Origin of the sequence: Achromobacter sp. MYb9, assembly GCF_002975275.1 — a bacterium.
Lineage (GTDB): Bacteria > Pseudomonadota > Gammaproteobacteria > Burkholderiales > Burkholderiaceae_B > Achromobacter.
Genome location: NZ_PCOQ01000012.1, coordinates 57143 through 114813 on the forward strand (window position 1 = coordinate 57143; position 57671 = coordinate 114813).

The following is a 57671-nucleotide window of genomic DNA, read 5'->3' on the forward strand; positions in this document are numbered from 1 at the left end:
CGTCGGTTTCGGCCCGGCCAGCTTCGGCGACCGCGTGTTGACCAAGCCCAGCGCCATCTCTCACATTCCCGAAGGCTTCTCGTTCGAAGCCGCGGCAACCATCCCCAGCACGTTCTTCACGGTCTACTACGCCCTGCATCACCTGGCGCGCCTGGAAGAAGGCGAGAAGATCCTGATCCACGGCGCAGCCGGCGGCGTCGGCATCGCCGCCATTCAGTTCGCCCAATGGCTTGGCGCAGACATCTACGCGACTGCGGGCTCCGACGAAAAACGCGATCTACTGCGCCTGCTGGGCGTGCGCCATATCTATGATTCGCGCTCGCTGTCGTACGCCGACGAAATCCTGGCCGACACCGGCGGGCGCGGCGTGGACGTTGTGCTGAACTCGCTGGCTGGCGAAGCCATCAACCGCAACCTGCGAGTGCTGAAGCCGTTTGGCCGGTTCCTGGAACTGGGCAAGCGCGACTTCTACGAGAACACCCGCATCGGCCTGCGCCCGTTCCGCAACAACATCAGCTACTTCGGCATCGACGCCGATCAGCTAATGAACGAGCGCCCGGACCTTACCCAACGTCTGTTCGGTCAGATGATGGCGCTGTTCCGCGAAGGCGCGCTGCACCCCTTGCCGTATTCCGTCTTTGACGCGAACGATATCGTCGACGCCTTCCGTTATATGCAGCAGGCGCGCCAGATCGGCAAAATCGTGGTCACGTACCGCAATGGCATCAGCGGCATCCATACCGCTACGCGGCACGCCACAGCCGGCCTGACGCTGCCGGCCGACGCCACCTATCTGGTCACCGGCGGGCTGGGCGGATTCGGCCTGCGCACCGCGCAATGGCTGGCCGACAAGGGCGCCCGCAATCTGATTTTGATCAGCCGCAGCGGCCCCGTCAGCGAAGCCGCAAAAACCGCCCTGGCGGCGTTCGAAGCGCAAGGCGTGCGCGTCCACGCAGCCGCCTGCGACGTGACGGACCGCGACGCGCTGGCTCGCCTGCTCGACGAGACGGCCGGCACCATGCCTGCCCTCCGAGGCATCGTCCACGCGGCGGTCGTCATCGACGACGGCTTGGCGCGCAGCGCAACACCCGCGCAGATCGAGCGCACGCTCGCTGCCAAGGTACTGGGCGCCCAGCACCTGCATGAGCTGACCCGCGCCCTGCCCCTGGACCTGTTCATCTTCTATTCGTCGGCCACGACCCTGTTCGGCAACCCCGGACAGAGCAATTACGTCGCCGCCAACGGCTGGCTGGAACGCCTGGCCGCGCAACGCCGCGCGGAAGGCCTGCCGGCCACCTGCGTACGCTGGGGCGCCATCGACGACGTCGGTTTCCTGGCACGCAACCAGAAGATCAAGGACGCGCTGCAAGGCCGCATGGGCGGAGGCGCCCTGGCTTCGCAAGTTGCCCTGGATGCTCTGGAAGACATGATCGTCGCCGATGTGTCGGGCCTGGGCGTGCTGGAACTGGATTGGCGCGCGTTAAGCCGCTTCCTGCCCACCGCCAACCTGCCGAAGTTCTCGGAAATCGCCCGCCAGGCCGGTGACAACGGCGATGACGACAGCGGTGCGGACGACATCGCCCACCTGATCGCCACGCTGGACGATGCCGCGCTGCACGAGCGCTTCACCGACATGCTCAAAGCCGAGATCGGCGAAATCCTGCGCGTCTCTCCCGACAAGATCGAAGCCACGCGTTCGGTCTACGACATGGGCCTGGACTCGCTGATGGGCGTGGAACTGGTGGTGGCGCTGGAAAACCGTTTCGGCATCCGCTTGCCGGTGATGGCGCTGAATGAAAGCCCCACCCCTGCCAAGCTTGCCGAAAGACTGGTGCTGCTATTGCGCGACGAACACGACGATCAAGGCGACGCAGTGACCGCCAGCGTCCAGCACGTTGTCGCAAGCCACGCCGCCGAGGTCGGTTCCAGCTCCGTCTCGGATTTCGTCGACGAGATCAAGATGAACGGCAGCCTCCCCATGCAACGCATGATCCAGTAGGTCGGAATTAATTGAGCACCATGAAGAAACTGCCTGGCCTTACTGCAGGCATTAAAGACAAGTTGATCCAGCAGGCCCTGGAGCGCAAGCTGCGCCAAGCCGCCGCACCAGGCGGCCAGGCACCCGCGCGCCCGGCCGAGAAGAAGGCCGAAATCCCCGAGGAACACTACCGGTTCCACCTGCATCCCGGCTATCAGCAATTGCGCATCATCAACGATGGCGCAAAGCGTCTGGGCGTGAAGAACCCCTTCTTCAAGCTGCACGAAAGCACCGCCGGCGCCGACACGCGGATCGGCGGGCGCGAGTTCATCAACTACGCCAGCTACAACTACCTGAGCATGTCGGGCGATCCCGTGGTGATCGCGGCGGCAAAAGCCGCGATCGACCGATACGGGACCTCGGTGTCGGCCAGCCGAGTGGTTTCGGGCGAACGCCCGGTGCATCGCCAGCTAGAACAGGAAATCGCGGCGCTGTACGGCGTGGACGACGCGGTCACCTTCGTCAGCGGTCACGCGACGAACGTCTCGACCATCGGCTATCTGTTCGGCCCCCGCGACCTGGTCCTGCACGACGAACTGATCCACAACAGCGTCCTGCAAGGCATCCAACTGTCAGGCGCCCGCCGCTTGCCCTTTCCTCACAACGACTGGGAAGCGCTGGATACCATCCTGAACGAGCAACGCCACCAGTTCGAGCGCGTGCTGATCGTGCTGGAAGGCATCTACAGCATGGACGGCGACTATCCGGACCTGCCCCGGTTCATCGAGATCAAGCAACGCCATCGCGCTTTCCTGATGGTCGACGAAGCCCATTCCCTGGGCGTCATGGGCGCGCGCGGGTTTGGCATCCGCGAGCATTTCGGGGTGGCGGGCAGCGACGTCGACATCTGGATGGGAACCTTGAGCAAGACCCTGGCGGGCTGCGGCGGATACATCGCAGGCGAAACCGCCCTGATCGAACACCTCAAATTCCTGGCGCCAGGCTTTCTCTACAGCGTCGGCATGCCGCCAGGCGTTGCCGCGGCCTCGTTGGCGGCGTTGCAGCGCATGAAGGAATTGCCGGAACGCGTTGCCGCGCTGCAAGCGCGAGGGCGGTATTTTCTGGAACAGGCAAAGATGGCCGGTATCGATACCGGGATGAGCGCGGGCTTGGCCGTGGTGCCCGCCATCGTCGGCAGCTCCCTGAAGGCCACGCGCCTTTCGGCCCGGCTGTTCGAGCTCGGCATCAGCGTCCAGCCCATTCTGTATCCGGCCGTCCCCGAGAAGTCGGCGCGCTTGCGCTTCTTTATTTCCTGTGAGCATACCGAGGAGCAGCTTCGGCATACGGCAACACTCTTGCGCGCCGAAATGTGATTCAACGCCTCTGGCGGCTAATAGGAGAGCCTTAAAAATTAACATGGAACACATATACTTTCATTTTCCACCGAATGGCGCTCCGTCGTCATATCAACTGCGCAATTGTCTAGATAGACTGGCCGGAATTCTGAAAGGTCGATGTATTCAGACGTTAGTTTTATTCGGAACTTTACGCATTAAGAAATAAATGTAGCGATTTGAAATATGTTGCCGTGCAGCAGCCCCGGCAATTGATTCATACTGCAGAGCTTTCTAGGGACTGAATAGCTTCGCCGTATCAGGATCGAAATATATACCCGCACGCCAGCTGTCCAGTCTTCAAGACGCTTAAAAGAAGCGTCTTCTATTTTTTCGGAGCCTCCGTCGTTCATGAAAGTTCTAACGGTATTCGGGACGCGGCCGGAAGCCATCAAGATGGCCCCCGTCGTCGCAGCGCTTAACGCCCATGCCACTATCGATTCGCGCGTATGCGTAACGGGCCAGCACCGGCACATGCTTGATCAGGTGCTGCAGCTGTTCAGCATCAAGCCCGACTACGACCTCGACATCATGCGTCCTGGCCAGGATCTGTATTCGATCACTGCCCGAGTCCTCGAGGGTATGCGCGACGTACTCCAGGATTTCCGTCCCGATTACGTGCTGGTACATGGCGACACCACCACCACCCTGTCGGCTTCGATGGCGGCGTTCTACGCCCGCATCCCGGTCGGCCACGTCGAGGCGGGGCTTCGTACGCACAATATCTATTCCCCCTGGCCCGAAGAGGCCAATCGCCAGATCACCGGCGTGCTCGCATCGCTGCACTTCGCCCCCACCGAGCAGTCCCGCCAAAATCTGCTGGACGAAAGCAAGCCCGAGGACGCCATCCTGGTGACGGGCAATACCGTCATCGATGCGCTCCTCACCGTGCAGTCCAAAGTCAAAGAGAACGAACAGCTGCGCAACGCGTTGCACGAGCAATACCCGTTCCTTATTGGCGACAAGCGTATGGTGCTGATTACCGGCCATCGCCGCGAGAACTTCGGCGGCGGCTTCGAAGCAATCTGCCAAGCCATCCAGCAGTTGTCGCTGCGCTACCCGGCAATGCAGTTCGTCTATCCGGTGCACCTGAATCCTAATGTCCGCGAACCGGTCAACCGCCTGCTGCGCGACTTGGACAATGTGCACTTGATCGAACCCCTGGAGTACGAGCCCTTCGTCTACTTCATGGGAAAGAGCTTCATCATCCTGACCGATTCCGGCGGCATCCAGGAAGAAGCGCCCTCCTTGGGCAAACCCGTGCTGGTCATGCGCGACAACACGGAACGGCCGGAAGCCGTAGCCGCCGGCACCGTCCGGATGGTGGGCACGGATCCGGCACGCATCGTCCAGGCCGTGAGTGAACTCGCCGACAACGATGCGGAATACCAAAAGATGGCCTACGCCCATAACCCCTATGGGGACGGGCAAGCCTCGCCTCGGATCGTCCAGGCGCTCCTGAACCACTTTCAAACCCAGCAAACCTCGAAATGACGCAGAACACCACTACCTCAACCGTTTCGGTCATCGGCCTCGGCTACATCGGATTGCCCACCGCGGCAATGCTCGCCTCCCGCCAGGTCAAGGTCGTCGGCGTCGACATCAACCAGCACGCGGTCGACACGATCAACCGCGGCGCCATCCACATTGTCGAACCCGGCCTCGAGAACATCGTGCAATCGGTGGTCAAGGAAGGTTGGCTGCGCGCGACCACCAAGCCGGAACCCGCTGATGCGTTCCTGATCGCCGTGCCCACCCCGTTCAAAGGCGACTACGAACCCGATCTGTCCTACATCCAGGCCGCCGTCGAAGCGATCGCACCGGTGCTGCGTCCGGGCAACGTGGTCATCCTGGAATCCACCTCGCCGGTGGGCACCACCGAGCAAATGGTGCAATGGCTGTCCGAACTGCGTCATGACCTGAAGCTGCCCTTGCAGGGTAGCGTCGACAGCGACGTCTACGTGGCCTACTGCCCGGAGCGCGTGCTGCCCGGCCAGGTCGTGCGTGAACTCGTGGAAAACGACCGAATCGTCGGCGGTATCAACCCGATCTCCGCGGAAAAAGCGAAGAGCGTCTACAAGCTGTTCGTCGAAGGTCAGTTGCTGGAAACCAATGCCCGCACCGCGGAGATGTCCAAGCTTACGGAAAACGCGTTCCGCGACGTGAATATCGCCTTCGCGAACGAACTCTCGCTGATCTGCGACAAGCTCCAGATCAATGTGTGGGAACTGATTGGCCTGGCCAACCACCATCCGCGAGTCAATATCCTGCAGCCCGGCGCCGGCGTAGGCGGCCACTGCATCGCGGTGGACCCCTGGTTCATCGTGAACAAGACGCCCGAGCAGGCGCGCCTGACTCGTACTGCCCGCGAAGTCAACGACTCCAAGCCGCACTGGGTTTTCGGACAAATCGAAGCGGCCATCCACAAGGTCGAAGCTCACGGTACGCCGCAGGGCAAGGTCAAGGTCGCGCTGTTGGGCCTGGCATTCAAGCCCAATATCGATGACCTGCGTGAAAGCCCTGCCCTGCACATCGCCCAGGAAATCAGCGAGAAAATCGATTGCGAACTCTATTATGTAGAGCCGTATATCGAGGAGCTGCCCAAATCGTTCAAGCGCGGCACGCTCTCCTCGCTGAATCACGTGCTGCGCGAAGCCGACGTGGTCGCGGTGCTGGTCAAGCACAGCCAGTTCACCGAAGCGCCTCTGACCGTCAAGCAAGGCGCGCACCTGGTCGACGTGGTCGGATTGCCCTCCAAACGTTGACCCCCTTATCCGGCCAGGCGGCGTGAACCAGAAGCCGCCTGCCTGACCGTGACCCCGGACGCTCATCCTGGCAAGGCCTGCCAGATCGAGTGTCCTCATTTTTTTACGACGAGAGCTATGTCAGCCGTACTTACGATGCAGCAACGAGGATGGGAAGCCTACGCCGGGAAACTCGGCGTGGAGCTAATGCAGAACACTCAAAAATTCCTGGATTGGCTCTGCAGCCAAGTGGAAGGCGAGTTCATTCTGGATGCCGACTGCGGCCAGGCCGCAATCCTAATGCTGCTTGCCCGCGAGGGCAAGAACGTCGTAGGGCTTAGCTCTGATACCGCAGTCCTTGGTCAGGCCCGCACCTTCATCGCAGACGAACCTTCGCAAGTACAACGCAACATCACGCTGCACAGTGGTTCGCTGCTGGAAATCAATGCGTTGATTGATCGCAGCTTCGACACCGTAATTCTTCCGCAGAGCATCGCACTGACCGGCGAGCCCCACGACTTCATCGAAATCGCATTCCGGAAGCTTAAACCGGGAGGCCGCTTGATATCCCTGTGGCCATTCGGCGCGCTATCCCAGTCCGGCTCTGGGTTCTACTTGAGAGAGCCTGCCAATTTGTTGTCGCGACATTTCGAGACGACGCTCGTCCGGCTCTTCGGCGACACAATGGCGGTCATTTGCAAGCCGCGGGCCAAGGTGCTAGAGCGCATCCCTGCAATTGCCGCGTGGCCCGACGCTGTCGTTCAAGAAGCGGAATCCGCCTTGACCGCCGGCCAATTGGCCTCCACGGCGCACTTGCATGCAACGCAGGGAGAATTGCGAGAACTGAGGCGTGAACTCGCCCACGCCAATTCCGAACTCGAAACGCTCAGCCAACTGCAGGCTCAGCATGAGTCTCAAGCAACGACGCTGAAGGCCCAGCTCGAGGCCATCCAGCACGCCGAACGCGAGGCTGCGACAGGCGCACAAGAACAACTCGCTCTACTGAAGGAACAACTCAAAGAAAGCGCGGCCGCCACGGAGAGCGCCAACCATGCCGCCAGCCAAATACAGGCTCAGGCGCGCATCCTGGAGCTTGAGAAAGCTCAGGAAATCGCAGTGCTGCGGCATGAGAAATTCCAACGAGACGTGATCATCCAGGACGCCCGTCGTGAAGCGGAACACCGGGCGGCTCAAACCGAGATTCAGATTCAGGAAGCCAGCGATGCGGTCAAGATAGCTCATGCTGCTCGGGATAATGCCTTGCAGCGCTTGCAAGCCGCAGAAACCGCCGCAAAATCCAAGAGCGCGGCGCTCGAGCAGTGCGTGGAAGAACTGCGGAACGCATTGATCGGCAAGCAACGAGACGTCGAAGACGCTCAACGGCGAATAGATGAACTGACGGCGCTGACCCAGGAACGAGCGCAAGCGATTGAACGGCTCCAGGTGGAGCATGCTCACCTGACACAGCAATATGAGCGTGCGCTAGAAGAAAGGCGGAACTCGGAGTTACGCCTTCAGAGCGAACTTGACGGACTCCGGCATAATCACGACAGAATTCGTGCAGCCAACCAACATGCGGACGCCCGGATTCATACCCTGGAAAAAGCCGTTGCCGAAGCCACGACAGCGCGCGAAGGGTCAGAGCAAGAGCGTTCGAAATTGCAATTTTCGCTCAATACCCTTACAACCCAACTGTTTCAAGCCCGGACTGCACAGCGGGATGCGCAGAGTGCTGCGATCAACAAAATTCAAGATATTCAAACCCGGCTCACGCTTGCACAAAATCAAGTGCTCGAAACCGAGGGACGTTTGAAAGATGCGCAATTGAAGGCGAGAGACATCGTCGCTCAATACCGCGAAACTCAGAAGAATGAGAAAGACGCAACGGAAAAAATCCGGCACCTTGAACGTCGCCTTCGCAACCTGCAATTAGAAAAAGAGCAGGCGATTCAGCAAGTCGAGCAGGCCAGAAAGACACTTTCGTTCCAGCTTGGCTACGCGCTGCTCCACGGCTTCAAGTCGTGGTCAGCATTTTTCTCTTTGCCATCGGAATTCATTCGTATTCATAAAGAAGGAAAGATCCGGCGCGAGAGGAAGCGATTGAAGCAAGAGGCTGGTGGCCACAAAACGGGTAAACTCGCCCCTGCTCGACAGTCGCCTGCCGCGAAAGTAAACGCTGAACCCATAATGCTGGCTGGGAGTTCCTCACTGAGCACGAAAATGCGCGTAGCGGGCATTATGGACGAATTCACGTACCATTCCTATGCGCCTGAGTGCGAATTGCTCCAATTGCGCCCGGAGTCGTGGCTGACACAGGTCCAAGATTTCAAGCCGAGTTTGCTTTTCATTGAATCGGCCTGGAAAGGTGTGGAAGACCTATGGCAGCGCAAGATCAGCAACTGCGCAGAAGAGGTACGGGCCCTGCTCGCGTGGGCGAAGAAGAACCACGTCCCTACCCTCTTCTGGAATAAGGAAGATCCTGTCCACTTCAGTACGTTCATCGAGCTTGCTTCGCTTGTTGATCATGTCTTCACCACGGATATCGACTGCATCCCGAAATATAAGAAGATACTAGGCCACGAGCGCGTTTATCTTTTACCTTTCGCGGCCCAACCCGCAGCCCATAATCCCATTGAGGTTCACGAGCGCAAGGATGCCTTCAATTTTGCAGGTTCCTACTATTTACGTTATCCCGAGCGCCAGCGGGATTTCGCCGCATTGGTCGATACAGTAAAGAAATTCCGCCCAATCGAAATATACGATAGAAACTACGAGAAGCCACACCCACACTACCAATTTCCCGAAAAATACACCCCATTCATTTTGGGAAATTTGAAATTCGACGAGATAGATAGAGCCTACAAGGGTTACCGGTACGGCATCAACATGAACACCATCAAGCAATCTCAGACGATGTTCGCGCGTCGCGTCTTTGAATTGCTTGCGTCAAATACTGTTGTCGTCAGCAACTTCTCTCGCGGAACAAGGCTGCTGTTCGGCGATCTTGTCATCGCATCTGATGAAGCAACCCAAATTGAATCCCGCATTAAAGCCCTCTACGCAGATGAACTCGCGTATCGAAAATTCCGGCTTGCTGGTTTACGCAAAGTCATGGCCGAGCATACCTATCGCCACCGGCTGTCATATATCAAAGCCAAACTTTCGTCCACCCCATACAACCAACAAATCCCGGCAGTACTATTCGTTGCTCGCGCTGATTCATCGCACGAATTGAAATCCATTCAGGATTCCTTTCTGAGACAATCACACGGCAAGTGCCGACTATGCGTGGTCACTGCGGGCACAGCACCCCTGACGCCGCAAGACTCTCGCATCAGCCACTTTGGAAGCATCGACTCCCTTACCACGGCTGTGCGGGACATTGCACCTCAGGTGGAATTGATAGGCATACTGCATTCCAATGACTACTACGGCGTGCACTATGCGGAAGACCTGGCTTGGGCTTCGACATACGGCGGCTCCGCCGACGCGTTTGGCAAGGTAGCCCGCTACGCCTACCAAAATGGCGAATTTGCGCTGCTTGAAGACGGAAAACAATATCGCCCTGCGGTAGCGATGCAATTGCGCTGCGCGGTCCAGCGCATCAAATCAGTGACTGACGCGGACATTGCACGCTGGCTTGGCATGCCAGATGCGACTACTAGCGAAGGCCTCCAGGGCCTGTCGATAGACGAATTCAACTACTGCGTAGACGGCGCCGAGGCGGATGCCACAGCGCTCCTCAAGGTGCAGGATGCCACACTGGCCAATACAGGTGTCTCGTTTGACCAGGATTTGGCGCCTCTAGCCGAAGCGATTAAACCAGCGGCTACGATAAATGATGATTCGGACGATGATCTCCCTTCTATTTCCGGGGCGGAGCTGGCTGCCCGCTTGAGAGCTCCCGCTTCCAAAATGATCACGCTTGCAGCGGAAGGCGGTGCCTTGTGGGTACGATCCAAGCTACCACAAGAGAGCTTTGCCTACGTCTATGTTAAAGAATCTTCGCCTCGCGAAGAGTTGAACATGGAACTCAATAGCCAGTTCACGCTAGTGTGTGATGATCCAGGCGAAGTGCGCACGGTCTTTGAGTTCCAGGACAAGGACCGCAAGAAAATATCCCATTCGATTGTTGGCGCGGAAGGGACGCACGCTCTTGCCATCCCAAACGAATGCGTCTACATCCGCTTCGGCCTGCGCATCCAAGGGAAATGCAACCTGAAGATTCACAAGCTGGTACTGGGCAGCCACGGACAAAAGCCCTCCGTCGTAATTGGACGGTCAAACACATTAGTGCTGACAAAACAATATCCTGCATACGACGACCTGTACAAATACGGATTTTTGCATACCCGCGTCCGCGCCTACGCCCGTGCGGGCCATCCCGTGGACGTTTTTCGTATCAACGCCAATCCCGGCCAGCCCTATCGGGAGTTCGAGAACGTTGATGTAGCTATCGGAAATGCTGCTCTCTTACGCCAATCGCTGGAATCTGGTCGTTACAGTACTGTGCTGGTGCATATACTCGACAAAGTAATGTGGGACGTACTTAAGGATTTTCTCGATAAGATAAATGTGACGGTATGGGCACATGGGTCCGAGATCCAAGTCTGGCAGCGGCGCGCGTATGAATTTGCCGGCCTGGGCACAGACGAAATCGTGCGAAAGAAGAAGCTAAGCGACAACCGTCGAAAATTCTGGCGTGACGTATTCGGCAACGCGAGTAAAAATCTAAGATTCGTGTTCGTGTCTGATTGGCTGAAACGCACCACGGAAGAAGATATGGACGTATCGCTGACCGGAGAGCGATACATGGTAATTCCAAACCATGTAGATGGCGCCATTTTCGACTACAAGGAGAAACAGGCCGAAGACCGCAAGAAATTGCTTTCTATACGGCCTTACGCAAATCGGACATATGCAAACGACCTTACAGTGCAAGCAATTTTGAATTTGAGCAAAAAACCTTACTTTAAAGAGCTTTCCATTGAACTATGCGGTGACGGCGAGTTGTTCGATGAAACAACAGCTCCGCTTGCGAACTTCAATAATGTGAAACTCAGCAAGGGTTTCTTGACTCATTCAGAGATATCGGCCAAGCACAAGTCATACGGTGTCTTTCTTACGCCTTCTCGAATGGATACCCAAGGGGTCTCGCGAGACGAAGCGATGTCGAGCGGCTTGGTCCCGATTACGACAAATATAGCCGCCATACCTGAATTTGTATCGGCCGACGAAGGATTTCTCTGCCCGCCAGAAGACAGTACCGCCCTGTCCAGCGCAATCGAACATCTTTTACAGAATCCAGAGGACTTTCTAAGAAGATCCGGAGCCGCGAATAAGCGCGTCTCCAATTCTCTAGATATCGACAAGACTATAGATCGCGAACTCGCTTTATTCGTACGATGATCCGCTGCGGGGATCGGCGCCATCCCCGCTATTTCTCAAGCTCACCGCCGGGTTCGGCAAGAGAAAATAGGCTAATAAGTCCTTATCAGCAGCTGTCGTATAATGGTAGGTCCGCACGAGGCGCTCTCGTGCCTACCATAACCGTGATCCGTGCATCGTCGAACTTTGCGAGACACGCCGGCAGGAGTAAAAATCAAAATATGCAAATCGCTCCCGCAGCCATGCCCTCATCCCCTGCGACCATTCCTATGGACGCAATTCAGGTGGAACATGCCGCATTCCCAACAGTCGTCCTGGCAGACCCGATAGACTGGGCAATTAACCCCTACAACTCACCCGCATGGCTCCATCATTTCATGAGTCTGCGGTGGATCCCGGCTGATTTTGAGGCCGACCTCCTTTTTCAGATTGTCAAAAGTTTCTATCAGTTCCACTGTGCCAAGAAGTCCCGCAATCCTTATTACACGCATCTCCGGGGCGATCACGCAGCAGTCATACGAATAGAGCAATTGCTGACTTTTCGCGAACGGTTCAGCGAACTGAATAATGTTCCTGCGCAGGGAATCTGTGACCGCATAATCAGAGCTGAAGCAGTTAATCTTCAGCGAGACGCCATGTATAGGGCTGGGCACAATCATGGATTAATGACGGACATCATGCTGTTAACTCTGTGGAATGACTACCCAGCTTATCGAGGGAGCATTGACCCTGTAATGATTGCCGCCCGGGGCCAAGCCACCCTGGATGAAATGTTCACACGCGACGGGATCACCCGAGAACATTCCATTTCGTATCAGGAACACAATTACCCTCTGGCGGTCCAGTTTCTTGATTTGCACCCCGACCATAATGCCGCTCTAATTAAGAAGCGCAAAGCGACGTTCGCAGAAAATACAAAGAAGATACTGTCCTTCGCATTACGCGATTCTGGGGATTATTTGGCCATCGGGGACACTCTTCGGAGTCCAAATAAAAATATACGCGCATCGCATCCCGAGATCGTAGCCAACGAAAATGAACTGGCCACTCTCGGTTCGAAAGGCTATCGATTATACTGCGACACTGGGTTATTTTTTTACAAGAGAAGAAAATCCGTAGACGACAGTTTCAAAAAAAATATACACTTCTCCGCCACTTGCGGCTGGAATTCGGTGAATCACAAGCAAGATGACGAACTCTCATTTTGCCTCGAAATTGATGGCGAACTCGTATTTGATGACCCAGGTTATACCGTAAACGTAGTACCCCGCGATCGGGCGATACGAACAGCATCCGCCCACAGCACAATCGAAATCGCTGAAAGTCCATTTTGCGATATTAGAGACTCGGCCCGCGGGAGCCGAATTGCTGCTTGGTTTGAGACCACAAACGGGTTCGTAGTTAATATGGCTCATGATCGAGTAGCAGATCATGCGATATCGAGAGAGATATCCTTGTACGGTGAGTACTTGACCATTCGAGATAAAATACTGCGGACAAACTTCCGCAATCCGCTCCTTGCCTTCCACAATTTCGTGCTTCATCCGGACATCCAAGCCGAGGTGTCAGGCCTTAAAGTCAAACTTTATAAGGGCAATACCGTTGTTGCCGAAATTGAGGCCGTGGAGGGGAATGGAAGTTGGACCTCCGAGAACTTAGACTACATCGGGATCGACAAATATCTATACCTTATCACCAAAAAAATGGTGTTTAAGAGTTCGCAAGAATTCTGCGAATTCAAAATAGAATTTTGAAATTAATCTACTTTAATCTAATGAATCTTAATCTTGTTCGCGAGAATCTGGATAATATAAAAAAGAACTTGGACTTCTCCGCTCGAGGCGAAGAAATCATAAGATCCGGAAAAGTTCGGCTAGGCCCGTTCCCGGCTACCGACTACAAGCTCGATTGGTACCAAAATCCATTAGATAACCGCACATGGCAATGGCGCTGGGGTTCGTTGTCGGCTCTTCTTTATATTATCGCTTACCACCAAATCACCTCAGATTCCAGCGCTCTGAATGTGGGAATAGAATTAATCGAAGAATGGTCGAAGCAGTTTTCTGAATCCCGCCCCGGAGATGAGAATCTCTCCGAGTTCGTCTGGCATGATCATGGAACGGCACTGCGCGCAGAGCACATCTTGCTGTTCCTCGGTTATCTGTCCGAATTGCCTTCCAGGCAGATTTGGGAAGGCGGATGTGCACATTTCGTCGAGGCCTCCGCTTCGCTGTTGGAACGGCACGCCTCAATCCTTGCCGATAATGCGTTTTACTCCGCACACACAAATCATGGATTAGAGCAGGCTCGTGTCCTTCTTTTGCTTGCGTCCGTGTTCGAGAACGGCTGGGAGCACGCGATATCTTGGCAGGAGACAGCACTCGCACGGCTGCAATCTGAACTGGATTTCGCTTTCACGTCTGAAGGCGTTCACGTCGAGAACAGCCCCGCGTATCACATCTTCGTTTTCAAGACGTTCATCTCTATAGTCCAGACCTATACGAAGTCCGGCCATTCAGAGTTGGCAAAGGCCTTTTTGCCTAAAGCAAAGAAAATACTCGAGTACATCGTCTATGTGCTACGCCCGGACGCACACGTTCCGATCATCGGCGACACCGAGAAACTACGCCCGACGGATGCCTTCAAAGAGTTACTGGGTGAGAGCCTGGAATACCAGGAGTTCCGCTACGCAATAACCGGTGGAAAGTCTGGCATTAAACCGCGTTTTCGTTTCAAAATTTATCCAGTATCCGGATACGCCATATATCGAGACACTTGGGACAACCGCCGTGCTTTGCACGGTATCTTCAAAGCTGGCGCCCTCAGTTCCTATCATCGACAAGAAGATGAAGGAAATTTGGTTGTATACGCTTTCGGGGAAGATTGGCTTATTGACTCGGGTATGTACAACTACAATCACGGCGACCCGATCCGAAAGTATGTGCGGTCCAGATTTGCGCACAATGTTGCCATCCTAGACGGCACGGCCTACAAAAAGAATTGGCCGGAGCTAAAAAATAGCTGGACGCTAATAGATGAGAGATTAACCGGCACCAACAATCAAAGTACGATGACGTTTCACGGATTGGTAGGCGCATCCACTGAACGAACCACGCAATTTGAGCCTCGACGCCTAACTGTCACAGACTCTTTAGTGTGTCTCGACGGGACGCCCCGCACAGCACGTATGCTATGGCACGTCGATAACCAAAAAGATATAGAAGTCATAGACAAGAGCACTGTGCGGGTACGCTCAAGAAAGTCGGGTACTATCATGACTATCACAACCACAGGCGACACCCTCGGCACAATATCGGTCCGAGGCGGAATCAGCGGCACGAAGGTCGTATCAGTGTCATCCGACCGAGCAAACAAATACTTGCCGTCCAGTGTTATTGAATTTGTCTGCGAATCGGCTATTAATCATGAGCTGAAAACCGTAATATCCTTTTCGCAATAATCAACCTGCCAACACATCATGAAATACGATGCCCTCTTAGCCCTTATGGAGCCGATTTTGGCTCACCCCACGACGATAACGGCGCTCCACAATGAAGCGAGAAGCTGTCTTATCGCGGGTGACTCAAATAAATCCAAGCTTTTAGAGCAACTCATTAAAATATTCCACAATTCCTATGTCCCGGCAACGGTGCAAATAGGGGCTGGAACAACGTTTGCCTACGGGGGGATAGGAACTATCCTTCACGCTCAAGCGAAAATAGGAAGAAATTGCTCAATAGGATCGAATGTAACTGTTGGCGGGGGGCAAGGAATACACTCAATAACAAAGTTGTCCGTCCCTAAAATTGAAGATAACGTCTACATAGCTACAGGCGCAAAGATTTTCGGGCCTGTGCTTATAGGTAAATTTTCAATCATAGGCGCGAATGCGGTAGTGACCAAAGACGTCCCGCCTTTCACTATCGTGGGAGGGAATCCGGCCAAAGAGCTAAAAAAAATAACAAGGGAGAATTATCCCAAGTACAAATCGTTCATAGGTCGGAACATTGAATACACTGAGGAAATTTTTACCCAACGGTAGGCGAACTGCCTGGCAGGACCTTGCCCAATATACGTCGAACATTCAGCCTGCTAAAAGATCGAGCTATCTTCAAGCGTCTGTAGACGATGAGCCCAGGTATGATTTTCCCTCACCATTTGCGCGCCATGCCGCGCACGCTCCTGCGCTATTCTGTATTGACTGGCCGACCAACGAATTACGTCCTCCATGTCCCTCCTGGAGGAAACGATATGGCAGTATTCGGAAAATAGCTCCGACGCTGCCAGTGAAGGCGTTGTGATAGCAACTCCTCCGACCGCCAAGATTTCTATTAGGCGGCGGGAGTACATGGTCGGTGACGCTTCGACCGTATTAACATTCAAATTGAACTTATAGCTCTTATATAAAGACGCTGTTTTTTCATAGGACACTCGCGGTCGAACCGTCAATCCCGGCAAGCTCGGGTATCTGTAATGTAAGGATTTTCTACCGGAATTCCTGTCATAGACATCCAGACCTTTGGCCGAAAACACCTCAAAAAGAGAATCTTGCCATTGTCTACGGCGGGGATGGACATGAGTACCATAACTTCCAATAAAACAGCTATAGCCCGAGTCTTGCCTCGCCTTGACTTCCGGATGATGGAATCTCGGCTGGATGGGGAACGGGAGCGTCCCGATTACCAATGCGCCCGGCGAGTCCGCTCGGTATTGTTCTATGCAATTCTCGTCAACAGTATATATATACCTAAACAGCCGCGCACTTCCAATAAATCTCGAATAGTGAACTGAATCCTCTTTATTCCAGAATACCGCGGGGATGCCCGCGCGTTGAGCTGCATCCAACATCCTGCGCAACTGCAAATTTGTCCGTTCCGGATGGTCCGGATAGGAAGCAATACCGTATTTCCAGCTATTTCGAAAACCTTGCCATGCTGACTCAACAAATAGAACATCGGGGCGCCAATCAAGAAAGACGCGCTCGCAATTTTCAGGAGTGATATTTCTAACCGTACACTCGGCTTCAAGGGACGCCTGCGTCAACGCATCGGAAACCAAAGCAACCTTAAGCTTCGAAAACTTGCCGAGATTTCTCTTGGAACAAAATACGGAAGTGAAGTAATTCTTCAAAAAATGCACAGGAATTTCTCAAAATGACCCAGCAGATATTGACTACATTTCAAATGTTTTGACAAAAAAATAACATTTTGAAAGGTACGCGAGCGCAATAGGTAGATGCAAAATGGCGCTTGTTTCAGAACCCGTCTAAACGCAACACCGGACATCAAGCCCGGAAGATCGAAATCGAAGCAATTAGATAACTAAAGCCGAAATTCAGCTACTTTAAAGGGCTTAGCAACACTTTCGGTAGCTAACGCCCTCTCTTACGTAGTCAGGTATTGTACAATCAGCCGCGCTCAGCACCAAACAACTATCCCATGCGTCTACGATCACCGCTAGAAATTACCCGCTCTGTCATTTTTGCGCTTGTATTGCGCGAGATGCGCGGACGCTTTGGCCGCATTAGGCTAGGCGCTGTATGGGTGATCCTCGAGCCTATGTCCCACATGATCGTTTTGGGGACAATAATGAAACTACGCAGCGCAGGGTCACCGAGTTATGAATTCCTTGTATTCCTATTGATGGGCCTGGCACCCTTCCTTTTATACAAGAATATTGTATTGAAGCTGATGGGCAGTGTTGAGGCCAATAAATCACTATTTTCGTATAAACAAATTCAACCAGCTGACGCCTTTTTTGCTCGAACAATTGTTGAATTTTGCATCTCTTCCATCACGTTCTTGATTTTATATATTGCCCTCACTTGGTATGGGTACTCCACGGCAATAACGGACCCCATAGCGTGGCTCTTTGCGATTTTTCTGGGCATAGCATTTTCATTTGCCCTGGGAATATTTTACGCGATGCTGGCGGAAGCGATACCCGAGCTAAGGACTCTTCTCAGCCTTACATTCATGCCACTTTATTTGCTTTCCGGTGTTATTTATCCGATAAACCGGCTACCGCACTCGATCATCGATTACTTATTGTGGAACCCATATCTCCACATTATCGATCTTATCCGCGCAGCGACATTCAAGCACTATAGGCTATACCCCGGCGTCTCGTTTGAATATGTGGTCAAGTGCACTATCGTAGCGTCGTTCGCCGCCTATGCAGCTTACCGCGTACGTAAATATCGATTAATGTCTCTTTGAACCGACTATGTTCGAAGTAAGAAATATTACAAAATCCTATTACACTCCACGCGGTCGAAGATACGTATTTCGAGACATATCTTTTTCCATTCCCGCTGGGAGGAATATTGGTTTGATAGGCAAGAACGGGTCCGGAAAGTCCACATTGATGAGACTCCTGGGCGGCGCCGATACGCCGGACCGTGGAAAAATAGTTACTAACAAGAGCGTATCATGGCCGGTCGGGCTCACCGGGGGCTTCCAAGGCAGCATGAGCGGTAGAGATAATGTCAAGTTTGTCTGCAGAGTGTACGGAGCTATTGGCCCGCGGATGTCAGAAGTCATTGAATATGTTCGAGATTTTTCAGATTTGGGAAAATGGTTCGATGAGCCCGTTAGATCATATTCATCGGGGATGAGATCCCGCCTGGCGTTCGGCTTGAGCATGGCGTTCGACTTTGATTATTACTTGATCGATGAAGTAATGTCTGTTGGGGACTCTCATTTCAAGAAAAAATCAAACCAAGTCTTTGCGAAGAAAATGAAAACGTCCAACATCATCTTGGTCAGCCATTCTATGGAAGATATTCGTCGGCTGTGCAACCTGGTCCTGTTCGTTGAGAACGGCGCAATACAAATGTTTGATGATGTCGAAGCCGGCATCGCCGCTTATCAAGCCTAATGGCCTGCAGGGATTACTGTGTTGAATCTTGAGAAACTAAAGAAAACACCACTCTTCATCTATATGGTGGTGATACCGATGGTTGTGGTCGGAATTTACTACGCGTTCCTTTCACTCGACAGGTATGTAAGCACAGCAAAGATGGTTGTTCGCCAGCCACACGAGGCAGCCGGCGCCAATATTCCCAGCCTAGCTCTGCTTATGGGCAGCACCAATCCCACCTCGCGCGAAGAAACCTTGTTCATGCAGGACTTTATTCAGTCCATCGACATGATGAATCACCTTCAGCAAAAGTTGAACTGGGTCGATGCCTATGCGGAGCAGATGAGTGACCCGCTTTTCTATATATCTAAGGACGCTCCTGCCGAGGATCTACTGAAATTCTATCGCCGCGTGGTAGAAACGCATTTCGATGAGTTTACGGGGTTACTTCAGGTGGAAGTACAAACGCCCGTTCCTGCTCTTTCCAAGGCGATCCTGGACGAAATATTGAATGAAAGTGAACGTTTCGTTAATGAACTTTCGCACAAGATTGCTCGTGATCATTTAAGCTTTTCTGAACGTGAACTCGGGAATGCGCGTCGCAACTATATCAAGCAGCGGGACATCCTGATTGCATTTCAAAACGCCAATAACCTTTTGGACGCTAAATCCTCTGCAGCCTCAAGGTCGGCAACACTCGCCGGACTCGAAGATCTGTTGACCAAGGAACGCGCGCACTTGAAGGCACTGCGCTCCACATTGGACGCTCAGTCGCCGCAGGTTCGACAACAACAGATCAAAATTCGCGCGATCGAGCAACAGCTCGTGGCCGAGAAGAAAGAGTTGATTTCCGCGGTGGGTGGGGAGCAACTTAACGTCATCGCATCTGAATTTCAAAATTTGACTGTGGATGCCGGGATAGCCGAGGAAAGTTATAAGTTAGCAGTGACGGCAATGGAGAATGCGAGAATCGAGGCCTCCAAGAAAATACGCAGCCTCGTGACCATTGTGCGACCCGCAGTGGCCCAGCGCGCCATATATCCAGAGCGCCTCTACAATCTCGCAACCCTTTTCATCCTTTTGGTGCTGCTCTATGGTGTTGCGCGCTTTGTGATTGCCACGATCGAAGATCATCGAGACTAACAATTCACAATCGACATGACAGCTGCCTCTGAACACACGTTACATCCCGCCAATATGATCCCACTGAATCCACGGAGCGTTGCACCTCGACTTATGCGCGCTGCCATCACAATGGCATTCACGATTGCTCTTAGTGGTTGCGGCATTTTGTCGGGCGCAGGCCCATACCGCTTGACCATTGCTGCCGAGGAGAGTTATTCCGATCCCAGGTACGAGGTTGTCGATCTGGATGCCAAGACCATTGGCGGCTACATGCGGCCGGCCGTTCCTGAGCTCACGTCGACAGTATCCCAACTGCCCGTCAGCAACGTATTCCTGATACCAGGCGATGTGATATCTCTGATGATTTCGGACAGCGGGCAGGAAGGGGCACTGTTCTCGCCACTGAGCGCTGGAGGCACGAACTTTCCCCAACTTCGTGTTGATGCCGACGGCAAGATATCACTGCCGTATGTCGGCGAGCTGAAGGTGTCGGGCATGACTTTGCCGGATGTCGAACGCAGCGTGCGCCAAAGGCTCAAAGGGAAGGCCATTGACCCCCAAGTGCACGCCGCGATGGTGGGAGATCTATCGGGTTCGGTGCTAGTGGCTGGGGGAGTGAAGACACCTGGGCGGTTTTCTGCACTTCAAGGCCCTTTGACCTTGCTGGATGCGATTAACCAGGCCGGCGGGCCGGTGCTTGAGCCGCATCTGGTCAATGTGGTGGTGCGCACCGGAAGCCAGGTTTACACCTATAGGTACCAAGACTTGCTTCAAGGGAACAACCAACCCGTCCCGCCACGCTCCGAAATTGTGGTCGAGCGGGCTCGTCAGCGATTTGTGGCTATGGGCTCGGTCAAAACGCCAGGATTACATGATCTACCGTCAGCAAGCTCTAGTTTGCTTGAGACGCTCGGGTCTGTCGGCGGACTGGAAGAATCGAAAGCCGACCCCACTGGCGTGTTCATTTTTCGTCTGGTGGAGGACGATCCAGCCAATCCGCATGCGATCGTCTTCCGTCTCAATATGCGTAATCCGGAATCCATATTCCTCGCCAAGCAGTTTTTGATGCAGCCGGAAGATGCGATCTATGTGACCAACGCGGCCGTTTATGAATGGCAGAAGATCATTACGCCTATCGTGCAGGCGCTCCTGCTCGGCCAGCGCTTCTGACATCCGCCATGGCCCGCAAGCTCGCCGCAGTCCATTGGCTTGACTGGGGACTATGGAGCCAACATCGACTGGCGTCCCGGCTTGGCGCCCGCTTGACGATCACAGGCGGGTTTCTACCCTACCCAACTGATGCGGCCTACATCGGATGGGGGCTGAAGAAGAGCGGCTTGCGCGCCCACGCGCTTTCCAGGCGCCGCAAAGGACACTGTTGGCTGCTTGAGGACGGATTTCTGCGTTCGTTGGAAGGGAGCGACAGCCTTTCGCACTCGCTCATCATTGATGACTTGGGCATTTACTACGATGCGTCGCGCCCTTCACGGCTGGAGGCCCTCGCTGCAACGCCCCTGGACGGCGAGCAGCAGGACCGCACCCTTCGTCTGATCAAGGCTTGGCGAGATCATCGCCTATCGAAGTACAACGGAGGGCCCGACCCGCAGCCGATCGCCCTTCCCCACGCCTATGTCTTGGTAGTAGACCAAACGGCCGGCGATGCTGCAATCGCAGCAGGCGGCGCCAGCGCCGCAAGTTTCCAGAAAATGCTCAGCGACGCACTTTCCGCGAATCCTGATTGTTATGTCGTGGTGCGGGTGCATCCGGAAGTCGTGAGCGGGCGTAAACAAGGGCACTATGATCCCGCGTTACTTCGGGCCAACCCACGCATACTAGTCGTGGCCGACGGTTCTCATCCAGCCTTGTGGATTGAGCATGCGCGCGCCGTATACACCGTTACGTCGCAGTTGGGATTCGAGGCGTTGCTATGGTCCAAACCCGTTCACGTCTATGGCATGCCCTTCTATGCAGGCTGGGGCTTGACTCACGACTCGCTGTCCGCGCCCGTCCGTCGCAAGCGTATTCCGCTCGAGCAGCTGGCATACGCGTGCCTGGTCGGGTACGCGCGCTACTTCGACCCAGAGACCGGATGTCCGTGCGAAATCGAAACGCTGATGGAATGGATTTCTCTGCAACGAAAACAGCGCCAACGATTTCCCGCGCATCTGCTTGCTTTCGGTTTCTCGCGCTGGAAGCAACCGTTTGTCCGGGATTTCCTAGCCGGTAGTAAGCCGGTATTCACGCGAACGCTCCCTTCAGCCCGAGCTCCTGATCAGCCGATCGTCACGTGGGGGCACAAGCACAGTGCCGAACTTGAGAAGGCAGGCTACAGCGACCACGTTCTCCGCATCGAAGACGGATTTCTCCGTTCCGTGGGTTTGGGCGCGGACCTCATACGCCCGCTGTCCTGGGTCATCGACCCAGAGGGTATCTATTATGACGCACGCTCTCGCTCGCGATTGGAGCGAATTCTGGCCGAAGAACCGTTCGCAAGCGCGATCCGCGAGCGCGCGCGCGCTCTGCGCCGAACGATCGTCGAGGCTGGCGTTACCAAGTATAATTTACAACACCCTGAACAATGGCAACGCCCCCCTGGCGGCAAGCGGATCGTCCTTGTCATCGGGCAGGTTGAAAGCGACGCCGCCATACGTTATGGCGCAGGCCCGATACGCCGCAACCTTGATTTGCTGAAATCCGCCCGCCAAGCCCGCCAGGATGCTTGGCTGCTATATAAACCTCACCCGGATGTGCGTGCAGGATTACGGCAGCAGGGCGACGGCGAGTCCGATGCGTTGACGTGGTGTGATGAAGTTATTGGAGATGTTCCTTTTGAAAGCCTTCTTCCTCATGTTGACGAGGTCCATGTATTGACCTCGCTTGCAGGATTTGAAGCTCTGCTCCGCCATGTCCCGGTAGTTACTTGGGGCCAACCGTTCTATGCAGGCTGGGGCCTGACGGAAGACCGTGGCATGACCGCGGAAGTCCTGGCCAGACGCCAGAGGCGTGTCAGCCTGGATGAATTGGTGGCTGCCACGCTGATTCTTTATCCGACGTACGTCAGTCGGGTCACGCGCAGTTTCTGCTCGCCCGAACGCGCAGTGCAAGAGTTGTTGGATTGGCGCAGTGAACGCAAACCCGCCCCTTTGCGCCGGGTTGTGGCTCGGCTAACGCGCAAGCCATGAGTAAGCTTTTTCTGTTTCTCCAAGGCCCTTGTTCGCCTTTTTTCAGCAAATTGGGCCGCTCGATACGCGACGCCGGCCACGATGTGCAGCGCGTCAACTTCAATGCCGGCGACTGCTGGTATTGGAACAATGGCGGGACGCACTATTTCCGCAAGTCGGCAGACCTGCTCGATGCTTGGTACACGGACCTGTTTAACCGCGAACGCCCTACGGATTTGGTGCTGTTCGGAGACCAGCGTCCCGTGCACCAACCTGCGATCAAGCAGGCAAAGGCCAAGGGCATCCGGGTCCACGTATTTGAGGAAGGCTACTTTCGGCCGTATTGGGTATCGCTTGAGCGGAACGGAGTCAACGCGAACTCGCAGTTGCCCCGCGACCCGTCGTGGTACCGCCGAATCGGGCCCAGAATTCCGGACTACGAAAACGGCATAGCGTTTCCTCCGTCATTCGCAGCCCGGGCATTCCATGACGTCGTGTATCACGTTGCCGGCATACGCAATCCCATCACCTACCCTGGATACCGGACCCACTCGCCCATTCTTGCGCACCACGAGTACACCGCGTACGTGCGCCGGGCAATTACGCTGACAAACCTGAAGCGCCGTAATCTGGCAGCGATCCAAGCGTTGATCTATGGTCGCGTCCCATTCTGGCTCGTACCGCTTCAACTCAACAGCGATGCCCAGATCCGGCATCACTCCCCATTTTCGAGCATGACGGATATGCTTGAAATCACGCTGACTTCATTCGCACGGATGTGCCGGCCAGATTCGGTCTTGGTCATCAAGAATCATCCCCTGGATACGGGCCAGGAGGATCATGCTTCGATCATCGACGGAATTCGGGGACGCCTGGGACTCAAACCCGAACGTATCCTGTATCTGGAAACAGGCCCGCTTCCCGCCCTGCTCAATCATGCGCGCGGAGTAGTAACGGTGAACAGCACTGTCGGTGGATCAGCGCTGGTGCATGGCAGGCCTTTGAAGGCCTTGGGCAATGCCATCTACGATATGCCGGGCCTGACTTTCCAAGGAGGCCTCGACTCGTTCTGGCGTTATACCAAGCAACCTGACCAACGCTTATTCCGCTGGTTCCGCAATACGGTCATCCATGGAACGCAGATCAATGGCGGCCTCTACAGCCGGGAAAGCATCGACATGGCCGTATCCAATGCGGTGCCGCGGCTTCTGTCAGATAAAAGCCCCCTGGAAAAAATGCTGTAGAGGATCACTTTGCGCAGGTGGCTTTACCTTGAGATCTGTCGGCATAGTTTTCCACATTGCGGCCCTCTATCCGATTGTCTCGCAACTCCAAATCCTCCGAGGCGCACTCCTTTCTCGCGACTTGGCGTTCGACGCAGGCCTTCACGCCATCGTTGCAATACCACTGCGATATCGCGTGCACATCGCCGGGTTTCGTATTATCCGAAGCTGAACCGAAGATATTTCCAGATATACGGTTTCTGTCAGATTGGTCTCTGATCCGGATCGGATCTCCGGAAAAATCATCGAACTTATTCCCGACGATTTCGTTCCCTTGGGACATGTTAGAAATATAGATCGAATGCAGATGACCACGCCCATAGGTTTTCAATGCGGTTTCACTGTTGTCCAGATTTATAATATTCTTGAATGAATTTCCCTCTACGCGTCCGTGCCCGACACCTTGAAGCCGCAACGCCGCAGTGCAGCCACCCCGCGGCAGCTTCCCGCGTCTCACTGGATCAAACTTGCTCCCGATATCTACAAAGTTGCTACGGGTGACGACAACATCGCGCCCACCAGGTCTGCGGACGTCATCCGACCAGGATTGAAAGCTTAGAGCTTCGCAATACCGTTGGAACGTCAACCCAGTGAACTCCAATTTCATCGAAACGGGCGCAGAATTGCCAGTCGGCACGCCGGGCAGCGCTTTAAAGAATACAGACTGCTTACCTCCTTGCCCATCGAACACAACGGCTGTACCCGGCCGGGCTGGCATGAAACGCGTCCAAATCCCGGGAAACGTGCGCCATTCAACTCCTTGCCCCCGGTAGACGCCCGGCGCGAATAGCACTCGCACCTCATCGTAACCACTTGCCTTCTCGGCCACGAGTTCTTGCGCCCTGGCGACGGATGCGATTGGTGCATCGGCGCTCAGGCCCGAGGCGGTATCAACCCCTTTGGGCGCCAGGTAAATATCCAAAGATTTGCCGACTGCTGTTTCGGCAGTGCAAATACTGATAGCCAAGAACATCGCGTTAGCGATTAAAAAACGCTGGTAGCTTTGGCCGATAGAAAAAGAACGCTTCAAGACAATTCCGCTGGGCATTTATTCCTCCAACACTTGAAATCCGCTGTCGTCCCATCACATCAGGAACGAATTGGGGTGCCATCAACATGCAGCCCCAGGGACCCGAGGATTTCCAACCCTTTTATCCTGACGCTGCCACTTCCCGCCATGGCTCATCATGCTCAAGCTGCGGGCGTGTGACGGCTGCGGCCGATCCGGCGGCCAGACTAGGCTGAGCCCTGGTTTTCGTGCATGATGACACTGAATTGCGCCGACGACATAACGCAGATGACAAATTAGAACTCCAAGCCAATTCAGACAATGCCTGCAAGTATTTCCAAAAGAATCAAAACAGACACAGACGTACGAATGGGGATTGCCACGGACGCCCACTCAGCTAACGACGGCTGGCGGGATATCACCCTGGCAGCGGACGAAACACGCGTTCTGGACACCCTAGCGGCCCGAGGCTTCCCTGCCTACATCCGCCTCACTTTGGGCGCCAACAGCCGCCTTGTCGTCGAACGGGCCGACTGCGTATTGGCGATCGAAACAAGAGGCCCACAAGACACGAGCTGCACGGTCTACGCGAACGACAATTCGAACCTCGTCCTCGTGAAAGGCGTCCAGGGCGACATGCCCCTCCAGTTGGAAATTGGAACAGGAACGTGCGTCGAACTGGACGGCCCAATGTTTCTCGCATCCTCGACCGCGCCTGTGCGCGCCGTCTTTCGCAGCAGTGGGTCGGGATGCCTCTCCGTTGTTTGGAAAGACTCCCCAGTCGCCTTGCCCGAACTCCCGGTCTCCGATATGGTCGCCGGGGACCGACTGAATCTGAGCCGTATCGATGATGTCGGCATCTCACACACACTCACATCGCTGAACGTGGGCACAACCGGAAGTCCGGCCCCGCTTCAATCTCCCGGCCATGCCGTCGCATCGCCCATTCCGTTGCGTTTCGAGGCCCCTGGCCGCCTGACCGGCATGACGTGGTGCGATGACCTTCAGCCTCCCCCGCGGCTCGAAGGTGTCTGGTCCGATGCGATCAATGTCGAATCGCACGAACAGGTCGTATTTTGCGGACATATTCCGCATCGCCTGCGTGCGGAACTTGGACCGGTGGAGTTTGCCGCCAACGCTTTGGCGCCGGGCGTCCCTTCCGCGCCGATTGCTTTGGCCCCTTGGCAGCTGTTGGATTACCGCGGAACCACCGTATACGCCCACCAATTGCTCAATGGAATAACCATTACTCAGAATCCCTATTGGCACTGGCTGCGCTACGACGTCCCGACTACTCTTGCCAAAAATTCCCACCAGATAAAGGGACTGCTGCTGAGGCCGGGCCGAGGCCACTGGATACACACGGGGCGCCGCGAAACGGAGATCTGTCGTCAGCACATGCTGAACTACACGGCCGAAGCCTCGGCATGGGACTTGGCACCTGAACCGGCGTTGCGGCTGGATTTCAATGGACAGGTCGTGCCTGGCTCGTCGTCGCCCGATGGCCGGCGCTGGCGCTTCCAGCTTCCGCCGACGCTTGAGCCCTGCCCGTGCAGAATTCTGTCTCGCAGCGCTGTCCCCAAAGAGACAAGCACACTCGATCAGGAGGATCGACGCACGCTGGGAGTGGCGCTTCAATCTGTAGATGTGTTGGCAAACGGGGAGCGACGTAAGGTGGATCTCAATCATCCGGAATGGTCTGGCTTGCACGCACCGTCGGTCGTGCGCGGCAACGCGTTGCGCTGGACCAATGGAATGGCCGCCCTGCCCTATACCGCACATGGCCTGCGTGGCAGCGAGATCCTCGAGATTCAGGTGGGTGCCACTATCAGCTATTGGCATCTGAGCAAAGAGAAACCGACGAGCGACGAGCCATGAGAATCGACGACCTGGCTAGCGGCGCGCAGACATGGGCAAGCGCATTTGTGTCAGCGGCACTTGGCGGAAAGACCGATCAAAGCCTGCCCGACCTGCTGATGTATTACCCGGTGGCGCAAGTGAATCCCTACCAGCCTATGCTTTACGCGAGTGCGGAAAAAAACTCCCTTTCCGTGCTACCTCTCCTGCGGCTGGAGTCGCTGGACGATATCGCATGGCAAGGGCATGGCATCGTCCATCTGCACTGGTTGGCTAGCATCTTGCAGAGCGCCTCGACTGAAGCCGAGGCCGACGCCGCGGTTGCGGGATATGCGCAGCGCTTGGGCACCATGCGAAGGATGGGCCTGCGCATTGTGTGGACGGTACACAATGTGATGCCGCACACTACAAAGTGGGTGCAGGCGGAACGAGCAGTACGTCAGGCCACAGCTGACGCGGCGGACCTCATCCATGTCATGAACCGCGATACCGAGCGGCTCACATCCGCCCATTTCCGGATCGATCCAAGAAAGGTCCTGCACATCCCGCATCCTACCTATGGTGACTGGTACGCTAACGTCATTTCCCCCAAGCATGCACGGCAAGACCTAGGCCTTGATCCTGACAGTTTTACCTTCTTGTGTTTCGGGTCGATCCAGCCATACAAGGGATTGCTGGAACTGATCGACGCTTACGACATCCTTTGCAGACGAAGGGCTGATCGCGCATGCACGCTGGTCATTGCCGGCCAAGTCGATAACGACGACTATTACGCTGCGCTGCGCGCCCGTGTTGCGGACCGGATGGACGTACGCCTGATTCCGGGCAACGTCCGCGATCAACGCGTGCAGTACTATTTCAACTCGTGCGACGCCGTTGTCGCACCGTATCTGGAAACGCTTAATTCGGGAGTTGCCATGCTCGCCGCTACCTTCCGGCGCATGGTCGTCGCTCCTGCAGAAGGTGGCATGGCCGAAGTATTCGCCGACGACCCGTCTTTGCTTTACTCCCGCACCGCCACCCACGGATTAGCCAGCGCAATGGAGCGCGCCCTGTCATATCGCCCCAACGAGAGCCTCTTCGACAGCATTCTGGCCCGCCACGATCCCTACCTCCTGTCTGACCGTTTTTGCAGCGAGCTGCGCAAAATGCTGGAGGATGGCACAGTGGAGCGTCAAGAATGCTGACACTGAGCCAAACCGTACAGCTCCCGCTAGTCCAGCCAGCCAAGCGCGGCAGAACGCTCAAGAACCTTGTTTTACCCATCGACTACGACGCTGTCGCCTGGGTGTTTCACGCTTGCGCTTCCGGCGACGTCAAGGTGCCCATTCCGAGAGGCACGGTCCTGACGTTCCAGTTCTACGACTCCCACGGCAATGTGCTGGATGCCCCGGATTGCGGATTCACGTATTCCGATGCGTTGAAATCGCGATTCGCCTATGTGCCAGTCAGCAACAAACCTGCGGGCACCCATCTCAAACCGGTGCTTACCCCCGCCGCGGCTACTCGTTTGGAGTGCCAGCTGCAGTGCTGGCAAGTCCCTGAAGAATTACAGCTGAACGTCGAACTATCCGCGGAGTCCAGGGAACTCCCCCTGGATCAAATCTCCCTCCTCGAGGCCTTGAACTCTCGGGATGCGGAACGGGTCGCTTGGCGCTTACTAGAACTGCACGACACAAGTCGGCCCCATCTTTTGGATATCCAGGCACTAGCTTGGCGAATTGGCGCGCCGCGCTTATTGGCCAAAGCGAGCCGTCTGCTGGAAGTGGCGCCGGAAGCGCGCGGACATATGCGCAACAAGGCGCGTTTTGCCTTGGCTGCGTTGAACGACTTGGAGGACTGGCCGGCTGATGCAGCGCCGACGTCACCGCATACCGGCCTGCCTCATCGCGTGGCTCATTTGGCATCCGGGCACGACACGACGATCCTACAGCTCTCCAGAGCACAGTTCGAACGTGGCATGCGCCCTTTGGTGCTAGTTCCCTCTGGCTATGGCCAACCTGCACAGACGGGTAGCCCTTATTCCATCCATGATGAAAGTGGTGTCCAGTCGGTTACCTTGAGTGCGCTGTCTCCTGACGCAGCGCAAGGGATTCCACGCAACGACTTAAGGCGTTTTGATGTTCTGCTGGCTGAACCCTGGCTGCGCCGGGCACGCACCGGCCTATTGCATGCGCATGTGGGCCGCTCGGGACATGATCTCGCCCTGCGCGCGCTTGCATTGGGCAAGCGCTGCGCCATACCGGTCGTGATGGACTGGCATGCTCAGCACACGCCGTTTCCCTTCCCTGATGCAACGAGCCCCCCCCCGCGCTCCGAATGGGCTGAACTAGCCTATCGTCAACAGTTGAGATGCGCTGAGCGCGCCGACGCGGTCATTGTCGCTGACGAGTGGCAGGCATGGCAGCTCCGCAGGGAGGGCATTGCCACCCACCGCATCTTCGTACTTCCCCAGATCGTTGCGGCGCCTACCCAAGCTCCCCTGCAAATGCGGGACCTTGGCAACAAGCAATGGAGAGCATTGCTGGACCTCCGCGGCGTTGATCCAATCCGAATCGCAGCAGTGGCGTCTGTGCTTCCAACTGCGATCGGCCGCAAGGGCATGCAGTTGCATGTCGCTGGAACCGAAGAGGCCTATCGACATGTGGAGCACACCTTGCTGGAGGCCGGATTGCGGTCCAGCATCGGGCACCACTTTGACGCTCCGGTGGCAAGCCCTGTAGCGCTTCGCGCAAGCGTGCTTATCCGGCTGCAGCCCCGCTTCCGGGCATATCAATCCGATTGGCTATCCGATGTGAATAGTGTCGCTAGCGCGGGCACGCTCATCCTCGCCGAAAGCACACCCCAGAGTGATTACTTGATCCGCGACGCTGGACTTGGTCTGACATTCAACTTCGCTTCGGACTCGGCATTTACACGTGCTTTGAACGACCTGTCTCCTTCTCGCCCGGTTGCCGCACGCCTACGCCGCAACCTTCGTACGCTCGCAGCCGCACTAGCCGATCCGGATGCCTTGGCCGCATCAGTCGACCATGTCTACCATCATGCCCTTTGCTCGGTGGGCTAGTTGCTGGCCCTACGCGAAACGCCGACTCAACTCCCCCGCTAATTCGACAATCCCATGTTGATCCCCATCATATTGTCCGGCGGTGCTGGAAAGCGCTTATGGCCGGTCTCGCGCCTACTGCATCCCAAGCCCTTCATCGAAATCGAAGGAGAGTCTTTGCTGCAAAAGGCGTTGATCCGCGCGCAAAACCTGCCGGGGGTACGTGAAGTACTGACCGTGACGACCCGCGAGCTGCATTACAAAACGACTGATGCCTATCACCAAGTCCGCCGCCCCGACCTCACGTTGGGCTATCTGCTGGAACCCGAAGGCCGCAATACTGCACCGGCGGTGGTGATTGCCACCCTGGCGCTCGCACAAAAGCATCCGGATGCCACCCTGCTGTTCCTGACCGCAGACCATCTGATCCGCGACATAAGGTCATTTCACGCCGCCGTCGAACAGGCCCAGCATTTGACGGCCGACTGGATCGTGACGTTCGGGTTGAAGCCGGACCGGCCCGAGACAGGCTTTGGGTACATCCAGGCAGACGGGCATCGCATTCGGCGCTTCGTAGAAAAACCTGACTTGCAAACTGCGCAGAACTATCTCGAGCAAGGCGACTATCTCTGGAACTCCGGAATGCTGTGCGTAACCGCCGCACGCCTCCTCAAGGAATTAGAACTGCACGCGCCCAGACTGTTGGAGCAACAACAGGCGACGCTCCTGGCATCTGCGTACGCCGCCACATCCGACGAGTACGAAGTCACGCTGCCGCTGGATGCGTACAAGGACGTAGATTCCATATCAATCGACCATGCGTTGCTGGAAAAAACGCAGCACGCGGCGGTTGTCGGTTGCGACTTGGATTGGACAGATGTGGGAACCTGGTCCAGCCTGGCCCAGCAGGTTCCTGTCGATGCAGACGGCAATCGGACGCTCGGCCAAGTCATGCTGCAAGACGCGCGCGATTGCTATATCCATGGCAGCGATCGACTGGTAGCGGCCGTTGGCGTGCATGGTCTCATCATCGTCGACACCCCGGATGCACTGCTAGTCATGGACGCGACGCAGCCCGAACTTATACAGAAGATCATTGACCGATTAGCGGCCCAAGGACATGCCAGCCGACTGCAGCATCGCACCGTCCATCGCAATTGGGGCACCTACACAACCTTGGAAACCGGCGTAGGATTCAAAATCAAGCGACTTGTCGTCAATCCCGGCTCGTCGCTATCCCTGCAGATGCACCATCATCGAAGCGAGCATTGGATCGTGGTGGACGGCTCTGCCCACGTCACAAACGGCGACCAGGACACCGTCGTTCACCGAAATCAATCCACCTATATCCCCGCCGGCCGCAAGCACAGGCTAAGTAACCACGGGCCAACGCCACTGGTACTGATTGAAGTGCAGAGCGGCCCCTACCTGGAAGAGGACGACATCATCCGCTTCGACGCCCCTCCCGACTCAGGTCCCCGCACGCCTCAGGCCGAATAGCATTCACGCAACCATATGCTTGCCAAGCATTCCAGCGCGGCAGGCTGTTCGCCACCGCGCCCTGCAACGCGGTTGTGCCAGATGGCGTAAGGTGTCGTGCCTGGCGGTTCGCCCAAAGTGCGATAGACCTCTGCCATGATGGGAACGTGATCCCCGTATACGCAAAGGCTTGCCGCCCGGTCATGCTCCCGCAGATAGCCCGTTATGCTCGAAAACATGGCATCCGCATTGCGTAGATGGCGCGCGTAGACAATCAGGTCACTGCAATCGTCGGGCAATGGTTGCGTCGCGACCGTCCGGTATTCTTCCGGCGCAACTTGCTCCCAGTGAAGCGGGCCGTGATTCTCCATGGTGATGACGTGCACATAAAGCGGCCTGGGATCGCTTCGCCGCAGCATCGCGATGACCTTTTCCGCTACCGCCTTGTCGCCTACGTATGGTCCCTGCCGATCCTCTTGACCAAACGCGGCAATGTCGATGAACTCGTCAAACCCAAGCTTGGGCAATACGACATTTCGCCGATAGAACGTCGCATGATAGGGATGAATGCACACCGTGCGGTAGCCTTGCGCCTTCAAAAGACGGACGAAGGATGGCGTCGTAAACGCCGCTAGACGCCGATACGGGTTGAACCGGTGCACGCCCAGCGTCCCTTGCGCCTGCCCGGCTAGAAATGCGAATTCGCTTCTTACCGTATTAGCGCCCCATGCAGGCACAGTTAGGGCGCCGTGCACCAGAGCTTCGGCACGCAGGGCGTCAAATTCCGAAAGCAAATCCTTGCGCAGCGCCGGATACGTCTGCCGAGCATCGAAAAAAGACTCGCTTTGGATGGAAACAAGATCGGGCGCCGGGTTAGCGACCAATCCGCCTGAAGGCGGAAACCCGAAGTGGTCGGAAAGTTCGGGCACCTTTTGTTCGGCCCGCCAGTAGCTAACCAGGCTCGCGAGCAGGCCGAATCGGACCAAGTCGCGCTGTGCATCGAAATCCGGCCGCAGCAAGCGTCCTCCCGCGCATAGGATCACGCCAAACGCTGTCAACACGAAAAGAGCAAACACGTAGTGGCCAACGCCGCCCGGCGCTTCCAGCAAGCCGGGCTCCAGGCGGAATGCCGCATAACAAAGGCCCGCGTACCCGATTGCGGGCAAGACAATTGCCCATATGCTCACAAATGGCAAATACAGCCGCGGATGCCTTATCGCATCCGTGAAGTACTCAAAATCCGGAAAGACGAATGGCTCTCGCAGCGCCTGATACTTGGCATTGCTCACCAGCACTACCAGCAATTGGATTGCCAACACATTGGCGACAGCGAAATAGGGCCTTCTGAACAATAGCAACTCAAAGGCGAATGCCAACGTCCATACGCCTAGGTGCACGGCGGTCGCGGCTAGCGGCCTGCGCCAGGGTGCGACCGGACGAGGAATGAGCAAACATTCCAGGGCCCAGGTCGATGCCATACCAATCAGGAAAGGCAGCCACAAGGCTTCGAAGAACGCCTCAATCACCGTAGCCCAACCTCTTGAGGATCCAGCCCGACACGGCTGGGTGGATCACGGACAGCAAGAAGCAACCCAGATTCAGCGGGAACGGAAAACTGATTCGCGCGCGGTTTGCCTGCAAGCCACGGCGGATCACACGCGCCGCCTTTTCTGCCTTCCACAGGAAGGGCTTGGGCCCCGGCATGTCGAAGCACATCTGCGATTCCACATAGCCGGGCATGATGACGTTGAACTTGATGCCTTCGTCTGCCAGCGCGTCGCGCATGGCTTCGCCATAAACTTTCACCGCGGCCTTGCTGCCGCTATAGCTGGGCGTCTCGGGCAAACCGCGCCAAGCCGCCAGAGAGCTGACCAAGGCGATCTGTCCATGGCCGCGCTGGCGCATGGCGGGCAATACGCCATGGACCGTGGCGAAGACCGCGCGCACGTTGACGTCCAGCAAGCGGAGCACGTCTTGCCAGTTTTCGCCCTGCCCTTCGGGCCCGGTGTTGATGTTGACGCCAGCATTCGCGATGACCAGCGCTGGCATTTCGGTTTGGCAGATATCCGCCAGCCACGCCATCAGCGCGTCGTGATCGCGCACGTCGAGCACCTGCGTGATGACGCGGGCGCCCAAAGCGCCGCAACGGTCGGCCAACTCTTGCAGGCGTTCGCTGTTGCGGCCTTGCAGGACAAGGGTTCTTGCGCCGGCGGCGGCGTACTCCAATGCCAGCGCGCCGCCAATGCCGCCGGTTGCGCCCGTGATCAGGACGCAGCTTGGAAAGCCGGGCTCGCGGCTATCTGTGTTGTTCATGCTTGCTGGGATGAGGTGGCGGAATCGCCGGAATGCGTACAACCAAGGGGCGCGACGCGCGGAGCCGGCACTGCGGCAGGCGCGGCGACAAAAGACGAAGCAGAAGGTCGGTATGTAGACGTTATCTGTGGCACGGTTGCATAGACATGGCCGCCTTTCGGCGGCCAGGTCGGGTGTTCACAAGGATCCGGTCACCTTCCCCGACAGGGAAGATGGCCGGCCATTGTAAGCGAACGCGCGGTTTAGATCATTGCAGCAGGCTGCGCAACATCCAGGCGTTCTTTTCATGCACGTCCAGGCGTTGCGTCAACAGGTCGGCCGTGGGCTGATCGTTCGCGGCATCGGCCTTTTCGAAGGCGGAGCGGGCCGTCTTGGCGACGGACTCGTTGCCGCTGACCAGCAGGCGGACCATTTCCAGCGCTTCCGGCACGGACTCGGGTTCAGCGATCGACGACAGCTTGGAATATTCGCGGTAGGTGCCCGGCGCATAGTGGCCCAGGGCGCGGATGCGTTCGGCGATGCTGTCCAGCGCGGTCCACTCTTCCGTGTACTGGGTCATGAACATCTGGTGCAGCGTGTTGAACATGGGTCCCGTGACGTTCCAATGGAAGTTGTGCGTCATCAGGTACAGCGTGTACGAGTCGGCCAGCAGCTTGGACAGCTCACCGGCGACGGCGGCGCGGTCCTTGTCCGAAATGCCGATGTTGATGCGCGGAACGCTCGGGGTCTTCTTGGTGGACTTGGCCATTGCTAGCTCCTGTTGGATAAATACGAAGGAAGAATACCACTGCAAACGCTACGGATTGACGCGGCGCAGGGAGGAAAAAAAGCGGTTGTGCCACGAAAGTTTGACGCGGCTCAAACCGTCTTCGCGTGGCGCCGTGCATGGCGCCAAAATATCAATCCTGGACGGCTGCCGCCTCGTCGACCAGCATTTTCACGCCGGGCAGTTCGCATTCATAGACGGCTTGCGCCAACGCTTCGATCGCCGCCAGGCGGGGAAAGCTGCGGCGCCAGGCCAGGACCACGCGGCGCTCGGGCACGTGGCCGTCGAACGGCAGGTAGGTCAGCAGGCTGTTGCTGGGTGGGTGCTCGGGTACGGCCGTGACCGGCAGCACGGTGACGCCGATGCCTGCCGCCACCATATGGCGGATGGTCTCCAGCGAAGAACCTTCGAAGGTGCGCTGGATGCCGTCGCTGGCCGCCGAGAACCGGGACAGCTCGGGGCAGACTTCCAACACCTGGTCGCGGAAACAGTGGCCGCTGCCCAGGAGCAGCATGGTTTGCTGTTTCAGGTCCTGGGCATCGATGGACTTGCGCTGGGCAAGTTCATGGTCGTTGGGCACCGCGACGATGAACGGTTCGTCGTAGAGGGGTTGCATGACCAGGCCGGCCTCGGGCAGCGGCAAGGCCATGATGGCGCAGTCGATTTCGCCTTGGCGCAGCAGTTCCACCAGCCGAACAGTGAAGTTTTCCTGCAGCAACAGCGGCATCTGCGGCGTGCGGCCGATCTGCACTGGCACCAGCTTGGGCAGCAGGTAGGGGCCGATCGTGTGGATGACGCCGACGCGCAAGGGCCCGGCCAACGGGTCGTGGCCTTGACGCGCGATTTCCTTGATGCTGGCGCTTTCTTCAAGCACTTTCTGCGCTTGCGCGACGATGCGCTGGCCGATCGGCGTCACGCCGACCTCGGCGCCGCCGCGTTCGAACAGCGTCACGCCCAGCTCGTCTTCCAGCTTGCGTATCGCCACGGACAGCGTCGGCTGGCTGACGAAACAGGCTTCGGCCGCCCGGCCGAAATGCCGTTCGCGCGCGACAGCGACGATGTACTTGAGTTCGGTGAGAGTCATGGTGGACTACGCCCCCGGGGGTTGCGCGCAAGCCTCGCGGCCGGCGCTTGAGTGATTCAGGTTAAGGATGGGCGGCACGGCATCACGTCCGCAGGAAGTCTTCGCGGCCACGCATCCAGCGCGCCAGGTGCGCCTCGACAGCGGCGGGATGTTCGGCGCGCAGCCAACTCGCGGCATCGCGGGCGTCTTCGGCAATCGCGGCATCGGTTTCCAGGTCGGCGAAGCGCAGCAGCGCCATGCCGGACTGGCGCGTGCCCAGGAATTCGCCCGGACCGCGTTGTTCGAGGTCGCGTCGGGCGATTTCGAACCCGTCGGACGTTTCGAACATGGCGCGCAGGCGTTCACGCGCGATTTGGGACAGGGGCGTCTGATACAGCAGCACGCAAACGGATTCGGCGGTGCCCCGTCCTACCCGGCCGCGCAACTGATGCAGTTGGGCAAGGCCAAAGCGTTCGGCGTGTTCGATGACCATCAGGGACGCATTCGGCACATCGACCCCGACTTCAATAACCGTCGTGGCGACCAGCAAATCGACCTCGCCGTCACGGAACGCCTGCATGACGGCGGCTTTTTCCGCCTGAGGCAAACGGCCGTGCACCAGACCGATGCGCAGGTCGGGAAGGTCGACGCGCATGCCTTCATAGGTGTCGACCGCGGTCTGCAACTCCAGCGCTTCGCTTTCCTCGACCAGCGGACAGACCCAATATGCCTGCTGGCCGCCGCGCGCGGCTTGCGCGACGTGCGCGATGACTTCTTCTCGCCGCGCGTCGGAAACCAGCTTGGTCAGCACCGGAGTGCGCCCGGGCGGCAGTTCATCGATGACGGACACATCCAGGTCGGCGAAGAACGTCATGGCCAGCGTGCGGGGAATCGGCGTGGCGCTCATGTTCAGCTGATGCGGCACGAAGCGCCCGCGTGCGGTTTCGCCCTTCTTGGTCAGCGCCAGGCGCTGCCCCACCCCGAAACGATGCTGCTCGTCGACGATCGACAGCCCCAATCTATGGAATTCGACATGATCCTGGATCAGGGCCTGCGTGCCGACCACCAACTGCACGCTGCCGTCCGCCGCGGCTGCCGCGGCTTCGCGGCGCGCCTTGGCCGTCAGGCTGCCGCTAAGCCATGCCACGTTGACTCCCAACGGCTGCAGCCATGACACCAGTTTGTGGAAATGTTGTTCGGCCAGGATTTCGGTAGGCGCCATCAACGCGACCTGGGTACCGCCTGCGATGGCCTGCGCCGCTGCAATCGCCGCGACGACGGTCTTGCCGCTGCCTACGTCGCCCTGCAGCAGGCGGTGCATTGGATACGGTTTGGCAAGATCGGCCGAGATTTCCTGCACCACGCGTTCTTGCGCGCCAGTCAGTTTGAACGGCAGGTTGGCGTACAGCTTGGCAACCAGCCCGCCACGCTCGGTACGGACCGGCAGCGCCTCTGATTCCTTGACACGGCGCGCGGCGCGGGCGGCGGCCAGCGACAACTGCTGAGCCAACAGTTCGTCGAACTTGATGCGGCGCCAGGCGGGATGGACCCGGTCCAGCAAGGCCTGTTCGGATTCGCCTTGGGCCGGCGTATGCAATGCGCGGATGGCGGGTTCAAAAGGTGGCAGGTCGTAACGCTGGCGAGCTTCGTCGGGCAACGTATCGGAAAGGTCGGCGCGGTCCAGCGCCTGCGCGATGGCGCGGCGCAGGGTCAGTTGCGGCAACCCTTCCGTGGTGGGGTACACCGGTGTCAAGGCGGTAGGCAGCGGTGCGTCCGCATTGGTCATGCGCGGATGCACCATCTGACGGCCGAAGAGCCCGCCCCGGACTTCGCCCCGGGCGCGCAGGCGTTTGCCCACGGTGACCTGCTTCTGCTGGCTGGGATAGAAGTTCAGCCAGCGCAATTGGAGTTCGCCGGTTTCGTCCGCCAGCGTGGCGGTGAGTTGGCGCCGGGGCCGGTACAGCACCTCGGATTTAGTAATTTCACCTTCGACCTGGCCCGAAAAACCGGGGCGCAGGGAACTGATTGGAATGACGCGGGTTTCGTCTTCGTAGCGCAACGGCAGGTGCAGCACGAAGTCCTCGGGCAGCACCAGACCCAGGTTACGGAGCTTGCGCTCTGTATCCGTCAGCGGTTTCCCGGCGCCTTTGTTATCGGCGCCGGGTCGCTTGGAAGCCACGGCCGCGGCCGGCATGAAGGAACGAACCCCTGGGATCGAAAGTCCGGGCGTGCCTTACAGGACGAGGATGGCTTCGACTTCGAACTGCGCGCCCTTGGGCAGGCTGGCCACGCCGATGGTCGAACGCGCCGGGAACGGCTGCGGGATGATTTCGGCCATGATGGAGTTGGCGGCGGTGAACTTGCCAAGGTCGGTCAGGAACAGCGTCAGCTTGACGACATTGTCGAGCGTGCCGCCGGCGGCGGTGATCACGGCCTGCATGTTGGCGAAAGCCTGGCGCACTTGCGCGTCGAAGTTTTCGGAAACCAGATCGCCAGTGCCCGGCTCCAGGCCGATCTGGCCCGAGAGGTAGACAGTCTTGGTGCCGCTAACGGCAACCGCTTGCGAGTAAGGGCCGACGGCGGCGGGCGCGGCGTCGGTATGGATGATTTGCTTGCTCATGGGCGGAATCCTTCAGGTGACGGATAGAAGCTACAACTATCGGAGTTTAAACAGCAATAGACTTTCGCGAAAGTGGCCGGATGACGCAGGGATGCCCTCTTTCCGCGTTTCACGAGTCTGCCTGATGGCCTGCGCCGCCGATATCGCCCCGATGCGCGATCAGCAACGCATACAGCGCCTGGGCGGCCACCGACAGGGTGCGGCCCTTGCGTTGGACCAGATACAGCGGGCGGGTCAGCGCGCGGCCGGCCAGCGGCACCACGCGCAGGTCGTCACTGCGGAAATGAAACAGCGTCATGGCTGGCACGACCGAGACGCCCAAGCCCGCCCGTACCAGTCCGGTCACGGTGGCCAGGTGTTCGACTTCGAACACGGGCGGCGGCGCATCGGCGCCTAACGCCTCGTCCAGATGTTTGCGCACACTGCTGCCACGCGCAAGTTGAATAACGGGATGGCGCACGACGTCGCGCAACCTTACGTGGCTTTGCGCGGCCAGCGGATGGTCGGCCCGGCAGACCAGGAAATAGCGGTCGGCGTGCAGAAATTCGCTGTCCAGGTCGGTCATGTCCGCGCGGCGGGACGCCACGGCGAAATCCACCTGCCCGCTTTGCACCATGTCCAGGCAGGGGTCCAGCAACCCGTCGCGCAAGTCCAGCACGATGCCGGGATGTTCCTGGCTGAAGCGGGCCAGCAGGCCGGGCAGCCAGCCCGCCGCAAGCGACGGCAGCGCGGCCAGCGCCACCCGGCCGCGGCGACGGGCGGCGTGGTCGCGCAGGTCTTCCATGACCAAGTCCATATCCGCCAACAGGCGCCGCGCGGAGGCGTCCAGCACCCGGCCTTCGGCCGTCAGTTCGACATGCCGCGTGTTGCGGTCGAAGAGCCTTAGGCCGGCGCTGTCTTCCAGCGAACGGATCAACGCGCTGAACGCGGGTTGCGTCAGGTGGCAACGCTGGGCGGCCCGCGTGAAATGCCGTTCGTCCGCCAGCGCGACGAACGCACGCAATTGCCGGGCAGATAAATTCATGGCTTTTTTCTATTAATTGATCTGATCTTTCTATTTTACTGATTAAGGTCGTGTGCCTATAGTGAGCCCGACGCTCACCTTGGTTCGACTGGACCCCATATGCCTCAATCTCCCCTGCTCATCGGCTGCGCCTCCGGATTTTCCGGTGATCGTAGCGACGGCGCCGCCGCCGTGGTGCGCACGCTGGCCGCCCGGGGCGGCGGCACGTTGATTTTCGAAACGCTGGCCGAACGCACGCTTGCGCTAGCCCAATTGGCACGCAACGAAGACCCCAGCCGCGGCTACGAGCCGCTGCTGGACGAACTGGTTTCTCCAATACTGGCGGACTGCCTGCGCCACGGCATTCGCATCGTCAGCAATTTCGGCGCTGCCAACCCGCAAGCCGCGGCCCGGCGCATTGCCGCGATTGCCCGTGAGCAAGGCCTTCCCGTCCCACGCATCGCGGTAGTGCATGGTGACGCCCTGGACACGGCGGCGCAGCGTGCCTTGTTGCGGGAACGTCTGGGTGCGGCGCTGGCGGGCCACGAAATCGTCAGCGCCACCGTCTATCTGGGTGCGGCGGAAATCGCGCAGGCCCTGTCCGCGGGCGCGCAGATTGTCGTCGCGGGCCGTGTGGCGGACCCTTCGCTGACGCTGGGCCCTGCCATGGCGCACTTCGGCTGGGATGCGGCGGACTGGCCCCGCCTGGGCCGCGCCACGATGGCCGGCCACATGCTGGAATGCGGCCTGCAGGTCACGGGCGGCTACTTCTGCGTGCCCGGCCTGAAAGAAGTGCCGGATGTGCATGCGGCGGGTTTCCCCATTGCCGAAATCCATGCCGACGGCGAATTCGTCATCGGCAAGGCCGCCGAGACCGGCGGCGCGGTGGACGCCCGCACCGTGAAGGAACAGTTGCTGTATGAAGTCCATGATCCCGCGCGCTACCTGACGCCCGATGTTGTCGCCGACCTGAGCCAGGCGCGCGTGGTCGAACTGGGCGACAACCGCGTGGCCGTGCACGGCGTCACCGGTCATGCGCGCCCATCCGAATTGAAAGTGAACGTCTGCTATCGCGGCGGCTGGCTGGCCGAAGCCGAGATCTCGTACGCCGGCGTGCAAGCCGAAGCGCGCGCGCGGCTTGCGGCGGATATCGTCCAGAAGCGCTTGGGCGCCGCCTTCAAGCTGCGTGCCGACCTGATTGGCGCCATCAGCATCCTGGGGGACGACGCAGGTGAGATGCGCCGCGCGCAGCCCGACACACTGGCCCGCGATGTCCGGCTGCGACTGGCTGGTGAACACGCCGACCGCGCCCAGGCCGAACGCATTCTGCGTGAAGTGACCGCGCTATACACCTGCGGCCCGGCCGGTGGCGGCGGCGTCCGCACCGCGCTGCGGCCGCGCCTGAACATGGTGTCGTGCACCATTGCCCGCGATGCCGTCGAAAGCGGCTGGAACTTCCTGGAGGACATCACCCCATGACCCGCAACACCGACACGCAGTCCGTGCCGCTGTACCGGCTGGGCCACAGCCGCTCGGGCGACAAAGGCGACATCTCGAACCTGAGCCTGATCGCCTGGGACCCCGAATGCTACGCGGTGCTGGCCGCGCAGGTCACCGAAGCCCGCGTGGCGGCGTGGTTCGCGTACCGGCACCCTGCCCGCGTCACCCGCTACCTTCTGCCCACGCTGCACGCCATGAATTTCGTGCTGGAAGGCGTGCTGGACGGCGGCGTGAACGACGCGCTGAACCTGGACACGCACGGCAAAAGCCTGTCTTTCCGATTGCTGGACCTGACGGTGGAGGTGGGCGCAGACCTGGCCCGCCGGCTGCCAGACATACCCGGCGACCGTCCCGCGGCCGCCTGACCTTGCCATCCCCCCTATAAAAAAACACCACAGGAGACACACGACATGCGCATTTCATCCAAAGGCCGACTGGCCCTGCTGCTGGCCGCTGCCCTGCCGCTGACCGCACTGGCCCAGAGCTTCCCGGCCAAACCCATCACGTTCATCGTGCCGTTCGCCGCCGGCAGCGCAACCGACCAGATCGGCCGCGCCATCGGCCAGGGCGTCACGGAACAGACCGGGCAAGCCGTCGTGATCGAAAACAAGCCCGGCGCCAGCGCCATGATCGGCGCCGCCGCCGGGGCCCGCGCCGCGCCGGACGGCTATACGGTGCTGATCACCACCAACACCACCCATGCCGCCAACGAGCACCTGTACAAGTCGTTGACCTACCAGCCCGTGAAGGACTTCGCACCGATCTCGCTGTTGGGCAAGGGCGGCCAGATCATGGTGGTGAACCCGAATTCGCCAGCCAAGACCGTGGGCGAGTTCCTGGCGCAAGCCAAGCAATCGCCGGGCAAGCTGAGTTTCGGCAGCGGCAGCTCCAGCAGCCGTATCGCGGGCGAATTGCTCCAGCAGATGGCCGGCGTGCAGCTGCTGCATGTGCCATACAAGAGCAATCCGCTGGCGGTGACCGACCTGCTGGGCGGGCAGATCGACATGATGATCACCGACGCGGCAACCGGCCTGCCCCAGGTCAAGTCTGGCAAGCTGCGTGCGCTGGGCGTGACGGGCCTGGCGCGTTCGCCGCTGGCGCCCGACGTGCCCACGATCGCCGAAGCCGGCGTGCCAAACTACGAGATGGGCTACTGGTTCGCGGCCTATGCGCCCGCCGGCACGCCGCCCGACGTGATCAAGCGCCTGAACGAACTGCTGGTCAACGCAAGCAAGACCAAGCCTGCCCAACAGTTCTATGCGCAGACCGGCACGGAGCCCGCAACCTCCACGCCAAGCGAACTGGCCGCGTTTCAGCAGGCCGAATCGAAGAAATGGGGCGAAATCATCAAGAAGGCCGGGATCCAGCCCGAATAAGCCGAATTCGAGCAGAACGCCCTTCCCTGAATGCAAAAAACCCATCGCTTGCGATGGGTTTTTTGTTGCGGACGTGCCTTCGTGGCTTATTTGTCGACGAAAGCGCGTTCCACCACGTAATCGCCTGGCTGGCCCACGCCCGGCGACACGACGAAGCCGCGTTTGTCGAGCATGGCGCTGATATCGGCCAACATGTGCGGGCTACCGCAAATCATGGCGCGATCGGTTTCCGGGTTGATTTGCGGAATGCCGATGTCTTCGCACAGCTTGCCGTTTTCCATCAGTTCCGTGATACGGCCCTGATTGCGGAACGGTTCGCGCGTGACGGTCGGGTAGTACACGAGCTTGTCACGAACGATATCGCCGAAGAATTCGTTGTTCGGCAGCTCTTTTTCAATGAAGTCCGCGTAGGCCAGTTCGCTGACCCAACGCACGCCATGGACAAGGATGACCTTGTCGAAACGTTCGTAGATGTCGGGGTCTTTGATGATGCTCATGAACGGCGCCAGGCCCGTGCCGGTGCCAAACAGGAACAGGTGCTTGCCCGGCTTCAGGTCGTCGACCACCAGCGTGCCCACCGGCTTGCGGCTGACCAGGATGGTGTCGCCCTCTTTCAAGTGCTGCAGGCGCGACGTGAGCGGGCCGTTCTGCACCTTGATGCTGAGGAATTCGAGGTTTTCTTCGTAGTTTGCGCTGGCGATGCTGTAGGCCCGCAGCAGCGGCTTGCCTTCAACTTCCAGACCGATCATGACGAAGTGGCCGTTGTGGAACCGCAAGGCCGCGTCACGCGTCGTGGTAAAGGAAAACAGGGTGTCGTTCCAGTGGTGCACGCTAAGTACGCGCTCAGTATTGAAAGCAGCCATGTCGTAGTCGGAAATATTAGGGTTAGCCCTATTCTACAGGGTCTTGATAGGAATTGCTCTCATTATTCCGTAATACGCTTATGCCGTATTGATAGGGATCAAGCGTTGGATCCTATGCCTTACGAGCAGTTGAACGGTCTTTCGCTTCCTGTTATCGTCGCGTTCTCAGTTGATAATCGTTTTCGTTAGCAGACTGTTTTAAGCATCGGGAAGCCTTGCATTTCGCGGCTATTCCCCGTTGCAGCCCTAGCCGGAGTTCCCGACATGACCAAGCGTCCCCAATTGAATTCGCTGCTTCGCGCCCTGGCGCTGGCCGGCGCCGCCGCCTTCACTGTTTCGGCCAACGCCGCCGAAGAAGTCAGCCTGTACACCACCCGGGAACCCAAACTGATCCAGCCGTTGCTGGATGCTTTCACGAAGGAAAGCGGCATTAAGGTCAATACCGTCTTCGTCAAGGATGGGCTGCTGGAACGCGTCAAGGCGGAAGGCGCCAAGTCGCCTGCCGACGTGCTGATGACCGTGGACATCGGCAACCTGCTGGACCTGGTGGACGGCGGCGTCACGCAAGCGATCAAGTCCCAGACGCTGGAATCGGTGATTCCCGCCAATCTGCGCGGCGCCGACGGCAAGTGGTTTGCGCTGTCGCTGCGCGACCGCGTGTTGTACGTCGAAAAAGACCTGAAGCTGGAATCGTTCCGCTACGAAGACCTGGCCGACCCCAAGTGGAAGGGCAAGGTCTGCATCCGTTCGGGCCAACACCCCTACAACACCGCCATGGTCGCGTCGATGATCGCGCATGACGGCGCGGAAGCGACTGAAAAGTGGCTGCGCGGCGTCAAGGCCAATCTGGCGCGCAAGGCCGCGGGCGGCGACCGCGACGTGGCGCGCGACATCCTGGGCGGCATCTGCGATATCGGCCTGGCCAATGCGTACTACGTCGGTCACATGAAGAACGCCGAACCGGGCACCGACAGCCGCAAGTGGGGCGACGCCATCAAGGTCATCCGCCCGACCTTCGCCAACGAGAAAAGCGGCGGCACGCACGTGAACGTCAGCGGCGCAGCCGTTGCCGCGCATGCGCCGCACAAGGCCAACGCGATCAAGCTGCTGGACTTCCTGGTGTCCGAACCCGCCCAGGCGCTGTATGCCCAGGCGAACTACGAGTATCCCGTTCGCAAGGGCGTGAAGCTGGACCCCGTGATCGCCAGCTTCGGCGAATTGAAGGTGGACCCGCTGCCCTTGACCGAAATCGCCAAGCACCGCAAGCAAGCCAGCGAACTGGTGGACAAGGTCGGTTTCGACAACTGATAAGCCCCCGGCCGCCACGCTCCCGCGTGGCGTCGCCCTGCGGCAGTATTGGGCCTGTTCCTCTCTTTTTCGGGAGGAGCAGGCCTTGCCTTTGATGCAATCGACTTTGAAGCATGCACACAGAATCCTTGCCCCGGCCGCTGCGTTTGCGCTGGACTGAACGCGGCGCCGGCTGGCTCGCAGGTGCCGGCCTGATCGCGCTGGCGGTGCTGGCGCCCGTGCTGACGCTGCTCTGGTGGGCGTTGGGCGGTGAACTTTCGCACTGGCAGCATCTGGCAAGCTATGTGCTGCCACAGGCCTTGGCCAACACGGCCCTGTTGCTGGCGGGCGTAGGCGTGATGGTGACGTTGTTGGGCACGGGCGCCGCCTGGCTCGTGACCGCTTACGACTTCCCCACGCGCCGCATCCTGACCTGGGCGCTGCTGCTGCCGCTGGCGGTGCCGACTTACATCATCGCGTTCTCTTACCTGGACTTGCTGCACCCTATCGGGCCTGTCCAGACGGCGATCCGCGCGCTGCTGGGCTACGACAGCCCACGGCAGTTCCGCCTGCCCGACCTGCGCTCGATTTACGGCGCGATCTTCGTGCTGGGTTTCGTGCTGTATCCGTATGTCTACCTGAGCACGCGCGTCATGTTCATGACCCAGGCGGCCAGTTTGCTGGAAGCGGCGCGCACACTGGGCGCGGGCCGCATCGCCGTGTTCTTCCGCGTTGCCCTGCCCTTGGCCCGTCCGGCCATCGTCGTGGGCGTGAGCCTGGCGCTGCTGGAAACGTTGAACGATATCGGCGCGTCCGAGTTCCTGGGCGTGCAGACGCTGACGGTGTCGGTCTATACCACCTGGGTCACGCGGTCGGACCTGGCCGGCGCGGCGCAGATCGCGCTGACGATGCTTGCCATCGTGATCGGGTTGATCATGCTGGAACGCCATGGCCGCAAGCGCCAGCGCTATGCCAATACCCAACGCATGCGCCCCATGCAACCGCGCCGGCTACGCGGGGCGTCTGCTGCCGTAGCTGCCGTGCTGGGCTGGATCCCCGTCGTGCTGGGTTTCATTGCGCCCGCCGCCTACCTGATCTTCGAAACGTACAAGCGCCTGCATCTGGTAGGTGGCGTATCCGACCAATTGATCAATGGCCTGGGCAACACGCTGATCGTTGCGTTCAGCGCCACCATCGTGACCCTGCTTTGCGGCCTGATCGTCGCCTGGGCTGGACGGACCCTGCGCGAAAGCGCCAGCTTCAACCCGGGCCGCGCCTGCGCACGCATCGCCAGCCTGGGCTATGCGGTACCAGGCACCGTTCTGGCCATCGGGCTGCTGACGCCCTTCGTCTGGATCGACAGCGCGGTTGCCACGGTCTTTGGCGGCTCGGGATTGTTCCTGATGGGTTCCATGGGCGCGCTGGTGTGCGCCTATGTGATCCGGTTCCTGGCGATTTCCACCGGCGCGCTGGAAGCGGGCCTTGCGCGCATCCCCCCTTCGCTGGAACAGGCGTCGCGCCTGCTGGGCGAAAGCTCGGCGGGCACGTTGCGCCGGGTCCACCTGCCGCTGCTGCGCCCCGCGCTGGCCGCAAGCGCGTTGCTGGTCTTCGTGGACGCCATGAAGGAGCTGCCGGCCACCTTGCTGCTGCGCCCCATGAATTTCGACACGCTTGCCACCTGGCTCTACGCCGAAGCCGCCCGCGGCACGTACGAGGAAGGCGCCGTCGCGGCGCTGGCGATCGTGCTGGCCGGCCTTTTGCCCGTCATCCTGCTGGCGCGCACCAATCTGAAAATGGGACATTGATCATCGTGCCCGATCTGTTAGAAATCGACCGCCTTTCGCTCGCCTACGACACGCCCAATGGTTTGAAACCGGTGGTGCAAGACCTGACGCTTGGCTTGCCCGCCGGGCACATCGGGTGCCTGCTGGGCGAGTCGGGCTGCGGCAAGACCACGGTACTGCGCGCCATCGCCGGCTTCGAGCCCGTGCGCGCGGGCCGCATCCTGCTGGACGGCACCGTCATTTCGTCTCCGACCGAGCAAGTGGCGCCGGAATTACGCCGCGTGGGCATGATGTTCCAGGACTACGCCCTGTTTCCGCATCTGACCGTGGCGCTTAACGTGGCATTCGGCCTGCGCAAGCTTACGCGCGCGGACCGGGCCCGCCGCGTCGAAGAGATGCTGGAGCTGGTGGGTCTGGCGCATGCCGCCAACAGTTACCCGCATGAGATTTCGGGTGGCCAGCAACAGCGCGTAGCGCTGGCCCGGGCGCTGGCGCCCTCGCCCGACCTGCTGTTGCTGGATGAACCGTTTTCGAATCTGGATGTGGACACGCGGGAACGCCTGGCCTTCGAAGTGCGGGACATTCTCAAGACCACCGGCCACACGGCCATTCTGGTCACGCACAACCAGGCTGAAGCCTTCGCCATCGCGGACCGCATCGGCGTGATGACGAAGGGGGCGATCGCGCAGTGGGATACGCCCTACAACCTGCACCATCACCCCCGCAACGATTTCGTGCGGGACTTCATCCGCCGCGAAGCGTTGGAGGCACAGCGCGAACAGGCATTCGCACGCGGGCGCTGACGCGGCCCGCGGTGCCCGCCGCAAGGCGGCCGGCGAGGCATCGGCCGCCGCGGCATGGGCCGCCCCGGCATGGGCCGCCCCGGCATGGGCCGCCCCGGCATGGGCCGCCCCGGCATGGGCCGCCCCGGCATGGGCCGCCCCGGCATGGGCCGCCCCGGCATGGGCCGCCCCTCAATCCGCCGCCAGCTTGACCTTTTGGGACAGGGCCTTGAAGGCCTCGTGCTGGCTCTGGGTCAGGCGCTCGACCTCTTGCGGTGTCGATCCATAGGGCATGAAGCCGGCCTGCTCCAGCTTGTCCTTCACTTCCGGCAATGCCAACGCCCACTGGAACGCCTCGCTCAGCGCACGGGTGACGTCGGGCGACATCTTGGCCGGCCCGTATACCGCGAACCAGGGATCCACCACCGCGCCTGCATAACCGAGTTCGGCCAGCGTCGGCACGTCCGGCAGCGCCGGCGAACGCTTGCTGCCGGTTACCGCCAAGGCATGGACCTTGCCCGCCTTGATGTGCGGCAACGAGGCAGGCAGGTTGTCGAACATGACGGGAAGGTGCCCGCCCAACAAGTCGTTCAGGCCTTGGGCGCTGCCCTTGTACGGAATGTGTTGCATGCCGGCGCCGGTCAGCTGATCAAACATGACGCCCGCCAGATGCATGGACGTGCCCGTGCCCGGTGTGCCGAAAGCGGTGCCTGGATGCTGCTTGGCGTAGGCCACCAGATCCTTGACGCTGTCCACTTTCAAGGCGGGGCCCGTTTCAAGCACCACCGTGGAAGCGCCCAGCATGCTCACGCCGGTGAAGTCCTTGGTGGGGTCGAATGGCATCGACGGGTAGACGAAAGGATTCAACGCGTTGGTGGAAATGGCCCCGAAGCCGATCGTGTAACCGTCGGGCGCGGCTTTGGCCACGGCATCCATCCCGATATTGCCGCCCGCGCCCGGCCGGTTTTCGACAATGACCGGCTGGCCGAGCTTTTCGGCCACTTTCTGCCCGGCGGTGCGCGCCACCAGATCGGTGGTGCCGCCGGCCGTGTACGGCACGATGAAGGTGATGGGCTTGGTGGGATAACCTGCGGCCAATGCCGCGGATGCGCCGTTGGCAAGCGCCAACGCAGCGACGCCGCGCACAAGGTTGAGGGTATAGCGATGCATGTGTCTCCATCCTGTTGTTATCAAGGTTTGGAGGCGCATCATACTGCCGCGCAGCGCTTGCGCGGCAGTGCCGGACACGTCAAATGCGATCAGGCGCGCGGTTCAGGCAGCGGGATGTACTCGGTCTCGTCGCCCGGCACGATCTGGTCGAAGCGGGTGCGCTGCCAATCCTGCTTGGCCTGCTCGATGCGGTCCTTGCTGCTGGAGACGAAGTTCCACCAGAGGAAGCGCGGACCCTCCAGGGGTTCGCCGCCCAACACGGCGAAGCGGGCGGCGGTGACCGCACGGATCTGTACAGGCCGACCCGGAGCAAAAACCACCAGGCGACCGCTTTCGAACACCTGCCCGTCGATCTCGATCGAGCCTTCGGCCAGATAGGCGGCGCGCTCTTCGTGTTCGGCCGGCAGCACCGTCGTTGCGCCCGCCTGCAGTTGGAGGTCGCCGTAGAACAACGGCGACAGCGTCTTGACCGCCGACGTCTTGCCGAACAGCGACCCTGCCACGACCTGGGCGCGCACGCCCTCGCCTTCAATCACCGGCTGCGCATCCAGCCCGTAGTGCGTGAAACCGGGGTCTGTTTCCTCGTGTTCCTTCGGCAAGCCCACCCAGATCTGCAGGCCACAGAGACGCTGCGGCGCCTTGCGGCTGTCCGGCGACGAGCGTTCGGAATGGACGATGCCGCGGCCGGCCGTCATCCAGTTCACTTCGCCGGGAAGGATGGTCTGGGTATTGCCGGCGCCGTCGCGGTGCACCATCGACCCTTCGTACAGGTAAGTGACGGTCGACAAGCCGATATGCGGGTGCGGGCGCACATCGATGCCCGAACCGGCATCGAATTCCACCGGACCCATGTGGTCAAGGAAAACGAACGGCCCCACCGTGCGCCGCTGCGCCGACGGAATCGCGCGACGCACGGAAAAACCGCCAAGGTCGCTGGTACGCGGCACCACGACGGTTTCAATCTGGTTTTCGCCTGAATTCGACAAAGTGGACATGGGATAGCGCTCCGCATCAATAGGCCAATGGCCATGTTAAGGCCCAACGGCCCGTTCAAAGACACGCCGGGCGGAAACCTTCCGCCCGGCTTCAGGCGTTATGCCAGGTCAAACACCAGCACTTCGGCGTTCTTGCCACCCGACAGCTCAACACGGGCATCGTCCGTGATGGCGGCCGCATCGCCTGCCGAAAGCTCGACGCCGTTGACCGTCACGCTACCGCGCGCCACATGGACCCAGGCTCGGCGGCCGGCGGCCAACGCCAGGGTGGCGGATTCGTCACCGTCGAACAGGCCGCCATACATCCGGGCGTCTTGATGGATCTTCATCGAGCCATCTTCCCCGTCAGGCGATACCAGGGCTTGCAGCCGGCCGCGCTTTTGCGCATCGCTGAACGCGCGCTCTTCGTATTCCGGGGCAATGCCGGTCACGTCGGGCTCGATCCAGATTTGCAGCATGTGCGTTTCGGTGTCAGGCAGCGGATTGAACTCGGAGTGCATCACGCCGCGGCCGGCGCTCATCCGTTGCACGTTGCCGGGCTGGATGGTGGAACCGCTGCCCATGCTGTCCTTGTGCGCAATCGCGCCGTTCAGCACATAGGTGATGATCTCCATGTCGCGATGGCCGTGCGTGCCGAAGCCGCGGCCGGCTGCGATACGGTCATCATTGATGACGCGCAGCGAACCAAAGCCCATATGCGCCGGGTCGTAGTAGTTGGCGAAGGAAAACGTGTGAAACGAATCGAGCCAGCCATGGTTGGCATGGCCCCGTTCGGCAGCGCGGCGGATCGTAAGCATTGCGGACTCCTGTTTCAATAATATGAATGGTCTGAAGCGTGCGGCGGGTGGCGCTTTATTGCCATCAACTTCGTTGCACGCTTGGCATGAGTGATATTCTGCGCGTGCCAAACCTGTCGTTTGGCGCTATATTTTGACGAAACCATTCAAATATTCTGAATACCTCTTCCCGGCCATCGCCATGCAGCCCATCACCCCCGAATTGCTTATCCTGGTTGACGCCATTGCGCGCCATGGCAGCTTTGGCAAAGCCGCCCGCGAGCTTGGCAAAGTGCCCTCGGCCGTCACCTATTCGATCCGCAAACTGGAGGACGGCCTGGACGTCCTGTTGTTCGACCGCTCCGGGCACCGGGCGTTGCTGACCCCCGCAGGGGAAGCGCTGCTGAAGGATGGGCGTCATGTGCTGCAGTCGCTGGATGACCTGGCCTGCCGCGTGAAGCGCATCGCCACCGGCTGGGAGGTCGAACTGCGCATCGCAGTCAGCGCGGTGCTGCCGTGGCGGCCGCTGTATGACCTGATCGACGAATTCCAGACGCTCGAGAGCGCGACCACGCTGCGCTTTTCCAGCGAGGTGTTGAGCGGCAACTGGGATGCGTTGACCTCGGGGCGCGCCGACCTGGTGATTGGCGCCGGCGCGAACGCCGAACCCACGGGGCCGTACCGGTCGCAGGCGATCGGCACGACGCAGTTCGCCTTCTGCGTCGCGGCGCACCATCCGCTGGCGTCCTTGCGTCAGCCCCTTACCCGTGCAGACATCACGAAATACTGCGCGGTTGTCGTGGCCGATACGTCGCGCAACCTGCCGCCGCAGTCGCGCGGCATCCTCGCGGACCAACCGACCCTGGTGATGCCGTCCATGCAAGCCAAGATCGACGCGCAAGTCCGCGGCCTGGGCTGCGGTTATCTGCCGCTGACCATGGCGGCGCCATACTTGGCGCAGGGCTTGCTGGTGGTATGTGAAACGGATGAAGGCATGTCCCTGACGGAACACGTCGCCTATGCCTGGCGCGCTGAACCGCCGGGCGAAGCACTGAAGTGGTGGCTGCAGAAGCTGAAGTCGCCACGGTTGTGCGAGAGCTTGCTGGGGATGGGGTGATGGATGGCGCGCGGACCGGCACGCGCGATGGGCCAGGCGCATCACGCGCGCAGCCCATCGCGCATTGCCGTCATTCGTCTTCGATCCCCAACTCGCGCAGTTTGCGCGTGATGGTGTTGCGGCCGATACCCAGGCGGGATGCGGCTTCCACGCGGCGGCCGCGGCTGGCGTCCAACGCGCTTTGCAGCAGGATCTTTTCGAACTGGCGCGTCAGCGTGGCCATTACGGCCGGTTCGCCGCGTTCCAACCGGTACTGCGCATCGCGTAGCAGGGAATCCTGCCAGTTGCGCGGCGCGCCGTCGTCCACGCCCTGCGGCGCCTGCACCACGGTGCCGATGCCCGGCATGGGCGTCGCCGGGCGCAATGGCACGGCACCCGGTTGCTGCTGATGTTCCAGCGCGCGGATTTCCGGCGGCAGGTCCTGCCGGTCGACCGTCTGCCCCGGCGCCATCACCGTCAACCAATGGCAGAAGTTCTCGAGTTGCCGGACGTTGCCCGGAAAGTCGAACTTGGTCAGCACGGCCAGCGCATCCGGCGTCAGCCGCTTGACCGGCACGCCAAGCGTGCGGGCGCTTGCCGTCAGGAAATGCTGGGCCAGCGCCGGGATGTCTTCCACGCGCTCGCGCAACGGCGGCAGGCGCAGGCGGATCACGTTCAGGCGATGGAACAAGTCCTCACGGAACAAGCCTTGTTCGACACGCTGCTCCAGCGGCTGGTGAGTGGCGGCGACGATGCGCACGTCGACGCGCACGGGCTGCGCGCCACCGACGCGATAAAAGCTGCCTTCGGCCAGCACGCGCAGCAGGCGTGTCTGCAATTCGATCGGCATGTCGCCGATTTCATCAAGGAACAACGTCCCGCCGTGCGCTTCTTCAAAACGCCCGCGGCGAAGGTTGTTCGCGCCCGTGAACGCGCCGCGTTCGTGGCCGAACAGTTCGGCCTCAAGCAAGTCGCGCGGAATGGCGGCGGCGTTCAAGGCCACGAACGGGCCGCTGGCGCGAACGCCGTGCCCGTGCAGGGCACGAGCGACCAATTCCTTGCCGGTTCCCGATTCGCCGGTGATCAGCACCGTCACCTTGGACTGGGCCAGCCTGCCGATGGCGCGGAACACCTCCTGCATGGCGGTGGAAGACGACTGCGTCATCATCCAGCGCTCGTTGTTCTGGGCGGCCTCGCCCTGCCCCTCGGGCGTTTCCGGTTGCGTCGATTCCTGCATGGCGCGCTGGATCAGCGCGACCGCCTCGTTCACGTCGAACGGCTTGGCCAAGTAATCGAACGCGCCGCCCTGGAACGCGGAAACCGTGCTGTCCAGGTCGGCGAATGCCGTCATCACAATGACGGGCAAGCCGGGGTGGCGCTCTTTAAGTTGCCGCAATAGCTCCAGGCCATTGCCGCCGGGCATGCGGATATCGGACACCAGGGCGACGGGCGTTTCACGCGACAGCGCTTCCAGCACGTCGGCCGATTGGGAGAAACTGCGGGTGGGCACACCAGCGCGGGCCAGGGCCTTTTCGAGGACCCAGCGGATGGCCTGGTCGTCGTCGACGATCCATACGGGTTTCATCAGTGTGCGGGCTCCATCGGTAGGACCAGGCGAAACTCGGTGCGCCCGGGTCGGGATTCAAATTCGATGATGCCGCCGTGCTGTTGCACGAAGTCCTGGGCCAGGCTCAGGCCCAATCCCGTGCCGCCCGCCCTGGCCGTGACCAAGGGGTGGAAAATGCGGTCACGAATGTGGTCCGGCACACCGGGACCGTTATCGATGATGGACAGCACCAGTGCCAGCCGGTGCTGGCGGTGGGCCAGCATGACCTGGCGTGCCACGCGGGTGCGCAGGGTCACCACGCCCGGCTCTGTCTTTGGCCCGTCGGGCCGCGCCACCAGCTCCTGCGCGGCGTTGCGCGCCACATTCAGGACGGCCTGCATCAAACGGGCGGCATCGCCTTTCAAATCGGGCACCGACGCGTCGTAGTCGCGCAGGATGGTGACGTCGTTGCGGAATTCGGCCTGGATCAGCGCGCAGACGCGTTCGCAGATCTCATGGATGTTCACCGGCCGCGCGTTCAGCGGTACGCGTTGTGGTCCGCTCAAGCGGTCCACCAGCGCCTGCAGGCGGTCGGCTTCGGAAATAATGACCTGGGTGTATTCGGCCAGGGCCGCGCTGGGCAGTTCAGCTTCCAGCAACTGCGCCGCGCCGCGCAAACCGCCCAAGGGATTCTTCACTTCATGCGCAAGGTTGCGCAGCAACTCGCGGTGCGCTTCGATCTCGTCGACCAGCCGATGATTGCGGTCGGCCAGAACACGTTGCTCGATCTCGCGGGTTTCTATCAGCACGGGCCAGCGCTGGCCCGTCAGCCCGACCGTCGTGACGGCGACTTCCACGGATTCGGCGGCGCGGCGCAACGAGGCCAATTGCCTGACGTCGGCGTACCTGCCCGCCGCGGCGCGGTCGATGGAGGACTGGATATTCTCTGGGGTGTCGAACAGTGTGGCGGCGGAGTGCCCGCCCAGCTGCTTGCGCGAACGGCCGAACAGATCTTCGGCGGCAGCGTTGGCGTATTCAATGTGGCCGCGCTCGTTGACCAGGAAAACGGACGTGGCAAGCAGATCGAGAGCTTCTACATTCATTTTTCAACGTACCCGAATGACAGGGGGGAAAGCGGAACGCGCCCGCGACGGCGGCGCCGGAACCCGGCGCCCTGCCCGCCAGGCATGACGCCTGGCGGACAAACCGTCGAGCCGCGACCTGGTGGTGCGCGTGGTGTGGGCCCTGGTTTCTGCCTACATCATCGCGCTCCCCCCCGCCACAGCCTCTAAACGATCAGAGGCTGTAGTACATGTCGAATTCGACCGGGTGCGTCGTCATGCGCAGACGATTCACATCGGCCATCTTCAGATCGATGTAGGCGTTGAGCATGTCGTTGCTGAACACGCCGCCACGGGTCAGGAATTCGCGGTCCGCGTCCAGGGCTTCCAGCGCTTGTTCCAGCGAGGAGCACACGGTCGGGATCTTTGCGTCTTCTTCCGGCGGCAGGTCGTACAGGTTCTTGTCGGCCGGATCGCCCGGGTGGATCTTGTTCTGGACGCCGTCCAGGCCGGCCATCATCAGGGCCGAGAAAGCCAGGTACGGGTTGGCCAGGGGGTCCGGGAAACGCGCTTCGACGCGGCGGCCCTTCGGGTTGCCGACGTACGGAATGCGGATCGAGGCCGAACGGTTGCGGGCCGAGTAGGCCAGCTTCACCGGCGCTTCGTAGTGCGGGACCAGACGCTTGTACGAGTTCGTGCCGGGGTTCGTGATGGCGTTCAGGGCACGGGCGTGCTTGATGATGCCGCCGATGTAGTACAGCGCGAATTCCGACAGACCGGCATAGCCATTGCCCGCGAACAGGTTCTGGCCATCCTTCCAGATGGACTGGTGCACGTGCATGCCGGAACCGTTGTCGCCAACGATGGGCTTGGGCATGAACGTGGCGGTCTTGCCGTAGGCGTGGGCCACGTTGTGCACCACGTACTTGACGATCTGCGTCCAGTCGGCGCGCTGGACCAGCGTGCTGAACTTGGTGCCGATTTCCAGCTGGCCGGCGCCGGCCACTTCATGGTGGTGCACTTCAACCGGCACGCCCATTTGTTCCATCAGCAGGCACATTTCCGAACGCATGTCCTGGAACGAATCAACCGGAGGAACGGGGAAGTAGCCACCCTTGACAGCGGGACGATGGCCGGTGTTGCCGCCTTCGAATTCCTGGCCGGTCGACCACGAGGCTTCTTCGGACTTGATCTTGACGAACGTGCCCGACATGTCGGTGTTCCACGTCACGCCGTCGAAGACGAAGAATTCGGGTTCCGGACCGAAGTAGGCGGTGTCGCCCAGGCCGGAGGACTTCAGGTAGGCTTCGGCGCGCTTGGCCAGCGAACGCGGGTCACGGTCATAGCCCTTCAGGTCCGACGGTTCGACGACGTCGCACGACAGGATCAGGGTCGGCTCTTCACGGAACGGATCCAGGTTGCCGGTCGAGCAATCGGGGATGAGCAGCATGTCGGAAGCTTCGATACCCTTCCAACCCGGGATCGACGAACCGTCGAAAGCCTGGCCGCTTTCCAGCTTGTCTTCGTCGATCTGGCTGGTGGGCACGGAAACGTGGTGCTCGCGGCCAACCGTATCGGTGAAGCGGAAATCCACGAATTTGACTTCGTTATCGGCGATCTGTTTCAGGACGTCTTTCGGGCTTGCCATGTCATCTCCATTAGATAAAAAGGTCGAGGGCTTTGCCTCTCGACTGGCATAAAAGAGGGAAGCAATAAGCGTGCCAGGTTTTACCCCCGGGAATCCCCGGGGAAAGCGGCACGGTCACGAAAAAATGTAGCACCACTATGGTGCAAATGGTGGGGCACGATTGCCCCAATGTGGTGCGGAATCAGGACAGGAACATTTCCTGAAGGTCATTCAGGAAGCGCCAGCCTAGGGGTGTGGCCCGCAGGCGGGTCGGGTCGCCATCCAGCAAGCCCCGTTTGGTGGCTGCCTCCAATTGGTGCGCAATAGCGGCAAGCGACAAACCGGTGCGCTCGTTGAACGCCGTGCTGGGAACGCCGTCCTTCAACCGCAACGCGTTGAGCATGAACTCGAAAGGCAATTCGTCGGCACCTACCTGGCGGCTTTCGGCCAGATGGCTGCCATCCCGGGCCATCGCGGCCTGCATCCAGGAATCAGGGCTGCGCAGCCGCGCCTCTCGAACGATACGGTCATGGAACGACAATTTGCCGTGCGCACCGGGGCCGATGCCCAGGTAATCGCCAAATTCCCAATAGTTGACGTTGTGCCGGCAGCGGGCGCCGGGCCTGGCGTATGCGGACACCTCGTAACGGGCCAGGCCGGCGGCCGCCAGTTCCGCCTCGACGGCGTCCTGCATGGCGGCGCTGGTGTCGTCGTCGGGCAGTTCATCGGGCGGAAACTTGGCGAAGACGGTGTTGGGTTCCATCGTCAGGTGATACAGCGACAAATGCTCGGTGCCGAACGAGATGGCCTCGCGCAGGTCGGCCACACAGGCGTCCAGTGTTTGGCCTGGCAGCGCGAACATCATGTCCAGGTTCACGCGCGAGACGGCCTGCTGCGCCATGCCGATGGCGGCGCGTGCCTGCTCGGCATCATGGATGCGGCCCAGCTTCTTCAGTTGGGCGTCGTCGAAACTCTGGATACCCAATGAGAAGCGCGTAACGCCGCTGGCGGCGTAATCGCGAAAACGGCTGGCCTCGGCGGTGCCGGGGTTGGCCTCCATGGTGATCTCGGCGTCTGGCCAGACGTTCAGACAGGCTCGCAGCATGGCCAGCAGTTCATCCAGGCCGGCTGACGACAGCAGGCTGGGCGTGCCGCCGCCGATGAAGATAGACACCACCTGACGGCCCCAGATGGACGGCAGCGCTTGTTCCAGGTCGCTGCGCAAGGCGTCCAGATAGGCACGTTCGGGGATTTCGCCCGGCGCGGCGTGGGAATTGAAGTCGCAATAGGGGCATTTGCGCACGCACCACGGCACGTGCACATAGACGGACAACGGCGGCAGGCTGGTCAACGTGGCGCCGGCCGGCACAAGCCGGCGCGAGGGCGAGGCGCCCAGATCGTTGCGGATGGGGATGGTGATGGACATGCGGTTTCCTGGAGCGAACGCTCCCCTCAAGCCTGGCTTAGCTTGCTCAGCAGCTCGCGCAGCGCGCGGGCGCGATGGCTGACCCGGTTCTTTTCCTCGGGATCCAGCGTCGCCGCGGTCAACCCCATGTCAGGCAAGTAGAAATGGGGATCGTAGCCAAACCCGTTCGCGCCTTCGGGCTGGTCGATGATTTCGCCATGCCACAAGCCTTCGCCGATGATCGGGCACGGGTCGTTTTCCGAACGCACCAACGCCAGCACGGCAACGTACCAGGCACGGCGGTCGGCCTGCCCGGCCAGTTTTTGCGTCAGCAGCGCATTATTGGCCAGGTCGGACTTTTCGCCGCCATGCATCTTGGCGTAGCGGGCCGAATAGACGCCGGGCGCGCCGTCCAGCGCGGCCACGCACAGGCCGGAATCGTCGGCCAGCGCTGGCAGCCCGGTCAGGCGGCTGGCGTGGCGGGCCTTGGCCAAGGCGTTTTCGACAAAGGTGACATGCGGTTCTTCGGCTTCGGGCACGCTCAGGTCGCCCTGGGGCACCAGTTCGATGCCCAGAGGAGCAAACAAGGCGGAAAATTCACGCAGCTTGCCGGCGTTGTTGGACGCCAGCACGATGCGGCGCAGGGAATCGGGAATCTTGGGGGAAGTCATAAGGCAAATTGTATAGGGCGCAGCCCGCCCGCGCCGCCGGCGCGCCAGATGTCCCTGCGCCCCGTATCGGCATCGAAATCCCCGCCTGAAGCTATTGCCGGGCACCTTGCCGCAACAACACAGACATATTTTGTCGTCAACATCGCTAATCTTGTCACTGATCGTATCTGACGCCCTCGGCGATGACCCCACTTCACGCTATGCCCCGGACGGCCGCGGTCCGCGCGCCCCACTCTACGCCGGGCGATGCGCCGGCACCCGCCGGCTTGGCCGGCATCCTGCAAGAACGACTGCTGCGACCGCGCTACCAGCCCGTCGTCGACCTGTCGCATAGCCGCATCTACGGCCATGAAAGCCTGATCCGCGGGCCCGCCGACACCGCCTTGCACTTCCCGGACGCCCTGTTCGCCGAAGCGCGGCGCCAGGGGCTGCACCCGCAGCTGGAGCTGGCCAGCTTTCGGGCCGGCGCGCAAGGTTTCCAGGACAACGACGCAGCGGGCAAGCTGTTCCTGAACTTATCAGGATCGGCGCTGATTCATTATTGGACGCTGTGGGGCGACGACATGCCGCTGCGTCTTTTGAAGGACTGCACGCTGCCACCGTCCAGCATCATCGTCGAGCTGACCGAACAAGACCCGCTGT

Annotated in this window: 44 protein-coding genes (2 of these 44 running past the window's edge); 26 read left to right on the forward strand and 18 right to left on the reverse strand. The window is 59.6% G+C overall.

The window, feature by feature from the left end; genetic code table 11:
* The 8 genes from CQ050_RS18020 to CQ050_RS18055 form a co-directional block, all read left to right on the forward strand.
* A protein-coding gene (locus CQ050_RS18020; RefSeq protein WP_105558207.1) for a type I polyketide synthase crosses the window boundary here: on the forward strand, window positions 1-1999 show its end. Its footprint begins 5621 nt before the window's first position; only the last 1999 of its 7620 coding nucleotides appear in the window; its start codon lies off the left edge, out of view; the stop codon is at window positions 1997-1999.
* A 20-nt stretch (window positions 2000-2019) separates the two neighbouring features.
* Window positions 2020-3351, forward strand: coding sequence for an aminotransferase class I/II-fold pyridoxal phosphate-dependent enzyme (locus tag CQ050_RS18025; RefSeq protein ID WP_105558208.1), 1332 nt, complete (start codon window positions 2020-2022; stop codon window positions 3349-3351).
* A 372-nt stretch (window positions 3352-3723) separates the two neighbouring features.
* Complete coding sequence (wecB, locus tag CQ050_RS18030) at window positions 3724-4866, forward strand: non-hydrolyzing UDP-N-acetylglucosamine 2-epimerase (RefSeq protein WP_105558209.1); 1143 nt, start codon at window positions 3724-3726, stop codon at window positions 4864-4866.
* Complete coding sequence (wecC, locus tag CQ050_RS18035; RefSeq protein WP_105558210.1) at window positions 4863-6137, forward strand: UDP-N-acetyl-D-mannosamine dehydrogenase; 1275 nt, start codon at window positions 4863-4865, stop codon at window positions 6135-6137. Before wecB ends, wecC begins: the two co-directional genes overlap by 4 nt.
* A gap of 117 nt (window positions 6138-6254) precedes the next feature.
* Window positions 6255-11525: a glycosyltransferase gene (locus CQ050_RS18040; protein WP_105558211.1), complete on the forward strand. Its 5271-nt coding sequence runs from the start codon at window positions 6255-6257 to the stop codon at window positions 11523-11525.
* A 200-nt stretch (window positions 11526-11725) separates the two neighbouring features.
* Window positions 11726-13258: a heparinase II/III family protein gene (locus tag CQ050_RS18045; protein ID WP_158266065.1), complete on the forward strand. Its 1533-nt coding sequence runs from the start codon at window positions 11726-11728 to the stop codon at window positions 13256-13258.
* Window positions 13259-13326: 68 nt separating this feature from the next.
* Window positions 13327-14964 carry a heparinase II/III family protein gene (locus CQ050_RS18050; RefSeq protein WP_158266066.1) on the forward strand — a complete coding sequence of 546 codons (1638 nt, stop codon included), beginning with the start codon at window positions 13327-13329 and terminating at the stop codon, window positions 14962-14964.
* An 18-nt stretch (window positions 14965-14982) separates the two neighbouring features.
* Window positions 14983-15546 carry a serine acetyltransferase gene (locus tag CQ050_RS18055; protein ID WP_105558214.1) on the forward strand — a complete coding sequence of 188 codons (564 nt, stop codon included), beginning with the start codon at window positions 14983-14985 and terminating at the stop codon, window positions 15544-15546.
* A gap of 50 nt (window positions 15547-15596) precedes the next feature.
* On the opposite strand, the gene CQ050_RS18060 is transcribed toward CQ050_RS18055, so the two are convergent.
* Entirely contained in the window at window positions 15597-16643 is a 1047-nt protein-coding gene (locus CQ050_RS18060) for a glycosyltransferase (RefSeq protein WP_233214151.1), read from the reverse strand.
* A 299-nt stretch (window positions 16644-16942) separates the two neighbouring features.
* On the opposite strand from CQ050_RS18060, the gene CQ050_RS18065 reads away from it, so the two are divergent.
* From CQ050_RS18065 to CQ050_RS18090, 6 genes are all read left to right on the forward strand, one after another.
* Window positions 16943-17722, forward strand: coding sequence for an ABC transporter permease (locus tag CQ050_RS18065; protein WP_105558215.1), 780 nt, complete (start codon window positions 16943-16945; stop codon window positions 17720-17722).
* A 7-nt stretch (window positions 17723-17729) separates the two neighbouring features.
* A complete protein-coding gene (locus tag CQ050_RS18070; RefSeq protein WP_105558216.1) occupies window positions 17730-18383 on the forward strand; it encodes an ABC transporter ATP-binding protein in 654 nt (217 codons plus the stop codon).
* Between the two features lie 18 nt (window positions 18384-18401).
* A complete protein-coding gene (locus CQ050_RS18075) occupies window positions 18402-19508 on the forward strand; it encodes an ABC transporter permease (RefSeq protein WP_105558217.1) in 1107 nt (368 codons plus the stop codon).
* A gap of 93 nt (window positions 19509-19601) precedes the next feature.
* Entirely contained in the window at window positions 19602-20660 is a 1059-nt protein-coding gene (locus CQ050_RS18080; RefSeq protein WP_105558218.1) for a polysaccharide biosynthesis/export family protein, read from the forward strand.
* A gap of 8 nt (window positions 20661-20668) precedes the next feature.
* On the forward strand, window positions 20669-22672 hold the full coding sequence (locus CQ050_RS18085) for a capsular polysaccharide biosynthesis protein (RefSeq protein WP_158266067.1): 2004 nt from the start codon (window positions 20669-20671) through the stop codon (window positions 22670-22672).
* The gene (locus CQ050_RS18090; RefSeq protein WP_105558220.1) at window positions 22669-23895 is read left to right on the forward strand and encodes a capsule biosynthesis protein; all 1227 of its coding nucleotides are present in this window, start codon (window positions 22669-22671) and stop codon (window positions 23893-23895) included. The genes CQ050_RS18085 and CQ050_RS18090 overlap by 4 nt, the downstream gene beginning before the upstream one ends.
* A 4-nt stretch (window positions 23896-23899) precedes the next feature.
* Here CQ050_RS18090 and CQ050_RS30745 read toward each other — a convergent pair whose 3' ends face one another.
* Window positions 23900-24982 (reverse strand): hypothetical protein, encoded by a 1083-nt coding sequence (locus tag CQ050_RS30745; RefSeq protein WP_146121053.1) that lies wholly within the window; start codon window positions 24980-24982, stop codon window positions 23900-23902.
* 282 nt (window positions 24983-25264) lie between these two features.
* Between CQ050_RS30745 and CQ050_RS30880 the strand changes: the two genes are divergently transcribed.
* From CQ050_RS30880 to CQ050_RS18105, 4 genes are read left to right on the forward strand one after another with little or no spacing between them, the layout of a single operon-like run.
* Window positions 25265-26821: a hypothetical protein gene (locus tag CQ050_RS30880; protein ID WP_158266068.1), complete on the forward strand. Its 1557-nt coding sequence runs from the start codon at window positions 25265-25267 to the stop codon at window positions 26819-26821.
* A complete protein-coding gene (locus CQ050_RS18095; RefSeq protein ID WP_158266069.1) occupies window positions 26818-27987 on the forward strand; it encodes a glycosyltransferase family 4 protein in 1170 nt (389 codons plus the stop codon). Before CQ050_RS30880 ends, CQ050_RS18095 begins: the two co-directional genes overlap by 4 nt.
* A complete protein-coding gene (locus CQ050_RS18100) occupies window positions 27981-29867 on the forward strand; it encodes a glycosyltransferase (RefSeq protein ID WP_105558222.1) in 1887 nt (628 codons plus the stop codon). The genes CQ050_RS18095 and CQ050_RS18100 overlap by 7 nt, the downstream gene beginning before the upstream one ends.
* A gap of 54 nt (window positions 29868-29921) precedes the next feature.
* Entirely contained in the window at window positions 29922-31346 is a 1425-nt protein-coding gene (locus CQ050_RS18105; RefSeq protein ID WP_105558223.1) for a mannose-1-phosphate guanylyltransferase/mannose-6-phosphate isomerase, read from the forward strand.
* On the opposite strand, the gene CQ050_RS18110 is transcribed toward CQ050_RS18105, so the two are convergent.
* From CQ050_RS18110 to CQ050_RS18140, 7 genes are all read right to left on the reverse strand, one after another.
* Window positions 31334-32851, reverse strand: a complete 1518-nt coding sequence (locus tag CQ050_RS18110) for an LTA synthase family protein (RefSeq protein ID WP_233214153.1) — start codon at window positions 32849-32851, stop codon at window positions 31334-31336. The two genes, CQ050_RS18105 and CQ050_RS18110, sit on opposite strands and share 13 nt — an antisense overlap.
* Window positions 32844-33638, reverse strand: a complete 795-nt coding sequence (locus tag CQ050_RS18115; RefSeq protein ID WP_105558224.1) for an SDR family oxidoreductase — start codon at window positions 33636-33638, stop codon at window positions 32844-32846. The genes CQ050_RS18110 and CQ050_RS18115 overlap by 8 nt, the downstream gene beginning before the upstream one ends.
* A 247-nt stretch (window positions 33639-33885) precedes the next feature.
* Window positions 33886-34386, reverse strand: coding sequence for a Dps family protein (locus CQ050_RS18120; RefSeq protein ID WP_105558225.1), 501 nt, complete (start codon window positions 34384-34386; stop codon window positions 33886-33888).
* A 151-nt stretch (window positions 34387-34537) separates the two neighbouring features.
* On the reverse strand, window positions 34538-35488 hold the full coding sequence (locus CQ050_RS18125) for a LysR substrate-binding domain-containing protein (RefSeq protein WP_105558226.1): 951 nt from the start codon (window positions 35486-35488) through the stop codon (window positions 34538-34540).
* 82 nt (window positions 35489-35570) lie between these two features.
* The gene (recG, locus tag CQ050_RS18130; protein ID WP_105558227.1) at window positions 35571-37661 is read right to left on the reverse strand and encodes an ATP-dependent DNA helicase RecG; all 2091 of its coding nucleotides are present in this window, start codon (window positions 37659-37661) and stop codon (window positions 35571-35573) included.
* A gap of 39 nt (window positions 37662-37700) precedes the next feature.
* Window positions 37701-38087: a Rid family detoxifying hydrolase gene (locus CQ050_RS18135; protein WP_105558228.1), complete on the reverse strand. Its 387-nt coding sequence runs from the start codon at window positions 38085-38087 to the stop codon at window positions 37701-37703.
* A gap of 109 nt (window positions 38088-38196) precedes the next feature.
* Window positions 38197-39111: a LysR family transcriptional regulator gene (locus CQ050_RS18140; protein ID WP_105558229.1), complete on the reverse strand. Its 915-nt coding sequence runs from the start codon at window positions 39109-39111 to the stop codon at window positions 38197-38199.
* A 99-nt stretch (window positions 39112-39210) separates the two neighbouring features.
* Here CQ050_RS18140 and CQ050_RS18145 point away from each other — a divergent pair, with 99 nt between their 5' ends.
* Genes CQ050_RS18145 through CQ050_RS18155 form a run of 3 tightly spaced genes read left to right on the forward strand, consistent with a single transcriptional unit; the run spans window position 39211 to window position 41966 of the window.
* Window positions 39211-40569, forward strand: coding sequence for an acyclic terpene utilization AtuA family protein (locus CQ050_RS18145; RefSeq protein ID WP_105558230.1), 1359 nt, complete (start codon window positions 39211-39213; stop codon window positions 40567-40569).
* Window positions 40566-40955 carry a hypothetical protein gene (locus CQ050_RS18150; RefSeq protein WP_105558231.1) on the forward strand — a complete coding sequence of 130 codons (390 nt, stop codon included), beginning with the start codon at window positions 40566-40568 and terminating at the stop codon, window positions 40953-40955. The genes CQ050_RS18145 and CQ050_RS18150 overlap by 4 nt, the downstream gene beginning before the upstream one ends.
* A gap of 45 nt (window positions 40956-41000) precedes the next feature.
* Window positions 41001-41966 carry a tripartite tricarboxylate transporter substrate binding protein gene (locus CQ050_RS18155; protein WP_105558232.1) on the forward strand — a complete coding sequence of 322 codons (966 nt, stop codon included), beginning with the start codon at window positions 41001-41003 and terminating at the stop codon, window positions 41964-41966.
* 86 nt (window positions 41967-42052) lie between these two features.
* Here the strand turns inward: CQ050_RS18155 and CQ050_RS18160 are convergent, their stop codons facing one another.
* The gene (locus CQ050_RS18160) at window positions 42053-42829 is read right to left on the reverse strand and encodes a ferredoxin--NADP reductase (protein WP_105558233.1); all 777 of its coding nucleotides are present in this window, start codon (window positions 42827-42829) and stop codon (window positions 42053-42055) included.
* A 264-nt stretch (window positions 42830-43093) separates the two neighbouring features.
* On the opposite strand from CQ050_RS18160, the gene CQ050_RS18165 reads away from it, so the two are divergent.
* The 3 genes from CQ050_RS18165 (at window position 43094) to CQ050_RS18175 (ending at window position 46703) form a co-directional block, all read left to right on the forward strand.
* On the forward strand, window positions 43094-44137 hold the full coding sequence (locus CQ050_RS18165; RefSeq protein WP_105558234.1) for a Fe(3+) ABC transporter substrate-binding protein: 1044 nt from the start codon (window positions 43094-43096) through the stop codon (window positions 44135-44137).
* A 113-nt stretch (window positions 44138-44250) separates the two neighbouring features.
* Entirely contained in the window at window positions 44251-45921 is a 1671-nt protein-coding gene (locus CQ050_RS18170) for an iron ABC transporter permease (protein ID WP_105558235.1), read from the forward strand.
* Between the two features lie 5 nt (window positions 45922-45926).
* Window positions 45927-46703, forward strand: coding sequence for an ABC transporter ATP-binding protein (locus tag CQ050_RS18175; protein WP_105558290.1), 777 nt, complete (start codon window positions 45927-45929; stop codon window positions 46701-46703).
* A 171-nt stretch (window positions 46704-46874) separates the two neighbouring features.
* Here CQ050_RS18175 and CQ050_RS18185 read toward each other — a convergent pair whose 3' ends face one another.
* The 3 genes from CQ050_RS18185 to CQ050_RS18195 form a co-directional block, all read right to left on the reverse strand.
* Window positions 46875-47852: a tripartite tricarboxylate transporter substrate binding protein gene (locus CQ050_RS18185; protein WP_105558236.1), complete on the reverse strand. Its 978-nt coding sequence runs from the start codon at window positions 47850-47852 to the stop codon at window positions 46875-46877.
* Window positions 47853-47941: 89 nt separating this feature from the next.
* Window positions 47942-48847: a pirin family protein gene (locus CQ050_RS18190; protein ID WP_105558237.1), complete on the reverse strand. Its 906-nt coding sequence runs from the start codon at window positions 48845-48847 to the stop codon at window positions 47942-47944.
* A gap of 98 nt (window positions 48848-48945) precedes the next feature.
* The gene (locus tag CQ050_RS18195) at window positions 48946-49644 is read right to left on the reverse strand and encodes a pirin family protein (protein WP_105558238.1); all 699 of its coding nucleotides are present in this window, start codon (window positions 49642-49644) and stop codon (window positions 48946-48948) included.
* 181 nt (window positions 49645-49825) lie between these two features.
* Here CQ050_RS18195 and CQ050_RS18200 point away from each other — a divergent pair, with 181 nt between their 5' ends.
* Complete coding sequence (locus CQ050_RS18200; protein WP_105558291.1) at window positions 49826-50740, forward strand: LysR family transcriptional regulator; 915 nt, start codon at window positions 49826-49828, stop codon at window positions 50738-50740.
* 70 nt (window positions 50741-50810) lie between these two features.
* Here the strand turns inward: CQ050_RS18200 and ntrC are convergent, their stop codons facing one another.
* The 5 genes from ntrC to rdgB form a co-directional block, all read right to left on the reverse strand.
* Window positions 50811-52304 carry a nitrogen regulation protein NR(I) gene (gene ntrC, locus CQ050_RS18205; RefSeq protein ID WP_105558239.1) on the reverse strand — a complete coding sequence of 498 codons (1494 nt, stop codon included), beginning with the start codon at window positions 52302-52304 and terminating at the stop codon, window positions 50811-50813.
* The gene (glnL, locus tag CQ050_RS18210) at window positions 52304-53368 is read right to left on the reverse strand and encodes a nitrogen regulation protein NR(II) (protein ID WP_105558240.1); all 1065 of its coding nucleotides are present in this window, start codon (window positions 53366-53368) and stop codon (window positions 52304-52306) included. Before glnL ends, ntrC begins: the two co-directional genes overlap by 1 nt.
* 193 nt (window positions 53369-53561) lie before the next feature.
* Window positions 53562-54974, reverse strand: coding sequence for a type I glutamate--ammonia ligase (gene glnA / locus CQ050_RS18215; protein WP_105558241.1), 1413 nt, complete (start codon window positions 54972-54974; stop codon window positions 53562-53564).
* A gap of 181 nt (window positions 54975-55155) precedes the next feature.
* On the reverse strand, window positions 55156-56379 hold the full coding sequence (gene hemW, locus CQ050_RS18220) for a radical SAM family heme chaperone HemW (protein ID WP_105558242.1): 1224 nt from the start codon (window positions 56377-56379) through the stop codon (window positions 55156-55158).
* A gap of 26 nt (window positions 56380-56405) precedes the next feature.
* Window positions 56406-57029 carry an RdgB/HAM1 family non-canonical purine NTP pyrophosphatase gene (gene rdgB / locus CQ050_RS18225; RefSeq protein ID WP_105558243.1) on the reverse strand — a complete coding sequence of 208 codons (624 nt, stop codon included), beginning with the start codon at window positions 57027-57029 and terminating at the stop codon, window positions 56406-56408.
* 182 nt (window positions 57030-57211) lie between these two features.
* Between rdgB and CQ050_RS18230 the strand changes: the two genes are divergently transcribed.
* Window positions 57212-57671, forward strand: the 5' end (the start) of a protein-coding gene (locus CQ050_RS18230; protein ID WP_369868474.1) for an EAL domain-containing protein. It continues 1394 nt past the right edge of the window; the window shows 460 of its 1854 coding nt (coding positions 1-460); it begins with the start codon at window positions 57212-57214; its stop codon lies off the right edge, out of view.

Coding starts and splice junctions, on each gene's coding strand:
- CQ050_RS18025 (WP_105558208.1), top strand. CDS start 2,020: ATGAAGAAACTGCCTGGCCTTACTGCAGGCATTAAAGACAAGTTGATC.
- wecB (WP_105558209.1), top strand. CDS start 3,724: ATGAAAGTTCTAACGGTATTCGGGACGCGGCCGGAAGCCATCAAGATG.
- wecC (WP_105558210.1), top strand. CDS start 4,863: ATGACGCAGAACACCACTACCTCAACCGTTTCGGTCATCGGCCTCGGC.
- CQ050_RS18040 (WP_105558211.1), top strand. CDS start 6,255: ATGTCAGCCGTACTTACGATGCAGCAACGAGGATGGGAAGCCTACGCC.
- CQ050_RS18045 (WP_158266065.1), top strand. CDS start 11,726: ATGCAAATCGCTCCCGCAGCCATGCCCTCATCCCCTGCGACCATTCCT.
- CQ050_RS18055 (WP_105558214.1), top strand. CDS start 14,983: ATGAAATACGATGCCCTCTTAGCCCTTATGGAGCCGATTTTGGCTCAC.
- CQ050_RS18065 (WP_105558215.1), top strand. CDS start 16,943: ATGCGTCTACGATCACCGCTAGAAATTACCCGCTCTGTCATTTTTGCG.
- CQ050_RS18070 (WP_105558216.1), top strand. CDS start 17,730: ATGTTCGAAGTAAGAAATATTACAAAATCCTATTACACTCCACGCGGT.
- CQ050_RS18080 (WP_105558218.1), top strand. CDS start 19,602: ATGCGCGCTGCCATCACAATGGCATTCACGATTGCTCTTAGTGGTTGC.
- CQ050_RS18085 (WP_158266067.1), top strand. CDS start 20,669: ATGGCCCGCAAGCTCGCCGCAGTCCATTGGCTTGACTGGGGACTATGG.
- CQ050_RS18090 (WP_105558220.1), top strand. CDS start 22,669: ATGAGTAAGCTTTTTCTGTTTCTCCAAGGCCCTTGTTCGCCTTTTTTC.
- CQ050_RS30745 (WP_146121053.1), bottom strand. CDS start 24,982: ATGCCCAGCGGAATTGTCTTGAAGCGTTCTTTTTCTATCGGCCAAAGC.
- CQ050_RS30880 (WP_158266068.1), top strand. CDS start 25,265: ATGCCTGCAAGTATTTCCAAAAGAATCAAAACAGACACAGACGTACGA.
- CQ050_RS18095 (WP_158266069.1), top strand. CDS start 26,818: ATGAGAATCGACGACCTGGCTAGCGGCGCGCAGACATGGGCAAGCGCA.
- CQ050_RS18100 (WP_105558222.1), top strand. CDS start 27,981: ATGCTGACACTGAGCCAAACCGTACAGCTCCCGCTAGTCCAGCCAGCC.
- CQ050_RS18105 (WP_105558223.1), top strand. CDS start 29,922: ATGTTGATCCCCATCATATTGTCCGGCGGTGCTGGAAAGCGCTTATGG.
- CQ050_RS18115 (WP_105558224.1), bottom strand. CDS start 33,638: ATGAACAACACAGATAGCCGCGAGCCCGGCTTTCCAAGCTGCGTCCTG.
- CQ050_RS18120 (WP_105558225.1), bottom strand. CDS start 34,386: ATGGCCAAGTCCACCAAGAAGACCCCGAGCGTTCCGCGCATCAACATC.
- CQ050_RS18125 (WP_105558226.1), bottom strand. CDS start 35,488: ATGACTCTCACCGAACTCAAGTACATCGTCGCTGTCGCGCGCGAACGG.
- recG (WP_105558227.1), bottom strand. CDS start 37,661: ATGCCGGCCGCGGCCGTGGCTTCCAAGCGACCCGGCGCCGATAACAAA.
- CQ050_RS18135 (WP_105558228.1), bottom strand. CDS start 38,087: ATGAGCAAGCAAATCATCCATACCGACGCCGCGCCCGCCGCCGTCGGC.
- CQ050_RS18140 (WP_105558229.1), bottom strand. CDS start 39,111: ATGAATTTATCTGCCCGGCAATTGCGTGCGTTCGTCGCGCTGGCGGAC.
- CQ050_RS18145 (WP_105558230.1), top strand. CDS start 39,211: ATGCCTCAATCTCCCCTGCTCATCGGCTGCGCCTCCGGATTTTCCGGT.
- CQ050_RS18150 (WP_105558231.1), top strand. CDS start 40,566: ATGACCCGCAACACCGACACGCAGTCCGTGCCGCTGTACCGGCTGGGC.
- CQ050_RS18155 (WP_105558232.1), top strand. CDS start 41,001: ATGCGCATTTCATCCAAAGGCCGACTGGCCCTGCTGCTGGCCGCTGCC.
- CQ050_RS18160 (WP_105558233.1), bottom strand. CDS start 42,829: ATGGCTGCTTTCAATACTGAGCGCGTACTTAGCGTGCACCACTGGAAC.
- CQ050_RS18165 (WP_105558234.1), top strand. CDS start 43,094: ATGACCAAGCGTCCCCAATTGAATTCGCTGCTTCGCGCCCTGGCGCTG.
- CQ050_RS18170 (WP_105558235.1), top strand. CDS start 44,251: ATGCACACAGAATCCTTGCCCCGGCCGCTGCGTTTGCGCTGGACTGAA.
- CQ050_RS18185 (WP_105558236.1), bottom strand. CDS start 47,852: ATGCATCGCTATACCCTCAACCTTGTGCGCGGCGTCGCTGCGTTGGCG.
- CQ050_RS18190 (WP_105558237.1), bottom strand. CDS start 48,847: ATGTCCACTTTGTCGAATTCAGGCGAAAACCAGATTGAAACCGTCGTG.
- CQ050_RS18195 (WP_105558238.1), bottom strand. CDS start 49,644: ATGCTTACGATCCGCCGCGCTGCCGAACGGGGCCATGCCAACCATGGC.
- CQ050_RS18200 (WP_105558291.1), top strand. CDS start 49,826: ATGCAGCCCATCACCCCCGAATTGCTTATCCTGGTTGACGCCATTGCG.
- ntrC (WP_105558239.1), bottom strand. CDS start 52,304: ATGAAACCCGTATGGATCGTCGACGACGACCAGGCCATCCGCTGGGTC.
- glnL (WP_105558240.1), bottom strand. CDS start 53,368: ATGAATGTAGAAGCTCTCGATCTGCTTGCCACGTCCGTTTTCCTGGTC.
- glnA (WP_105558241.1), bottom strand. CDS start 54,974: ATGGCAAGCCCGAAAGACGTCCTGAAACAGATCGCCGATAACGAAGTC.
- hemW (WP_105558242.1), bottom strand. CDS start 56,379: ATGTCCATCACCATCCCCATCCGCAACGATCTGGGCGCCTCGCCCTCG.
- rdgB (WP_105558243.1), bottom strand. CDS start 57,029: ATGACTTCCCCCAAGATTCCCGATTCCCTGCGCCGCATCGTGCTGGCG.